We start from the raw sequence: 57,671 nt of genomic DNA on the forward strand, positions 1-57,671 counted from the left end.
AAGAAGGCAAAGCTCGGTCCTAAGGCTCTCGCCAAGATCGAAGCTGAAAAGGCTGCCAAGGCTGCTGCTGAAGCAGAAGCTGCAGCTGCTGCAGAAGCTCCGGCTGAAGCTGCTGAAGCACCGGCAGAAGCTTAATCCAAGCTTTTTGAATGAGTCTCGCGCAGTAACCCTGCACGAGGCTTTTTTCAAAGGAATCGCAAGGTTCCAAACCCCCTTTGCAACCACCTTCCATATACAGTATCCGCTTTTTAGTTTACTGTAGTCAGATTCCCACCCACGTCTTTAATGTCTGAATCCGAAGCACAAGAAGAGTATATCACCGTATGTCAGCTCATGCGCACTCATGGCGTAAAAGGCTACATCAAGGCGATGCCTCTGACTCACGACCTCACCCGTCACGAGAAGCTTACGGATGTGATGCTAAAAAAGACCAATAGCGAACTGGTTAAACTGACGGTGGAAGATTCCAGGCTGGCAAACAACTTGTGGCTGCTTAAATTCAAGGGGTACGACACACCAGAGTCCATCACCCACTTTGTCAATGGCGACATCATGATTCCTGAATCTGAACGCCTGCCTGCCCCCGAGGGCGAGTACTACATTGACGACCTGGCTGGATTCCGTGTCAAACTGGAAGACGGCCGTGATGTTGGAGAGGTCATTGAGGTTCAAGAACTCCCCTCCGTCTATGCCTTCCAGATCAAGTTTGATCTGGAGTACCAGAAAGAGTTTTCCGCTCAACCTATTCTAGCCCCCTGGGTCGACGACTGCATCTTGGAAATCGACGAAGAAGGCGAGAGCATTACCTGCGGCGCAGACTACCTCAAGAGTATGTGCCCGGGGGAAAAATGAAGATAGATTGTATCACCATTTTTCCTGAAATGTTCACTCCCATGAAGTCTTCTATCATGGGCAGGGCTCAGAATAAGGGGCTTATGGAATTCAACACTGTCTACCTGCGAGACTTCGCAATCAATGACTACGGTCAGGTAGACGACGTTCCCTACGGCGGCGAGCCGGGCATGGTCATCCGACCGGAACCTCTGGCTAAAGCTATTCGCAGTACGGGCGTCAAGGAAGACGGCGGCAAGGTCATCTATTTGACTGCAGACGGCGTGCCTTTCACCCACAAACTGGCAGAGGAGCTTTCCCACGAAAGTCACCTGGTGCTGGTATGCGGGCACTACAAGGGTATCGACGACCGCATCCGCCAGTCCGAAGTGGATTTGGAAATTTCCATAGGCGACTTCGTTGTCAGTGGTGGTGAATTGCCCGCCATGCTGGTAACAGACGCAGTGGTCCGCCTTATCGACGGCGCACTCGGCAACCGAGAATCCGGTGATACCGACTCCTTTGCCCAGGGCGTACTAGGATGGCCGGTCTACACCCGTCCGGAAGTTTTTGAAGGGAAAAAGGTTCCAGATGTGCTTTTATCGGGCCATCACAAGAACATTGCAGCCTGGAGGCGTCAAGAATCGTTAAAAAGAACGGCAGAAAGGCGCCCAGACATCTTTAAAAATCTCGAAAGAGATACTAAATTTGGCATCAAATAATTAACTGAGGTACATTATGTCCCTGAATATCGAAGCAATCCAGAATGAAAACGTGAAGACCGACCTTCCGGAATTCCGCGCTGGCGACACCGTCACCGTTAACGTCAAGGTTATTGAAGGCACCAAGGAACGTATCCAGCCGTTCAAGGGCGTTGTCATCCAGGTCAAGAACTCTGGCATTTCCAAGACCATCACCGTTCGTAAGATGTCCAACGGCGTTGCTGTTGAACGTATCTTCCCGGTCAACTCTCCGCGTATCGCTAACATCCTCCTGGATCGCCCGGGTAAGGTTCGTCAGTCTCGCATTTACTACATGCGCGACCTCCGCGGTAAGGCTGCTCGTATCGACGAACGTCAGTAATCTTTACTGCTATCGGTAGTCCGACCATGAAAACGGTGGATTCCCGGCAACATATAATCCCGCCCAATCGTATTCACGTGAAGGCGGGATTTGTTGTTTATACTCCGGATAGCGACGAACGGAGTATCGTCATCCTGAACGACGGGGAACTGGCAGCTCGCAACAAAGACAATCACAACGAAATTGTTTTCACCATGCATCCAGGTGACCTCGTAGGTGTGGCCGCCCTCTTGGAGCGTGAGCCTTTCCATCACGAACTTGTGGCTACCAAGGATTCCACCATCACCATCGTCAACGAAGAGTGCATGGAATCCGAACTGCATCGTCTGCCGGTATGGCTTCTTGCCGTTATCAAGACCCTTTCTGCAAAGACCCGTAAGCTGAAGTATGCAGCCCGCCAGTCCAACGTGCAGAACACCTTGAAGAGCCTGGCAGAGTACTGCAGCCACAAGCCAGCAAAGACTCCGCAGTCTCTCACCGAGATGATCCAGGAATACGCCTGGCTTACACGCATCCCCAGCGACTCCGTGCAAGAGGATTTCAAGTCCCTCATCCGCAGGCACCTGCTGCAGCTTACGAAAATCGACGGCCGTGCGATTTGCAAAATCCCCGACCCGTTCCTCCTGAAAATTTTCATCGACTACCTGACTTCTGTGGAGAAGTGCGAAACCTTCGCACCCTACAAGCTGACGCTTTACCAGAAAAAGGTTCTGGTGTTCCTGTCCACCATGGACGCTGGCGTCAAGAAGGATGGTCCGGGGTGGCTTGCCTTCATAAAGCAGAACGACCCCAAGGCCGATGTAACAGAATGGATTCACCTGGTCAAGTTGGGTTGGTTCAAGCCCGTAGATGAAGACAACTTCGCTGTCGATACAAACAAAGTAACATACTTCTTGAAAGCCCTGCGCTACGAGACCAACATTCGGGGGGTCGTATAATGAATCTTTCCGAAGGTCAATTCCTCTGCAAGGAAGGAGATTCCAAGGACGCCCTCTACATCGTAAAGGACGGTCTCCTCAAGGGATCTTCTACCCACACAAGCAAGGTTAACAACTACGGTCCCGGCTCCCTGATTGGGGAATTCAGCTTAATCGAGGGTACGCCTTGCGATGAAACTATCCAGGTCATGGAAGACGCTGCAATCCAGGAAATTCCTCACGTTGCCTTGAAGAATATCCTGGACGAAGAACCAAGCTGGCTCCGCTCCATTTTGACATTCCTCACCGGACGTTACCATATTGCCGAAGAAGCAAACCAGAAGAACAGCCGCGTCATGGCCTTGCCCACTCTTCTGTACTTGCTGAAATCCCATCTGGAAAACAATCCGAACCAAAAGATTTCTCTTCCGGAAGTCATCAAGGAAATCAACATCCTGGTGAACTTGGGTCGCGAAGATATCCAGGAACTTCTGTCCGCATTGGAAGGCCTAGATGTGCTCAAGGTTCACGGCGACGAAATCTTTGTAGATAGCCCCCGCGTCATCGGGCTTCTGTACGAGACAATCCAGTACCGTGCTACTAAGAAGAAGGTTTCTCCCAACATTCTTTCCATGACGGAACAGATGATCCTTACCGCCATCATGAAGGCCGTACAGGAAAGCCACGAGCCGCTGAACAACGGTGTTTGCGTCGTCACCACCGATACCATCAAGGCTACCGCCAAAAAGGCAATGCACGGCATGACCGTCACCATGCTCACCATCCAGCCCTTGGTTCAGCGCGGTCTCATAAAGCCCTCCATTCCCGTGGACTTCGGCGATCCCACCATCCCTCTGGAATCCATCGGTTTCTTCTACTGTGATTTCGAGAAGATCATGGATATGCTGGAATTGAACCGCATATTCCCGCAATTGGACAAGAAGCTGGTCTAATCGTTCCGCGGTTTTTACTATTTTATTTCCGTAATTATTAAACCCCTTACATAAAGGTTATTCAAATGAAACTTTCCGCACTTCTCATCTCCCTCGCTTCCGTTGCAGCTTTTGCTCAGGATGCAGCAGCAGAACAGCAGCCCAGCGCTTTGGGTGGTTTCCTTCCGCTGATCCTCATGTTCGTCGTGATGTGGTTCTTCTTCATCCGCCCACAGAGCAAGGAAAGAAAGCTTCAGGAAGAAATGCGCAAGGGCCTCAAGAAGGGTGACAAGGTGATGACCACCGCTGGTATCATCGGCATTGTGACCAACATCGACGAAACCTCTACCACCGTCACTGTTCGTACCGGTTCTACCACCCTCATCGACTTCGAAAAGGCAGCAATCCTCCGCGTTCTCAACGCAGAAGCAAAGCCGGCAGAAAAGACCGAAGAAAAGAAGTAATCCAAGGTACATAAGTTATGGCAATCCTCCCCATCCGAATTTACGGCGACCCGGTTCTGCGCAAGAAGTGCGAACCCATTACCGAAATTACCCCGGAACTCCGTCAACTGGCCCGCGACATGCTTGAAACCATGTACGACGCCCCGGGTTGCGGCCTTGCCGCTCCTCAGATTGGCAAGAACATCCGTCTTGTGGTGATCGACACCGCTATCCCCGGAGAAGAGGAACCCCGCCCCTACATCATGTTCAACCCGGAATGGGAAGCTGAACCTGATGCAGAAATCGTTGAATACGATGAAGGCTGCCTCTCTGTTCCCGACATTTTCTGCAACGTGCTGCGTCCGAGCAAGGTCTGCGTACGATTCTTCGACATCAACGGTGAAGCCCAGGAAATCCACGACTGCGACGGTCTCTTTGGCCGCTGCATCCAGCACGAAACCGATCACCTGAACGGTGACCTGTTCGTGGACAAGATCTCTACTTCTGACCGCATGATGAACCAGTCCAAGTTGAAGAAGATGGCCAAGGATTCCCAGGCCAAGCTCAAGGGCAAGCGCTAATTTAGGGCAGGGATATCCATTGAAGTTCCGGTGGACATTCCTCTCCATTCTCTTTTACAGCCTGACGCACTTTGCATTTGCAGAGTCGCAGGCTGTTTCTGCATCTGCAGATGATTTCGACCTGCCCGAAGACGTGGCCAAGGCGGAAGTGGTCAAGTTCGTTCCGGTAGCTCCGACAAACGCAGCGCCTGTTGCTCAACCTGTCGTAGACTCCGCAAGCGAAGATTCCTTGTTCATGGAAAACTTCGCTCCCATCGAGGCGGTTTCCACATCAGAAGAAGTGGAAGTCGCTTCACCCCAAGGTTTGCAAAACAGGGCCATTCCTCAGGAATTGAACCGCCCCATCCGCGTAGGGATTTTCGTTGGCGTCAAGGAACTTTACCTGATGTTCAACGGCGAAGAAATCAAGGTAACCGCAACAGGCTCCCGCGTTAAATTGCAGGCCGGCGGCAAGTCCATGGAAATGGAATCCCGCGAATTCCAGAACGAAGACGGCAGTTGCCTCGCCGTAGCCCAGGACCAGAAATCCTTAAAGCGCGCCTGCTATCCGGGCTCCGTACTGCTCCGCGCAACCAATGGCAAAGTCGACGCAATCAACGCCGTCGACGTGGAAGACTACTTACGCGGTTCCGTGCCCTACGAAATCGGCAAGCTGGACGCCTCCCGCATCGAAGCATTGAAGGCACAAGCTATCGCCGCACGCACCTACGCCTACAAGCATTTTAACAGCCGCGAAGCCATGGGTTTTGACGTCTATGCCGACGTGAAAGACCAGGTCTATAAGGGCCTGGAAGGCGCCACCCCGCTGACCGACGCAGCGGTCAAGGCTACCGCAGGCGTAGTCATGACCTACAACGGCGAATTCATCATCGCCTACTACCATTCCACATGTGGCGGCAAGACAGAAACGCTGGCCACCTGGAATCGTCCCAACCTTCCCTACCTGCAATGCAAGCCGGACCTGCGACCCAATGGCAGTCCCTGGTGCGATGAGTCTAGCTACATGAAGTGGGAGAAGCGTTTTACAGACAAAGAAATTGTTGACCTGTTCAAGAAGAATGCCAAGGAAGCCAAGGCAAAGTTCTCCGGCGGAACTGGAGCCGACTTCAAGAAGGTCAAAAACATTACCATCATCGACACTTTGATCAGCGGTCGCATTCTCACCCTTCGCATTGTAACAGACAAGGGTCACTTTGACGTTCTTACGGACAAGACCCGCTGGCTTTTCAAGAAGGCAAATTCAATCCTCCCCTCCTCCCTCTTCAGCGTTACCCACGAAAAGCAGGAATGGATCGTGAAGGGTTCCGGATTCGGCCACGGCGTTGGCATGTGCCAGATGGGCGTCCGCGCCAGAGCACAGGCCGGCCAGTCCTTCCAGGAAATCTTGACCCACTACTATCCGGGCATCACCTTGGAAAAGTACACCCGCTAATCTTCGTCAACTAGCAAAGCAAACTTATGTCCAAGCCCATTCTCAAAGTCATCAGCCAAGGCTGCGCAGCCAATTTCGGTGAAGGCGAAAAGATTGCCCGACTGCTGCAAAGCAAATATGACGTGGTGTTCGGTTTGGACGGAGAACGTCCCGACGCGTACATCTTAAACGTCTGTACGGTAAAGGGCAATGCCAGCGCCATCAAGCTCTTGAGACAAGCAAGAGACGCAGCACCCGAGGCCGCTATTTACGTCACCGGATGCGCCCCCAAGGACCTTCGAGAAGAAGTGGCCTGGATTGACGGGAAAGTCGTTTTCACAAGCCTGACGGAACTATCCAAGGGCTCCACCGAACTCGCCGCAGAACAAGCCCAAGAACCCGCAAAAACATCCGTACTTCGCGAGGCTCTACAAGTCGGCATCGTGAACATCGAAGAAGGCTGTCTCGATGCCTGCGCCTACTGCTCCACCCGACTGGTTAAAGGACGTCTCCGCAGTTTTGCTGCAGACTCCATCGTTGAGCAAATCCGCCAGCTCGTGCAGGACGGTTGCCGTGAAATCCAACTCACCGGACAAGATTGCGGATGTTATGGTTTCGATTTTGCGGAAGGCACCAATAACGGTGTCAGGAACCTGGCCGAGCTGGTTCAGAAGATTCTTGTGAACGTGCCTGGAGATTACCGCATGCGCCTCGGCATGGGCAACCCCCGCCATATGATGCAGTACAGCGAAGCCCTCATGGAATGCTTCCAGGACGATCGCGTGTACAAGTTCATCCACTTGCCGGTTCAAAGCGGTAGCGAGCGCGTATTGCAGGCTATGAACCGCAAGCACACCGCAGAAGACTACGTCAAGCTTGCCGCAGAATTCAACAAGCGATTCCCGCTGTTCACCCTCAGCACGGATCTCATCGTCGGCTTCCCCGGAGAAACAGACCAGGACTTTGAAGACACCCTCCAAGTTCTCCGCGAAACCCGCCCCACCGTCTGCAACATCACCCGCTTCGTTTCCCGCCCGGGTACACCAGCCAGCCGCATGGTAGACGTCGTTCCCGACGAAATCAAGCACAAGCGTTCCGCGGAACTGGCTGCCGCCTTTCAGCAAATCGCCGCAGAAAACAATTCCCGTTGGATCGGGCAGACAGAGCTGGTCACCATCGAGAAGCAAGGCTACCGTAAGGGCACCCTCATCGCCCGAAACGACGCCTACCGCCCCGTCGCACTCGCCATGCCCAGCACAAGCGCAAACACTGCATCTGGCGCAGCCTCCAGCACGATTCTAAAAGGCGATATCGAAGCTTCCACCGCCCTATACCGCCCGGGCGAACGACTCCTCGTAAAAATTACCGCAGCCGAGCCCTTCGCCCTCATCGGCCAGCCAATCGTCTAAACACAAGCTTACCGCACCACCTGCACGCCAACACTACGCGCCAACACCGCGCACTGCATCCCCGAAATACAATCGCTTTTACAAAAAGAAAAGCCCCAGGCTTTACGCCTAGGGACTTTTCTTAAACGCTATTCCAGCGATTACTTCTTTTCTCTGCGGTAACCGCGAGTGTAGACGTTTGTAGTTCTGGAGTAGATAACGTTGTTTTCCTGAACAGCGCCACTAATCTTCTGGCAGGGAGTGTATTCTTCCTGAACCACGGTCACCTGATAGATATAGACGCCAGTTGCCAAGGCACGGCCATCCTGGGAAACCGGGTACATCTTGACGGTTGCAAGGAGCACACCAGTTTCACCATACACCGGAGTCTTACATGTAGCCGGAATAGAAGAATCCTCTTTCTGCTTAGACAAGGCAGCCTTAATCATGTCTTCGGTAACAACCTGCTGGTACTGGCTCACGAAGTGGCCCAGGTGGTCGAATACGCGGACATTGATACGGAACGGACCCTGCATTGCGAAGGACCAGCTAGTGCAGCTTTCAGTTCCGTCAGAGAAGCACATAGAAGCATCCTTTGCCTTGCCGCCAACGATTGCAGTAGCACTGTTGCTAAGAGAACCATCGGCACTTGCAGAGCCAAAGAGCTTTGCGTCATCGTCGGTCAGGAGCAACGGGTTACCATTCTTACCGACCTGCTTGCCATCAGCTGTATATTCCGGAAGCGGAGCAAGGATAAGATCTGCAGTGGAGTTGATCGGCAGTTCGCCACCGTTTGCGTCTGCCATCTTAGTCAATTCTTCAGCCTTTTCTGCGAAGTCCGGACGAGTAATGTCCTTATCCTGTTCAATAGGCTTAACGACACCAGAACCGAAGAACTTGACGAGAGCCCAGCTATTCAGGTCATCCGGATAACCAACCACCGGCTTGCCAGAGGAAGAGGCGATATCGAACGTAAGCTTTTCGTTCCATTCAAGCAATCTGTTCCAAAGGGTCGGGTCAAGCTTGTCGTAAGCAGCCTTCAAATCTGTGTCTTGTGCAATATCCTTGTCATACTGGAAGTTGAAGGCCATCATGTCATTACCAAGAATGCCACCCTTTTCAACCTGACCATCTTCACCAATCAGCACACCGGACATCTGGTACAGGATACCGTTGGCACCCTTATCCACGTCACCGGAAATGGAAGTGACGTAGTAACCATAGGTCTTGTAGGTGGTCACACCATTAATAGTCACGGCACGAACCACAACCATGGCGGGCTGAGCAAGATCCGGGTTTGTACTACCGAGGTTGAGGTAAGCCATAGTTTCCGGAGAGAGGGAGGTATTCAGCAAAACGCTAGTGGTCTGGTTACCTTCATCGTCAGCCTTCACGGTCACGTTACCGATAGACGGCTGACCATAGCGGGACGGAGCAACTTCAGCAAGAGAAGAACGAATGTAAATGTTGGAACCATCGGTCTGACGGTCTGCATAGAAGAAGTGCAAGTGGTGCCAGGTATTGTCGGCCCAACCAGTAGCGTCGGAAGCACCATCGCAGTTAGAATAGTTAGCGAGAGGTTCACCAGCATGGCAACCATGGTTGAACTGAGCCAAGGTAAAGATGTTCACGCTACCCGGAGCAGAAAGATGTGTACCGCCAAGGTCCACAACGAGCACACCGTCCACGAAGATCCACATGTCATCGTCACCGGCGAATTCGAAGACTTCCGGCTTGTATTTACCGTTCTTGTCCACCTGGTTTGCAGCCTTGTACTTGAACTTAGCATAACCCATCATGGTGAATGCATAGTTGCGGAGGTGCTGCTGACCAAGATTACCAGCGACGCTGGATGCGGCCAAAACAGCTGCATTCGGGTTTCTCGGACCGCCATTCTTCAGCCAAGCTTCGCAAAGTTTGGAAGTATTAACCTTACGGTAGTCAATCTGAGAACCAGCGTACTGATAGTTGTAAGGCGGGCAGAAAATGGAGAGGGACTGGGGACCATACTGTTCACACACACCATGAGGCTGAATTTCAGGATTACACTGTTTCATGCCAGCCCAGGTTCCGTCTGCATTAATAGTATCCAGCGGAGAGTAACCACCGTTGTTGTAGTTATAGTCGTAGATGTAGTAACCACTCTTGGCATCTCTCGGGATATCCATAGTGGTATTGGTTCTCAAGTTAACACCGTCAACATCCTTATACCACTGGCCAAAGAAACGGCTGTCGCAGAAAGGGTTGTCCTGTTCGATGGTAACACCATCGTACATGTCGTAGTCTTCACCTTCTGCAGGAGGAGCAAACACCAAGTGCGGCTTAACCATGCCCGGGGTATAGTACACGGGGTTGGCCCAAACAACGGCGTTATTGGAGCACACAAAGCCCTGAACTTGAGGATCTCCAGTGGAGGCATCCACGCCGACCCTTTCGTAACCACGCTGGGTAATACCATTCACGGTACTGTTGCTGCATTCACCATACTTAAGGACTGTGGTAGTAGCGGAGGTCTCTTGCAAGTAACTCGGAAGAGAAGTGTTCTTCTGGTGCGGCTTACCGTCGATACCAATGGTAGAACCGAACTTCGTAGCGTCGTTACCGCAGGTTTCATGATAGACCGTTGCATTATACCAGTCCATATCAAAGCCGTTGACAGACATCAGCGGGTAGTTGAAAATCTCATTCTTGTGCGCGTGAGCTTCTTCGGAGAAATTTTCAAAGTCCGGGTGATTCGGCTGGAAGTCGCGAATCACAATATCAAGCTGGGTAATATCATTAGCTACAGCAAAAGCCAGGGACGAACATCCCATCAAGGTTCCCATGGCCAACAATTTCTTTGCGTTCATATAATCCAATCTCCACCTATGATATAGGTTACGAATATTCAAACCTAAATATACACCATTTTTGGCCATTTTAATAATGCAAAATTTTAAAAAAGGGGTATTTTACGATTTTTGCAATTTTTCGTGACCATTTTCAAGCCATATCGTCCCAAAACACCCCTAAAAAGCTAAATAATAGCCCATGAATTTCACAACAGTATTTACAATAGTCATTGCAGCAATCATTTTAAGGGCCCTTTGGCTCAGGCTCAAAGCCTCAGGAACCCGCAACGACAATTTCAAGCAACTGGCACCCAAGGACCAGCTTTCCGTACTCAAGGAATGCCTATTGAACAACCCCACGGAGCGAAATCTTCAAAATTTAGGGAAATTCGGCGCAGAGAACGGTTTTTCCTTTGATGTAGAAACTTACCGTCCCTTCATGGCCCGCCAACTGGAAATTTCCAAAAAAAAGGACGCCATTGCCGAAGACAACGAACTTTTTGCGGATGAAGCTCGCTGGCTCGACGCAATCCTCCCCCTTGAGTTCAAGGAAGCAGAGGATGCCCTGCGAAACAACGATAAGCGACAGTTCATTGAAAGAACCATCGAGGGCATCGCAAGGCTGTATTCCGACGAAGCCATCCAGTCCACCCTGAAAAATCTGGCATCCGAGTATAGCAAGGCAACCACTCTCCTGTCCCGCTACAAGGAACTTGTGGAAATTCGCGATCAAAGTGGAGCAGACGAAGCCTCCCTGGACAAGCTTCGCAAGGCACGAGACCAATGGGAAGCAGACCTTTTGGATATCGCCGAAGAATAAAATTAACCTGAGCACAAAAAAAGAGACCGACGTTAATCGGTCTCTTTTTAATATTTTTCTAGCAGAAAAGCTGGCGGTCTTCTGCGATTGCCAGCTTGGTCTAGATTAGAACAGGCGCCAAGTTACGCCGAACAAGACCATGGTCTTGTACTGAGCATTTTCGGACTGATCCCAGTCGTATGCCATGTCGAAGCCAGCCTGGAGTTCAACACCAGCAGCGAGAGAAACGGTCAGGAGGTTTTCCCACTTGCCGTCGATCTTTTCAACGCCCTGGAAGTTGGTGAATGCCCACAAACGGCTCTTGAAGTTCACGACGTCAGAGAAAGCATACTTGCCTTCAGCGATAACTTCGAGACCCGGCTCGTCACGGAAGGTTTCAACCTTGTCGGTAGTTTCCGGATCGTCAGCATAGCCGTAACCATCGGAAATGGTCATACGGTTTGCGAAACCGCCACGGATAGAGAAGTTGTCATTGGGGATGTAAGCAAGACCGGCAACCTGAGTTTCATAAGCCGGGTCCATGAAGCTGGAAACAGCCTTAGCATGGGTTTTGCCTTCATCATCGGTGGAGTAGGAGTAGCCGTTCATAACCTGAGTTTCGAAGCGGTTGCCGATGTAAGCCTTGACAGTAGCAGAGAACGGCAAGTTGAAGTCGAGCATGGATTCCCAGAAGAGCTTGTCGTTAGACTTGCGCCAACCGAGTTCTTCAGTCCAAGTCTGGCCAACTTCTACGTCGATGAGGTTACGCCAGTTAGCGACCTTCCAGTTACCCTGGACGTCTGCGTGCCACAGGAACAACCAGTTATAGTTGGAGGTACCACCTGCCTGCCAGTTGCTGAAATTGTACCAGTTAATCTTGACGCTAGTGAAAACGTCAGCCTTCCAGTTTTCCGGAAGAGTACCTTCAAAAGTACCACCTTCAGCCATTGCGGGAGCGGCGATTGCGCAAGCAGCGGCGCATGCCATCAAGAAAGATTTCAACTTCATTTCGATTCCTCAATTTTGTCAAAGATTTACTTTGATCGTGATTTGACTGGAAAAATAGGAATATTTATAAATCAGTCAAATGAAATAAAAAAGTTTACCCTCTTTTCGTGATATGCTTCACGAAACAACACCTCCAATGCTATATTTTGGACATGAAACTCCCCCTCAGCTTCAAAAAAATGGTCACAGTCCTCGTTCTGTTGTTCGTGGGCATGGCCTGTGCTGCAGAAAAAAGGCTGCATTTTGAATCTGGTGTCGGTTTCCGAAATCAAACCCCGCTGGTTATTATGGGTGGCGTATCCTACGGAGAACTGACATTCCGCCTCCAGGGACTGGGTAAGCACAATGGTCCCAGGGATTTTTGGTGCGGCATGCGCGGAAGCTTCCTTTGGACGTTTTTCAACGAATTGCCCTTCAACGTCAGTCTCGGACTAGGTGCTGGCTACGAATACGCCCAAGCCCCCAACGACTTGCATAAAGCCATTAACCAAGCCAACCAAGCCCTATATCTTTATCCCTACAATCAAAAGGAAATCCTTGATGTCTCTGGTGAAATCTGGGCCAACATCTATGGATTTTACACACAAATTAGCATTCCCGTCTACAAGATCATGGAGCATGACGCACCCCGCATTTTATGGGGCGCAGGCTACATTGTAAAGTTCTAGACTAAAAACTGATTTAAAACAAATTCAAAAAAAGAGCCGCGATTTCTCGCGACTCTTTTTAAATGCATCCTTACTCTATGAAGTTGCTTAAGGAATCCTTCCCTGACGAAAAGGCTAGATCTTTTGAATCAAGGAGGGAGTCCAGAGGGCGGACAGCTCAGACAATTTATTGTCTAGAGCGCATGGTCCTCTTTAGAGGAGAACCTAGGGTTCCCTTTGCATTACTAGCACGCTTCGCGTGCAGTAATCTACGGCTCGGAAATGCGAACACAAGTGTTCGCGCTTCACTCGCCTTACGATTACTTCTTCGGGAGCTTGACCGGGGAACCGAAGTCCACGTTGGTCTTGTTGCCGAGGAGGAGAGCACGGGTCTTCAGCGGGAGGCCGAAGCAACGGATGAAACCAGTTGCATCCTTCTGGTCGTACATTTCGACGTCAGAGAAGCCACCGAGGTTCATGTCGTAGAGGCTGAAGGGGCTCTTCATGCCAGCCGGGATGATGTTGCCCTTATAGAGCTTGAGGGTAACTTCACCGGTAACAACCTTGTTCACTTCGTCGAAGAAGGCGTCCATGCACTGACGGAGCGGGGTGAACCACTGGCCATTGTAGACGAGGTTTGCATAGGTCATAGACATCTTCTGAGCTTCGAACAAGGTTTCCTTGTCGAGGACCAGCTGCTGGAGGCATTCGTGAGCCTTGTAAAGGAGGGTGCCACCCGGAGTTTCGTAAACGCCGCGGCTCTTGAGGCCGACAAGACGGTTTTCAACGATGTCCAGGAGACCGCAAGCATTTTCGCCACCGATCTTGTTCAAGGTTTCGAGGAGTTCCACTGCGCCCATCTTCTTGCCGTTGACAGAGACCGGAGTACCCTTGTCGAAGCCGATGGTAACATGAGCCGGCTTGTTGGGAGCCTTTTCATAGGTCACGGTATGCTTGAGCATATCGTACTGGTGTTCCTTATCCGGTTCTTCCAGGATGCCACCTTCGTGAGAGAGGTGCCACAGGTTGCCATCTTCGGAGTAGATCTTCTTCTTGCTGATGCCGTTCAGAGGAATCTTGCGGGCGGCAGCATAGTCAATAGCATCTTCGCGGCTGTGGATGTTCCACTTCGGGTCCTTCCACGGAGCGATGATTTCGAGCTTCGGGTTGAGAGCGGCGTAGGTCAGTTCGAAACGGACCTGGTCGTTACCCTTACCAGTTGCGCCATGGGAAACAGCGTATGCGCCTTCCTTTTCAGCGATCTTAACCTGGTACTTTGCGATAAGCGGACGAGCGAAAGAGGTACCCAGGAGGTAGGTGCTTTCGTACTTGGCACCAGCGCGGACGGTGGGCCAAACGTAGTCTTCGAGGAATTCCTTCTTGAGGTCGAGAACGTAGCACTTGGATGCACCAGTTGCAAGAGCCTTCTGTTCCAGAGCCTTTGCATCCGGGAAGTCATTCTGACCGAGGTCAGCGGCGAAAGCGATCACTTCGCAGTCGTAGTTTTCCTTGAGCCAAGGAATGATGATGGAGGTATCGAGGCCACCGCTATAAGCGAGGACGACTTTCTTCTTGGATTCTTTCTTTGCCATTGTTATTGTCCTTTTTTAGACAGTTGAATTTTGACTTACAAAATATAGTATCTAGCGGGAGGTTTGTGCAGTGGAGCCGCCACTACCACCCGAGGAAAGAGGTTGTACAGGCGGGGCAACAAGTTGCCTCAAGGAATCTACAAGCAGGCTATCCCTCTTGGGGAACATGTTCTGGTAGATGACCGCACGGCGCTTGGCCATGAACTGGCTTTCACGCATTCCCGGATGATGCTTGCCCGGACTTGCAAGAATGGCCGCCATGTTGATGGCCTGGTCCAGGCTGATTTTCGAGCAGCTCTTCTTGTAATACAGTTTGCAGGCTTCCTGACAGCCGAACACATCCTTGCCCCACTGGGCGTAATTCAGGTACAATTCCAGAATGCGGTCCTTACCCAATTCGCGCTCCATGAGGACAGCGTAGGCCAGTTCCTTGAACTTGCGGTTAAAGGATCGTTCGCTGCTCAAGAAAACATTCTTCGCCAGCTGCTGAGTAATGGTGGAACCGCCAAACTTGGTTCTGCCAGCATTCTGGTTCGCATCAAGAGCCTCGGCAATGGCACGGACATCAAATCCCGGATGGAAGTAGAAACCAGCATCTTCACTTGCAATCACCGCCTTGCGCAAGTAAGGACTGATGGAATCTAGGGGGACATAGGTATGCTTGATCTGGATGGCCGGATTGGAGTCCTGCAAGGCCTCCATGTACTTGCTCATTTCCGGTTGCGTTTCCTTCAACTGTTGCACACCATCGTAGATTTCATAGCCATAGGTAAACGCCCTGTAAAGCAGGTAGGACGCACCAATGGAGAATGCCGCGGAATAGATAATGGCGATCAGCAACGCCTGGCGAATCACAAAATTTATGGTTCGGTACAGCCATTTAAAAATGAAGCCACAGACCTTCGTAAACTTGCACTGGAAAAACCAGCTGAAAAAAGCTTTCACCTTCCCCATTATTTTTTACCCCCAAACCAATCGTTAATGTCCTCCCCTTCCTTCATGGCCGTAGGCAAGCCTTCAAGGCCTTCTCCTAGCACAATGTTTCGAATTCCGGCCTGGTTAAAGAGGTTCCCGATATACTCCATTCCGCTGCGGCCAGCCTCGTCGTGATCCAGACAAAGAACCACACTTTTATTCTTGAAAAGATTCAGCCATTCCACCTTGAAGGACCGGACCCCAGGAATTCCTACGGCGTTGATTTTCTGGCCGATGAAAGTCAAGGTATCGATACAGCCTTCGCACAAGTACACCCAGCCAGGAGTTCCATCCAGGGCAGCCACATTGTACGGATACGGAACAGTTCCACGCAATAGCATTTCCTTGGGAGTAATTCCGCTTTCTATGGCGCGGGCCTGAAAATACCAGGCGCGGCGCTGGGAATCCAAGTAAGGGAAAATCAAAGGATACTTGTAATAACGAAGATTGCCCTTGTCGTTATACAGACCGACATACTTCAAGACTTCTTCGCCAAATTCTTCACGCAGCTTGCGGTTCAGTTCGCCGTAGTCCGTAATCGTGCGCAGAAGCATTTTATCCCAGACAGGCTTGTAAATTCGGCGACGGGCAAGCCAGGCGGCGGCCGGCGTGTTGTCCACGGGGCTGAGATGTTTCAGGAAGGAAAGAATCACGCGTTTGCGTTCATCTTCTGAAATAAGCTCCTTCTTTTCCTCTACGGGAGGCATATCCTGAAGAACCGGGGCCGGGCGGAAATTCATGGTCTTGGACGTATTGGACCTTGATGCAGAGCCTGATGCAGAATTCTGAACTACAGGACGTTTTGCACCATTGGGCACAAGGAAAGGATATTGTTCCATGAGCCAGTCAAGAGCTTCGGTGAAGGAGCAATCCTTTACAAGCTGAACAAGGGAAATGACATCTCCGCGAACATCGTCGCAAACCCAGCAACGGAAAGATCCACGCTCCTCGGAAACAGAAACGGAAGGGGTGCGATCGCCATGGGAATGACGTTGCGGAAAGAAGCATCTGCATTTTCCGCGCACGACGTCAACCCCCAGTGACTGGGCCACTGCGGTAATGGATATGGACGCCTTGAACTGTTTCAGTTCCTCGTTTGTCATCTTCCATAAATATATAACTAAATTTGAGGTATGGAAATCCTTGAAAATGAACTTATGAGCAAACACACCTCCTTTAAGGTAGGAGGTGCGTCCCGTTACTTTGTTAAGGCAGAATCCGTAGATGAAATCAAGGATGCTTGCAAGTTCGCAAAGAACAATGGACTTGCCCACTTCATTTTAGGTAACGGAACAAACCTTCTGGTTTCCGACAAGGGATTCAATGGACTAATCACAACCTTGGGAAGAACTTTTTCCGAAGTGACGGATTTAGGAGGCGGGAAGTTCAAGGTTGGAGCAGCCACGCCCCTGGGGGGATTCGCCCGCAAAACCATCAAGTTAGGTTTCGCAGGAATTCACAAATTGGCGGGCATTCCAGGCACCTTGGGCGGAGCCATCTACATGAACGCCGGGGCCTACGGCCAGGAAGTCAGCCAGACCTGCGTAGAAGTGGAAAGCCTTTGCGCCGACGGAGCCATACGAATCAGAACTGCAGACGAATGTGGTTTTGGTTATCGTCACAGTCTGTTTCAAGAACTGGCTGCAAATCCGGAAACTGCTGAAATTATTTTATCCGCAACATTTCAATTGCAGCCTGCAAAAGTTTCCGGCAAGGATAGCTACACGCTGGAAACGGAAATGCAGGAATGCATGGCCAAGCGAAAGGCGAGCCAGCCACTGAACATGCCTAACGCAGGTTCCACCTTCAAACGCCTGGATGTGGGCTCCACAGATATGCCTCAGCAAATCGCACCCGGTTACTACATCGAACAATCCGGACTCAAGGGCTATCGCATTGGCGGCGCCGAGGTCAGCACCGTCCACGCCAACTTCATCGTGAATGCCGGCGGAGCCACCGCAAGCGACATCAAAGCCTTAAGCGAACATGTACAGAAAACCGTAGCAGAAAAATTCGGAATCCAGCTCCGTCGAGAAATAATCCTTCTCGGAGATTTCTAAGCACGCCTTTCCTATGAAGCCTTTCGCATTTATTTGCTTTCTGGTTCTAGGCGTCATCACCGCCTGTTCTATGGACGAAGGCAACGGCATTGATGCAGAAACCAACGTCCCCATTGCAGAAATTGATTCCCTGCATGAAGATTTCATTCTGGTCCACTCCAGCGGTAAAACCAGTTTTGTCGGCAGCGATGATTCTTCCGCCAAAGTAAACGAACGTCCGCAAATGGGCGTCACCTTCTCCTATGATTTTTCTCTTGAAAGGCACGAAACAACTTGCAAAGAATTCAAAAAGTTGATGCAAGAGGAATACAAGGACTTCGACTCGACAATCAGCTGCAAGAGCAGTTCCGCACCCATCACCAGAGTAACCTACTACGACGCCATACTGTTCGCCAATGCACGAAGTAAAACAGAAGGTTTCGATACCGTCTACACCTACACTAGGCTAAACCTGAACAAGGACAAGCATTGCATCAATCTTGAAGGACTCAATTTTCATCCCGAGAAAAAAGGCTATAGACTCCCCACTGAAGCGGAATGGATTTTTGCTGCCTCCCAAGGTTGGAACACAAACAATTCTTGGCACCAAGACAACGCCTCTGGACTTTCTCACGACATATGTCAAAAGGGTCAAAACGACGCAGGCTTTTGCGACTTGGAAGGCAATGTCATGGAATGGGTAAACGATTGGTTGGGTAACTTTAAGGACACAACCATCACAAACTTTGTCGGAGCCCCAGGCGGAAACGAAGTTGGCGAAAGAGTCGTAAAAGGCGGATACTTCAATAGTGACCCCATATCAATAAATCCGCATCGACGCGGCGACACGTACGTCGTCACAGGCCCCGACTACACAAACTACATTGGTTTCCGCCTAGCCTTCGGCCCCATAGAAAACGGAACCTGGTTAAGCAGTAACGGCCACATCACAAGCGACAAACTCACTTCTACGGCAAGTTCCGCACAAATAAAGAAACTAACCGGAACCTTTGACGCAAAGCTAGCCTTTAGAAATAATATTTCCGGAAATCTCGTCTATCTGGATTACACTTCCGGAAGCGCTTCGTTCACTGAATTCATGGACACTATTCCCGTCTACCATCCTGAAATTTCACCCGACGGAAGATACGTCGCATTTTGCACAAGGCCCGAAGGCACCCCAGGAAATTCAGAGATTTACGTCAAAAAGTTGCAGAAATACGACACGCCCCTCATGAAACTAGACGTTGATTCCGCGGCAATTCCACGCTGGAGAATTCTTGACGACGGGAGCACTGTCATTACCTACGTAAATAGTGCAAACACAAATAATGGCGAAGACTTTTTAACAACTTCTTCCACCTGGCAAGTATCTTTCAGCAAGAACAAGTTCGGTGAACCACAAAAAATATTAGATGGCGCATACCACGGAGGTATTAGCGACGACAATAAAATTGCAGTCACGGGAGCTCGACTTCTAAGAGCAAAGATTGCCACTGAAAACGACATTTTCCAATCCTCAGCATCAGATACTGTTTGGTACAACAACGAACAAGCCTGCAATGTGAGTTTGGCAAAAGATGGAAGCAAGCGTGTTCTGTTCCTAGATTTCGCTGGAAAGACAGGGAAAAAGTATGTCGGCAACGCATACCATGTTCACGAAAGGCTATTCGTCACAGACAGCACAGGAGCACTTATCCAAAGCGTAAAAGCTCCCCAAGGATTCACTTTTGACCATACCGAATGGGTTCAAGACAATTTGGTAATAGCCACACTAAGTAGTATCAGTGACAATCATGAAAAGATTGTTTTGGTAAACCTTTCGGACAGCAGCACGACAGAGCTGGTCGAAGGTACGGATTTATGGCATCCCTCTTTATGGATCAATCCTCATTCCTTTACTGAAGACAGCACCTTGAATCTGGATAGTGCAGGAGTCTACATGTTCGCAAACGACAGTTGGGCCTCCACCATCATGCGATACAAAATGGAACTGCTATGGGATTATTATGACACGCTTAACGTGGCTATTTTGGGGTCGTCACGTCCGTTCTACGCGCTGAGTCCTAACCGACTCAGCAAAAAATTCTTCGCCGTCAATTTCGCCCACACCCCAAACTCCATCTACGCCATACAGGATTTTGCCGAAAAATACATTCTCACCCACGGCCACAATTTAAAATACCTGGTTGTATCCCTCGATATAGATTTTTGGTATCACACCAACGACGACAACAGCAACAACTTCTTTGTTTCCGCAGCTCCAAATTATCCAGGTTACGTGTACGACGCCAACCACGATTATTGGAAAGATGGCGTTCCCGAAGGACTTGCCAGAGCAACAAAAAAGAACTTAAGTATCGACAACGACTTTATCTACTTGAATGACCGCGGAAGACTTTTGGAAACCATTTGCGAAGGATGGGGCGGTGATGCAGACGTTAAGGTCGACAGCACCATCTTTGATAATGATCCCAGCCTTTTGGATAATTCAAAAGCAGCACTGAAGGATATTATCCAAAAGGCCAAGAACAGAAACATTTATGTCATTGGAATGGTCTTCCCGCAAAACCCCGCCTACAAGGAAACAGGCGCTTTTGGACGCTACGGTCTTCGCCGCTCTACGGCAAAGAAACTCATCGAAGAATTGAAGAGTTGGAGTTCAGACTATCCCAATTTCATCCTAATGGACGAAAACAAAATGGGAAATCACGACTATTCAGACGATATGGCTTCCGACCAGGACCATCTCTGCACAGACGGCAGTCAAAAGATTACAGCACGCCTTGATTCCCTGCTTAAAACTCTGGATTAAACTAATTCGAGGAAAGGGGATCGTACTTGTTTAAAAGCTTGCAAATCAGTGCATAGACGGATCCACCAATAAGACCGCCCAAGGTATCGGCAACAAGGTCAATGGCGTCACAAGAACGTCCTTCAACAAAACGCTGATGGAATTCATCTGTACAGCCATAAACCAAAGTCAAGATTACGACAACCAAAATTCGAAGCCAAATTTTCTTTGACCATTCCACACGAGTCCACCACAAGGAAAAGCAACCAGCCAAAGTGGCGTATTCACAAGTGTGAGCCAGCTTGTCCCAAACATGCGGGAGCCCCTGCAACTCATCTGCCGTCATTGAAGAAATTTTAAAAATAACGGCCATGCAAAGAACTGCGGGAATCGTGCGAAAGAACGGATACTTGGCAAATATGGATTCGAACATTTTAGCGAATAGTGAAGAGTGAACAGTGAATTTCGTCTTTTTGGTAGAAATTAGAAATTTTAGACGTTCTGGGGGAAGCACCCAATGGACTTTACGCGCCCCTTCAATGTTATTTTATTTTTAATGGCGAGCATGGTAAGCTAAGGTAAAACCGACGAGAACAAAACGTATTCTTGGCTAGGATGAAAACTAAGACAACCAATCCGCAGCGAAGCGAGGACCGTTTGGCGTGTTTTCTCCTAGACATTATAACCCGCATTTTTTGATTTTCGACTTAGTTTCTATATTTCCTCACATGAAAGCAATTACATTGAAAGCCGGACGCGAAAAGTCCGCACTCCGTTATCATCCGTGGATTTTTAGTGGCGCTATCGATGAAGTCGTAGGTGACCCTGCTTTGGGCGACGTTGTTGAAGTTTATTCCTACCATAGCGATTTTCTCGGCCTTGCCGCCTATTCCCCCAAGTCCCAGATCCGAGGACGTTTCTGGACCTTCGGCGAAAAGCAGAACATTGACCGTGAATTCTTCAGCGACATCTTGGACCGTGCCATCGCCTCCCGCAAGAGCCGCGGTTTTGACATCGCCGACAAAGAAGTTGCTTTCCGTCTGATTAACGCAGAAAACGACGGCATTCCGGGCTGCATCATTGACAAGTATGCAGACATCTACTCCGTAGAAATTCTCGCCGCCGGGGCTGAAGTCAACCGCAAGATTATCTACGAACTGCTGGCCGAAAAGACCGGCTGTCGCGGCATCTACGAACGCTGCGATTCCGACGTCCGCAAAAAGGAAGGCCTTCCCATCCGTACTGGCGTGGTCTACGGTGAAGTTCCCGACGAACCCGTCATCATTAACGAAAACGGCATCCTCTTCCCCATCGACGTGAAGAACGGCCACAAGACCGGCTACTACCTGGACCAGCGCGACGCACGCCGCCGCGTGGGCGAACTGACCAAGGGCAAGAAGGTTCTCAACTGCTTCTGCTATACTGGTGGTTTCGGCCTCTACGCTCTCCGTGGTGGTTGCGAAAAGGTTTACCAGGTAGACGTTTCCAAGGACGCCCTGATGCTGGCTAAGGAAGGCATCATGCGCAACAAGCTTTCTACCGCCCACGCCACCCATGTGGAAGCCGACGTATTCCAGTACCTGCGCAAATGCCGCGACAAGGCCGAAACATTTGACTTCATCGTTCTGGACCCGCCCAAGTTTGTTGACTCCAAGGACAACCTCCAGAAGGGTTGCCGCGGTTATAAGGACATCAACCTCCTCGCCATGAAACTTCTGGCCGAAGGCGGCATGCTGGCAACCTTTAGCTGCTCCGGCCTTATGGAAATGGATCTGTTCCAGAAGATCATCGCAGATGCCGCAGCAGACGCCCACCGTCGTTTCCAGATCATCGAACGCTTCGGCCAGCCCGCCGACCATCCGGTGAATACCGCATTCCCCGAAGGCCAGTACCTGAAGGGTTTGCTGGTTCAAGTCATCTAACCCGCATTTCTGGACACGCAACATGAAGAAAACCATTATAAAAAGAAGCCTACCTCTTCTTACAGGACTTTTTCTTGCTGCGTGCTCCAGCGATCCATCCTCCTCCGAAATCGTTTTTAATGAAAATGACCCCTTAAAATCTATCGTGACGATAGAGGCTACCGGGGCTTCCCTCTTGATGGGAACAAGCGATTCAAACTCCAGGGCTGATGAACGCCCACAAATGGAGGTTTCCTTTACATACGACTACGGAATGTCTCAGCACGAAGTTACGTGCAACGAATTCCTCAGCCTTATGAAAAAGGAATTCGGCACACAGGTTTCCGCAATCAAATGCGAGAAAGACGACCTTCCCATTACAAACGTCACATTCTACGACGCTGTTTTGTTTGCAAACGCCCGAAGCAAGGCCGAGAAATTCGACACCGCCTATACCTATACAAAGACTACGTTTAACGAACACGGAAATTGCATCGGTATGGAAGGATTCAACTTCCATCCTGAAAGGGAATCCTACAGACTTCCCACTGAAGCGGAATGGATGTTCGCCGCAGGCAAAAAATGGACCGACGAAAATTCCTGGAACGGCAGCAACTCAGAATTAAGTCCACATAAAGTATGCTCCAAGAAAAAGAACGAATTCGGGCTTTGCGACATGTCCGGAAACGTGAGAGAATGGGTCAATGACTGGAAAGTTTCTTTCAAGGACACCCTACTCACCAACTTTGCCGGCGCACCCGACGGAGGCGTCATCGGCGAAAGAGTCATAAAGGGAGGCTACTTCTATCAAGATCTGGACGTCATCAGTGTTAATCACAGAAGCGATGTCTATACCGTCACATCAACAACACAGAAGGACTATCTCGGTTTCAGACTAGCCCACGGTTCCATCCCCACCCCTTCGTGGCTTGATAAGAACGGCAACGGCAGCAGCATTAGAATCGTCTCCTTGGTCAATTCAGCAGGTATTCAAAACATTGCTGGAACATCACGAGTCAAGCTCGCCTTCAGAAACGATATTTCAAACAACCTTGCTTTCATCGACTACAGAAATGGAGCATCCTACATTCAAGAGATTCAGGACACCATGCCCGTCTACCATCCGGAAATATCTCCCGATGGTAAACATGTAGCCTTCTGCACAGTTTTCGAAACTATAGATGCTACTTCCAAAATCTACGTCAGAGATCTGGACGGTTACGGCAGTAACCTGGTGATGCTGGATGTTGAATCCGCTACAATCCCCCGTTGGCGAATTCTTGACAACGGCGATACCGCCATCGTATACGTTTCCTCCGCAGCATCTCTTAGCGAAAGCAACTTCAAAAAAGCCTCCACATGGCAAGTCGTTTTCAAGGATGGCAAATTCGGAACTCCTCAAAAACTGTTTGACGGAAATTACCACGGCGGCATCAGCGATGACAGCAAACTTGCTGTTTCCGGTGCTCCCAGGCTTCGTGCAAGAATTGCAACAGACAAGGACATCACACAAGATTCCGCCATCGATACAACATGGTACAACGATGAGCAAGCCTGTAACGCGAGCCTTTCAAAAGACAAGAGCAAACGTACTCTTTTCCTAGACTTTGCCGGAAAAACAGGAAAGGAATTCGTCGGGAAAGCCTATAGGGTTCACGAAAGAATTTTCATCGCAGACAGCACCGGAAAACTCATCAAGAGCATTCCATCTCCACAGAAATACGCCTTTGACCATACAGAATGGGCTTCCGAAAATCTCATCGTCGCAACTCTTACAAATTCAAGCAACGCCCACAGTAAAATCGCTGTAGTAAACGTTCAGGATTCCACCATAACAGAACTTGTGGAAGGCGACGAACTCTGGCATCCTTCCCTTTGGATCGACAACCACGCCACCTTGGAAACGGAACTGGATTTGGACAGTGCCGGCCAATATTTCTATTCCGGCGGAAGCGAACTCGCCATGATTCTCCGTTACAAGATGGAAATTCTTTGGGGAAACCTTGATTCCAAACTTGCCATTGTTGGATCTTCACGATCCCAGAACGGCATCATTCCACTTCAAATGGATTCTTCACTAAAGGCAATCAACCTTTCCCACATTCCCAATTCCCTTTTCAATTCCAGATACATTATCGAGAATTACCTGTTAAATCATTTGAAGGAATTGAAATACCTGGTCCTTTCTCTAGACATTGATATGTGGTGGAAAACCAAAACCAATAACTACGATAATTTCTTTGAAGCCGATTACAAAAAGTACGCAGGATTTATCTACGATGAAAACCACGACTTCTGGAAAGACGGTTATCCGGAAGGCTTACTGGAATTGACCCACGATGCCCCCGGCTTTGATTACTACGAAACAAGATTTATGCCCACACTGGGTTATTATGGAGAACCTTCCGGAGGCTGGGAAGAAGAACCATCCGTCGATTACGACAGCACTTGGACAGACAAGGGATCCCAATACCAGGAAAACTTTGACGAACTGGAAACCATTCTCAGTTTGGCAAAGAAGAAAGGAATCTCCGTTATCGGAATTATCTTCCCCCAAAGTCCTGGCTACAAGCAAACAGGAGCCTACGCAAGATACGGTTTCCGCAGAAGCGAAGCCAAGGAACGAATTCAGGAAATTGCAGATTTATCCAAGGACTACCCCAACTTCATCTTGATGGATGAATACAAAATGGGAGACCACGACTACACTGACGAAATGGCAGCAAACAAGGACCATCTAAGCGAAAAGGGAGCCGAACAAATGACTCATCGTCTCGACTCCCTCGTGCAAGCCCTTGAATAAATAAACTAGAGTTTATGGATTCTGCGACCTTTCAAATTGTAGGTTCGCAATTCGCTAGCGCCGTCACCAAATTCCACATAGAGCATTCCATTCTTGCGGAACACATTGCTGCGGTAAGGAGCGACGCTATTTACGTTTTCGCGAAGGTCGCGTCCAATGCTCTGCAAAGAATCAGTCTCTGTCGTATCGGTTTTCGGCTCTTCAGGTTTGTACTCAGAAGGTTTCATAATGCGCCACTTCTGGTTCCATTCCCAACTGGTATTCCAGTCTTGGACAACACGGGTTCCATCAGAAGTAGAACGCAGGTAATGATTGCTATGAAGCATCTTTAGACGATACTGATTGCTGTACTGATTTTCAAGCACAACCTTCTGGTGATTCTTGCCGTTCCATGTATAAACACCTGCGGTAACGCCAGGATCCGTAGTTTCGTTAGGCATTTCCACCACCATGTCACCGAAGTTGATTCGGAACGTTGTGGAAGAAAGAGGGGTGATCACGGCAACAGCAGATTCGTCTGCGCAATCACCGAGAACCAGTTTCTTTTCGCTGTTAGGCATCATACAAGTCTTGAAAGCTTCATTATAAATCAAGACCGTATCAGGTTTTGCCGGCTTTGCCTGCCAAACACGAACCCAATCCGCTTCAAAGTAAGCCGGGTTATTTTCCGTAACTTCAATATCGTCTCCAGCCCAGCCGCCAATGGCCAAGTTCACAATGATATACTGGGCAGACAGCTGTTTGATTTCCGTGGGGCGATTGTAGCTTGCAAACTTCTTGTCATCAAAGTAGAAACTCAAGGTAGATTCATCCCATTCCACGGCGTAGGTGTGGAAATCCGCAGAACGATCTACGTCATCATCCTTGTGGCCACCGAAGGAGGCTTCGTGATCCCAGGCGGAGCCATGGCTATTGTACCAATCAGGATTGGTGTAATGCAAGTAGTAGTGGTGCTGCTTACGGGATGCAGGAATTTCAAGAATGTCAATTTCCGGAGGCCAGCCATCCTGGAGGGTCCAGAAGGCAGGCCAGGTTCCCTTATGCTTCGGAGCCTTGAAACGACCTTCAATGTAGCCGTACTTCACTTCGAAATGGCCTTTGGTATCAATAGCTGCGGAAGTGTAATCCACCGGAATTTCCTTGCCATTGAACTTAGCCGTGCCCGTTGCCTTGGGGTGCTTCTTGGCTTCACCCTTCAGCATCAGCTTGCCATCTTTCACAATGACATTTTCTTCTGCACAATAGGCGCGGTGGTTGTGGGTGTGGCCCCAGTTGTAAGTGGGATTCCACTTTTTCAAATCGAGAGCATCGCCATCGAAGTTATCTTCGAAGACCAGATCCCAACCGCTAAAATTTGCCGGAGGATTAGCAACAGCAACCGTTGCCAATGCACAGATTGTTCCTACGAAAGCCTTTGCACAAAGGCTCTTCACTCCAAAGTTTTTCATACCCATCCTCGCCCACGGCACCCATAAACACCACTATCCGCAGGCAGTATCTTAAATATAACGTCTCGCACGGACTTTTCAAAATGTGGACTTTTTCGTACAAATAAAAAAAGCCCCCTTTTCAGGGGACTTTCTTAAACTTTGTCCGTAAAAAACTAGCGCTTTCTCTTCGGCAGTTCCTTAGCGTGCTTTTCAAGCCATACAGCGTCTTCCAAGGCACGTTCTGCTTCAGTTGCCCAGTCGGAATCCGGGAACTGCTGCACCACTTCGCGGTAACGAGTAACAGCGCTGTGGAAGTCTCGCATTTCACGATAGATGTTACCCATCTGGAGCATGGTGAAATAACGTTCTTCAGGATTCTGTTCTGTTTCCAACAAAGTCTTGTACATCTGGAGAGCGGCTTCCAGGCTGCCAGAGGTTACCAACAAATTAGCGTTCTGCACAGACGGTTCTACAGGAGCTTCGGCGGGAGCTGCTTCTGCAGTCTGTGTTTCAGGTGCGGCGGCCTGAGGTGCAGGTTTTGCTGCAGTCTGAGTAGCCTTGTCCTTGGCAGGAACTTCAGCGGTCTTGGTTTCCGTAGTCTTTTCTGCAGCAGCGGCCTTTTCTTCAGCGGCAGCCTTGTCTGCTTCAGCCTTTGCAGCCTTGATAGCAGCCAAACGTTCTTCAGCATTTCTGCGGTTCTTTGCGGCAGGACCAGCCTTCTTCAGATAAGCAGCCAAGAACTTCTGTTCCAGGTCCACCTTGGAATTCTTCTGATAAATGAGGGACAAGTAGTAGTTGGCTTCGTTGCCTTCTTCCTTGTATTCCAAGCCCTTCTTCAAGTTGTATTCAGCCTTATCCATTTCACCCATTTCAAAACGGGTAAGACCAGCATAGAAGTAAGCACCAGCATGCCCCGGAGTCTTCTTCAGGACTTCGCGCCAAGCCTTGGCTGCTTCGGCATAATTCTGTTCAGCGAAGAGAGCCTTGCCTCTTTCAAAGGGATCTATGGGAAGAGCCTTTTCTTCAGCAACAGGTGCTGCGGCCTTCGGTTCTTCCTTCTTGGCAGAAGCAGCTTCGGCGACCTTGGCCGGTGCAGGTTCTGCAACCTTCACAGGTTCAGCAGCCTTTGCGGGAGCGGGATCTGCAACCTTGGCAGGTTCAGCCTTAGGTTCGGCCACGGGAGCCGGTTCAACCTTAGGTTCGGCCTTCGGAGCTTCAGCAACCTTCACAGGTTCTGCTGCAGGAGTTTCCACAGAGGATGCTTCAATGGGAGCAACGACAGGAACTTCAGCCACTTCTTCCACCGGACGGTTCTTCGGATCCTTGGCGCGTTCATCGGCAGCCTTGGACTTCTGGCCCAGTGCTTCATAGACCTTGGCAGCACCTTCATAGGCAGCGCTCATGGTCGGATCAAACTTGTATGCCAAACGGTAGTTGGCCAATGCACCGCTATAGTCCTTCATCTTCACGCGGACTTCAGCTGCAGCAAAGTATGCTTCAGAGTTCTTGGGATTTTCAGCCAGCATGGCACGGTATTCACCCAAAGCCATTTCATAATTTCCCTTAGCCTCAAAAATTGCGCCCTGTTCCATACGAGGGTCTGCGGCAAAGGAATAGCCAATCAAAAGAGACAAAGCAATTGCAGAAATTCGAATATTCATACTACAAATCTAACTAATTTTCAAACATATAACTCATTGACACTCAACAAGTTACGTGTTTTAAGCACGTTTTCCAGGTAATTACCGGCCACACCTCGATCCAAACGTTAAAAAAAACTTTTTACCCTTAAAATTGATGTTTTCGAGCCATGAAAAGCTAAATTACAGGTACAACTTTTGAGATTAAAGGTTTCTAATGGGTAGACTGATTCAATACATTCTGGCAGGCGTCCTGGTGGACATCATCCTTTTCGCACTACATTATGCCATTTCCGATGACTTTTTTGCCAATACCATCGGAAACAACATCATGTTGGTGGTCTACCTTCTGGGCATTATTGTTCCCTGCGCCATCTATTACATCAAGATGCCTCCTGGACAAGACACCAGACCTTAAAGCCTTAAACCTCCCACGCCTCGGGAGGTTTTTCTTTTTCCGCTCACAAAAAAAACGCAGCCCTAAGGACTGCGTTTTCAACTTAGCTCTGCGAAAAGCCGCAGAACGTCATGGGAGTCATGCCTTACGGCTACGGACTGCAGCGAACACGCCGAGACCAGCCAACAAAATCAAGGCAACAATGCTGACCTTGACGCTAGCATGGAAAGGCTTACTGCGGTATTCCATACGAACTTCAGACTTGCCTGCCGGAATTTCAACAGCACGAAGAGTTCCGAAAGCCTTGTAGACCTTAACTTCAGCGCCATTCACGTAGGCCTTCCAGTAAGGATGATAGTTACCGGCAACCACCATGAAGCCCGGGCGGTTTGCTTCTACGCTAAACACCTGGGTATCCATCTTGGGGCTTGCAATAAGTTTTGCAGAACCCTGAATCGGACCGTCTGCTGCAACACTACCCTTGAAATCGGAAGACGGCATTTCAGACAAAATAACCTTTTCCTTGTAGAAGAACTTTCCTTCTTCATCAGCATACTTCGGTGCGGCGGGCCTTGCGGCAACAGGAGCGGCTACGACAGAGGAATCTGCAGCCACAGCACTATCAGCGGCATTTTCAGCAACCGGCTCTGCAACAGATTCTGCAGCCGGTTCTTCAGTCTTTTCCACGCGATGAGCAGCCTGCATGCGCAAGGTCTGAATTGCAGAAGAATCATCCATCACGACGGCTTCGCCAAAGAGGTAGGCTTCACCCATGGCAGTAAAGTTCACTGTCACGGGCATGTTCTTGGAGAAGTCCTGAATAATAAATCTGATATTCATCAAATCCAGGAACGGACGAGGAATATTAGGATCCAAGGCGCCCTGGTTGATATCATTCATGGTGAAGTTCATCAAGTAGTTTGCATTTCTCTGACCACCACGGAATTCACGATAGCTAGCAAGTTCGTTATCATGAATACCATCGGCATTGCGCAAGCGATACTGAGGGAAGTTGTTTCCGCTCAAAGCCTTGTTGCGGGAAATGGACAGCACGCGAGGAGTATTCAAGGAATCCGCCTTATAGGGAGCCTTGATAGCAGCGGCAATGGGATTTGTGGGCTGCAGGTATTCAGAAGCAGGAACATTCTGAATGAAGGCGCCATTGATGACAAACAATTCTACACCGGCAAAGATGGCGAGCACTGCAGCCTTCGCAGCAACACCAGCCTTCCATTTGAACACGCCCCAAGTAGCGGCAATGATGACGAGAATCAGAACGAAGCCCGGAATCACCTTACCTGCGGTTGCATTCATCACCACTTCATTCAAGGACTTGAAATAAGGAGCGGTAATAGGATCGTTCATCAAGTTCTGGCCACTCATAAGCAATATGCCAATGAAAGCAAAGCCGAACAAGATGCAAGCCTGGACGCCGCGATGAGTTCCCGGCAAACCAGCCTTATAGGCATCCATAAGATTTGCAACAGAGAATTTCTTGCCCTGGTCATCCATACTCATGACACCCAGGCAGAGAACCGCGTAAGCAATCATCACCACAAGACCAACAGGGCCGATAAAGGCGGTCCACGCAAAACGGGCAATCACAGCAAGCACCAGCAAAATCACATACATGGCGGTACCATGCATGAGGCCACGGCGATCCTTTTCCAAGGCTGCAGCTTCTTCAGGATCTTCAGACTTTGCGGTCAAAGCCTTCAACACAGGACCAGCCATCATCACCAACAAGAGCGGCAGCCAGAACAAGGCCATACCCGGGGCACGGAAATTCTTGACGCCCGGCAAAATATTGTACCACAACTTGAACAAGGGAGAATGGTCACCCATACCATAGCTAAGAGCAACTACCGCACCCATACCCCAGAAAGCAGCATAACGGCGCTTACCCGGCAGGAACAGGCAGAGGAAACCAAGGAAAGTCAAAAGAGCGCCCGCATTATTGTGATCCAGCTTAAATGCATTGTGACCCCAGTAGAACGGAGAGCCACCACCAGCAGCCATGCTACGGTATTCATCCATGGTCACGTTCACAAAGGAACTACCTTCCAGGTCGCCGGTCTTTTCGTTCTGCTCATAAACGTCAACGCCAACGAAACCCGGCAGAAGCATCTGGGCCATTTCTTCCTGATGCAAGGACCAGCTCACGGCATGACCGTAGTTGGTATGGCTATCGTCGCCACGGACAGACTGAGTGGTGGTATAAAGGTAGGGCGGAATAATCTGGAAGCAAGAAATTGCCAAGCCGAAAGCGAGACCGATAGCTGCAAGGCCAATACGCTTGCCGCGGGTCTGAAGACCATTGCAATGGAAAGCAATTTCATAAAGAGTGTAAAGGCCGGCGCCCCACAGGAACAAGTAGGTCAGCTGCAGGTGGGATCCGAGAATCATCCAGGCAACGCTCAAGGCAAGCACAATCATGTAAGGAATGCTACCGGTGCGAACCACCTTACGAATAGCAAGCAAAGCCAGAGGAGCGATGGCGAACACCATCATCTTACCATCGTGGCCACCGTAGATGTAAGTGAAGAATTCCGGAGAAAGAGCATAGAGCAAGCCAAGAAGGCCAGCCCACCACTTGTTGCCGGTCAGGTTCCAGGCCAAGGCCATGGCACTCATAAAAGCAACCCACACCGTCAAGATGAACTTGAAGCCAACAGCGCGAGCCGGATCCATAAGGAACTGCACCCAGACCAAGGGATGGTAGGCATCAGCAAACAATGCGTCGATAGTCGGCACACCGCCAAGACGGCTATCGTCCCATTCCGTCAGGATAGCGTTGAAGGTACGGACGATTCGGCTACCGATACCATTCAGCTGGTCACTGTTCAGCATCAGCTGGTTTGAATCGAAAGCGAATCCACGGAACACCACCAGAAGGATGGCAAGGAACAAAACGGACATAGCCGCAAAAAACGCAGGTTTCTTTTCAAAAATCTTCATGGCAGACAATTTAGTAAAGGTGCGGGGGAATAAAAAAAACGCCCCGTTTTTAACGAGGCGTACAAAGAACTATTTGCGGGACCGATTAGTCAACGGTGTTTTCGTCGGTCACGGTAGTCTTCATGAGGCAATAGACACCAAAAGCGGAAATAACGCAAGCGGCGATAATTGCAACATACTTAATGATTCTGGCCATACTTAAACTCCTTAATGTTTATTTCTGTTTCACAAAATATTTGTTTTTTTTCAAAAAATCAAGTCGGGTCTGTTAAAAATCACACTTTTTAGGCGTTTTTCGTCAAAATCATGCAAATAACAGGCAACTTCTTGTCCACCTCGTTTTCGCTGGGGATGATTTCGCTTTCAAGAACGGTGCAGTTCAGTTCCTTCACGAAAAATTCCAGCTGGGAACGGTCGAAACCGAGCCAAATATGGCCGTGGGTGGTGCGGAAGGATTCTTCCTTATGCTGAGCCAAGTCCAGCAGGGCAAGCATTCCACCGGGTTTCAAGATGCGGACGGCTTCCTTGAGGGCCAGTCGCGGATCCATGGCATGATGAAGCACCTGGCTCATGAGGACCAAGTCCGCAAAGTCTGCAGGAAGACCAGTCTTTACCATGTCCGCCACCTTGGGAGACACATTGGTAATACCCTTCTGCTTCAAAATCTTCTGGAAGCCGCTAATGACCTTGGGATCGCAGTCCAGGGAGGTCACGTGCCTGCAACGTCCACAAAGCATCAAGGACAGGTCGCCGCCTTCGCCGCAGCCCACGTCCACAGCGTTTTCAAAAGGCTGCATCAGCTTGCTGAAGAGGCTGATCTGGGCCTTGAGGCTACCGCCTGCCTGGTCCAGCTTATGAATCTGGTTCTTGGTGTTGTCGGAACGTTCTTCCAAAGCCTGGGCAGCACGGCACTTGAGGATTTCCTTGTCCGGAAGTTCCTCGTAGGCCTCGCGGATCATGGAAAGCATGCGGTTGCTCAGGTAAAGTTCTTCACTCAGGCGATAGTAGGCCTTGATACCGTCGCGGCGGTCCTTCAGCAAGTTGCAAGAGGAAAGCTTGGCCAGGTGGCGGCTGGCGTTACTCTGGTGAATATCCAGAATATCCTTGATTTCGTTGACAGTGAATTCAGCCTGGTCCAGCAGCAACAGAATCTTTAGACGCATTTCATCGGAAATGGTGCCGAAGAGGTCCATGCTAGGAACGATAGGTTCGCGAGTGTAATTTGAATTTGCCACAAAAACTCCGTAGGAAGTTATACTGCCAATATAATTTTTTTAGTTTAGGCCTGTGGAAAAACGAAGTTCAATCATACGCTCTCTGGCCCTATCCGCCATTTTATGCCTGTGGTGTACCCCATCCAAGGCTTCCGCAGAGATTGAATACGAACTCTCCCCCACCTTGGATATTACACTTTCTGTATTAGGAGCCGCAGCCCAGGGAATCGGTTCCTACCTTCACAGCCAGATGGAAATCAAGGACCACGACGCTTTGCGCCCTGCCAAAGACTTCCTCCCCTGGGATAGAAAGTTCATGGGCCGTTACAGCGAAACTGCAGATTTAATGAGCGATATTGGATCCGTTATCGCAGTTGCACCCTTGGCCATCGGTGGTTATGCATGGTATAGCGGAGCCTCCAACGGAAAAGAATTCGCCACATTTTCCCTTATGTTCATCCAATCCATATTATTCCAAAGTGGAATAAACCTGGCGACCCGCTCTTTGGAAATTTGGCCGCGCCCTTACATCTATTCTGAAAGCGAAAAGGGAAAAGAGGCAGTCCAAAATGCGAAAGGGGAAGCCTACGGATCCTTCTTTTCAGGCCACGCTTCCGCCGCATTTACGGTGGCTGTTTTCACCTCGGAATGGTATGACCAAGTCTTCCCCAACTCAGCAAATACAGGGCTTGTACGCGCATTGGCCTTTTCCTTGGCTGGTTTTGAAAGTGTACTTCGCGTCGCTGCCGGCAAGCACTACCCCACCGACATTCTCGTAGGAGCGTTGGTTGGTACCGGTGTAAGTTACGGAGTTCTTACATTGCATAAAAAACGGAACAAAAAGTTCTCTTTGTGGGTATTTCCCGGTGTAACGGGCGCCACACTTTACTTTTGAAAACTTTTTATAACAACTAGTTTCAAATTCCTCGGTATATATTCAAAGAGTAATGGCGCGGGACAGTGAGTTTCTGTCCACAATGTGCGCCTTAAAGGATTAGGCTAGTATGTTTGTTTTTTCTCCAAAGCACATCGTCACCGCTTTAGTCGTGTCTGCGTTTTTCGCAAGCACAGGCTTTGCTGCACCCCACAAGATGGGCGTAAAGAAATCCGTGAAGATGAGCAAGGCTAAGACCCAGATGGTTCACCAGAAGAGCGAAGCCTTGGAACAGCCGGCCGCAAATATGTCCGAAGAAGAACTTTTCAAGATGGCCCTGGAAAGCAAGAACATTTCCATGGACGGCAAGACCCTCACCGACAAGCGTGACGGCAAGAAGTATTCCATCGAAATTCGCGGGGACAAGGCTTGGATGAAGAAGAACCTTGCATTCAGTATTTCCACTCCCCGCCAGTGCCTCATGGAAAACGAAGATTTCTGCAAGAAGTACGGCCGCTTCTACAGTCATCAGGAAGCTAACAAGGCTTGCCCCGCAGGTTGGCACCTTCCCGACGATGGCGAATGGCGCGATTACCAGAAAGATCGTTCCAAGCTTGATTGGAAGGATCTTGGCCAAGGCGGTTGCAAGGATTGGGACGGCTACTGCGAAAGCTCTACCACAGGTCACTACTGGTCCGCTTCCACCGTCAAGAAGAACACCGGCCGTTCCTGGGAATTCAAGAGCGAAGCCAAGAGCATCAACCGCACCGACGAAAGCGCAAGCAAGGGCCTCTACGTTCGCTGCGTCGCCGACCTCCGCTAAAGAACCGCGTACCAATTAACGCGCTATCATAAAGATTTTTTCTCTCCTCCTATAGAATAAAAAAGGCTCCGCGAAAGCGGGGCCTTTTTTATCAATGATTTTGTTATCTATTAATGTTCGTGACCATGCTCGTGATGATGTTCGTGATGTTCACAGCAACCCCCGTGTGTGTGATCATGACTTCCAAGAACGCGATGAGGAATACCATGGGCAATCAAGTCCACTTCACAGCCATAGGCATCCGTAATCATTTCGCGAGTAAGGTTGGAACCTTCGTGGTAATGGACATCCTTGTTGACGCAGACGATGCTCTTCACGCGATTGGAAAGAGCCATCAGGTCGTGTGTCACCACCACAATGGTCATGCTGGAACTGAATTCAGCCAGCATATTATAAAGGTTTTCCTGGCCGGCGGCGTCAATGTTGTTGCTGGGTTCGTCCAGGAAGAGAATGCGGGGATTGCACACCAAGGAGCGGGCAATCAAAACACGCTGGCGTTCACCACCGCTCAGTTCCCCAAGACGACGATCCAGGTAGCCCTCCATATGCACCTTGGAAAGAGCGGCGGAAACCTCCGGGGACTTGGGCTTAAGGCCGATTTTGCCCAGGGCAACGCACTCACCCACCGTAATGGGAAATTCAATATTCTTGTTGGTATTCTGGGGAACGTACCCCACCGCCACCTTGTTAGATGGAACCTTGTCACCAAAGAGGCGAACTTCGCCAGACTGGGGTTTGAGAAGACCCACTATCAGGCGCATCAAGGTAGACTTGCCACCGCCATTGGGGCCGATAATGGCAACGAAATCATTTTCCTCGATTTCCAAGTTCACATTGGAAAGCACCGGAGTCTTGCCGTAGGCGAAAGAAAGATTCTTGATTTCAATGGCGTTCATCGTTTACCAATATAGTTAGTCCTTGCGGTTTCCGTCTATGGCAGAAAGCAAAGCCCTGATGTTCTTTTCGTATTCAAAGGACAGCGGGTCCGTATCCAAAATGACAGCATCCAGTTCACGGGCGATGGTTGTGGCGGCACGCTTGCTGAACTGAGGCTGCACAAACACGATATGGACGTTATTCGCCTTGCCCGTCTTTGCCAGGTTGAGCAAGTCACGAGGCTTCGGTTCCTTGCCGTTCACTTCCACAGTCAGCTGCGTCATTCCGTAGTCCCGGGCGAAATAGCCGTAAGACGGATGGAACACGATAAAGGTTCTTGCCTGCTGGGGCAGCTTTGCAATGGAGGTGCGCAACTCGGCATCAAGCTTTTTCAAACGTGCAGTCAGTTTCACCCAGCGTTCAATATACAATCCCGCATTTGCAGAATCCAATTTTACCAGAGCTTCGTAAACATTGCGTGCAACTTGCATCATCTGCAGGGGCGAAGTCCACAGGTGGGGATCCAGTTCCTCCCCATCGTCGTGATCATCATGTTCTGCGACGGATTTTTCACCTGCGTGAATTGCGGCAGATTCTACTTCGTGGTGATGATGTTCGTCTTCCTCCATCCAGTTGATATCCTTGGACAGGGAGACGATTTGAACGTTCTTGTTCACTCCCTTGAAACGAGGAAGCCAGGCTTCGTCCATGCCGGAACCATCGCTGAAATAAACAGAGGCCTTGGCGAAATCCTTCAAGGTGGATGGCTTAGGCTCAAAGGTATGGGGATCGGCCCCAGGAGGCAACAAGGTTACCACCTCCAGCTGGTCACCGCCGATTTCAGAAACCACGTTAGCGTAAGGCTGCAAAGTCACAGCCACAGTCAACTTGGCTGCGGAAACGGAAACGCAAAAAATTGCGAGGATGACGGCAACAAAAAAGCGCACTAAAGGCGTCCTTCGAAAAAGCCTTCAAAGTCGATATCGCTGACCATTTCCACCACGTATTCAGGTTTTTCAGTCAGCTTTTCCAAGTCTTCGCGCTTGGTCTCGCCACAGAGGGGCAGCACAAAACGACAGCCTGAACGGCGAGCCAGTTCATAGTCCGTATAAAGACGGTCCCCCACAAAAAGGATTTCTTCCGGCTCATATGTTTTCAGCAAATCGGAAAGCATGGCGGGATTGGGCTTACCAAAGCTCTTTTCCGGTTCCACACCGTAGGCGGTCTTCAGGAGAGCCATGAAGCTACCGATATCGGGCACAGGGCCGTTGGCGTCTGGGCAAACAAAATCCGTATGGGTCACCCAGAAGGGGATCTTGCGCTGCACGCGGAAGGAGAGTTCGCAAAGTTCACGGTAGTCAAAGGAATTGTGGTAGGCAATGAGGACCAGTTCCGTTTCTGCCACACTGGGGCGCAGGTTCAAGGTGGGATCCTGAGCGGCAAACCATTCCGTGACTTCGGGATTAGCAAAGAAGAACACATTCTTGATACCTTCTTCATGGATGGCATCCAAAGAAAGGTACAAGGCTGAAATAATAGCATCGTCAGTCAGAGGCAAGCCCATAACTTTCAGACGGTTTTCGTAGAACACCGGGGACTTGCTGGTGTTATTGCTCAGGTAGTAGACCGGAACCTGGCTAGCCACACGGTTCACCGTCTTTACTGCCTTCGGGTACGGGCGACCACTGAGGTAGAGGGTACCGTCCAGATCAAACACCACTGCTTTTACAGGCTTATGACTTTGCATACCGTCAAAAATAGCAAAATAAGCTATCTTTCATTCCATGAAAACACCTGACAGTCGTTTCTATTGTCCCTTAATTACAGTTGGAACCCTGGTGCTGGACGAAAATGAAAGCACCCACGCCATTCGCGTCTGCCGCGCAGCCGTTGGCGATGTTTTACAGCTTTCCGACGGTTTGGGCCATTACGCCGACGCCACCATCGTCAAGGCCGACGCCAAGGCCTGCGAAGTAAAGGTGGACGTAGTAGAAAACGCTTCCGCAGAACGACCCAAGGTATCTCTCGCCATTGCCTGCCTCAAGGACGACGCCTTGGAAGAGGTGGTCTTCCATGCTGCACAGACAGAAATTGACAGCATTATTTTCCTGCGCACCGACTATTCCCAGGAACCCAAGAATTCCGACCTGAAGAAGACCGTCCGCCGCGCCGAATTGAAGGCCCTGGTCAGCTTGAAGCAATCCAAGAAGCCCTGGCTTACCAAAGTGGAAGGCCCAATCGAATTTTCCGAATGGCTGAAAAACTACAAGGGCGACCTGGTCCTTTGTGACATGGACGGCAATGCCGCTCCCAGCGCCCAGGACCTGACGACTACGACCACATTGCTGGTTGGTCCAGAAGGTGGTTTCTCCCCCAAGGAAATTGACGCCGTTAAAAACTTCGGCGCAGGTCGAGTCCATCTGATGAAATTGGGCAATACCCGCCTACGCGCACGGACCGCAGCGATAATTGCGTTAGGCAAAATCGTTTGCTAGTTTTTTTGTAAATAATTATGTATAATTTCTTACAGACGTGATTCATTTCACGTTTTAGAGGAGTTTTGTTTTGATTTACTATTTGCTGGCTGCGCTTATTATATCGTTCATCAACATCGGCCTGTTGATGTTGATCAACTCCAAGAGAACGACTTCTTTTTATACAGCAATGTTCTACGTAATGACCATCCAGTTGGCAGGTCACTACTTCCTGGCTCGATCCACCACCGTTGAAGAAGCCTTGTTGGCAAACAAGATTGCCTATGTCGGTGCCGTCTACGTCCCGCTGCTGTTCTTCCTTGGCGAATTGACCATTTGCAATATCAAGGTATCCAAGACCCTTCGAATCGTACTGTTCCTCATCAGTTCCGTGATTTACGGATTTGCCGCAACCGCCGGTTATAGCGATATTTTCTACAAGAGCATCACCTTGGTGCAGCGCAACGGCATGACAGACTTCATTCCCGTTTTCGGCCCCACCCATGTGCTGTTCAACATCATGTTGTTCATATACCTGATTTCCGGCATCGTTGTTCTCGTATACTCCCTCCTCAAGAAAAAGAATTTCTCCTACCGCAACCTTTGGGGCTTGGCCGCCATCGGTTTCATCAGCATCGGATCCTTCTTCATCTTTAGAGAGTTGGGCTGCGACATGCTGGCCATGCCTGCGATTTATCTTGCTGTCGAAGCAATCATGCTTTGCATCATCCACCGCATCGGTCGTTACGATATCGAAGGCACCATTCGCGACACACTGGAATACCAGAACGAAAACGCCTACCTGTCCTTGGCCACCGACAAGACCTACCTTGGCTGCAACGACATCGCCTATCATTTCTTCCCCATTTTGAAGACTTTCCGAGTAGATTCAAAGATTCGTGAAGCCGACGAATTTGGAAGCATCCTTTCCAGGTTCATTGAAAAGTTCAATCCCCAGGATCTTTGCCAGGTGGACTACTTCCAGTATGGCAACAAGCATTACAAGAGCGTCCTGAGAAACCTGCACCATGGTTCCAAGACCTGCGGCTACCTGTTCCGCATCGAAGACGACACCAAGATGCAACGCTACATCAAGCTTTTGGACAAGTACAACACCGACTTGGCTACCGACGTTCAGAACAAGGATGAACACATCCAGGTTATCCAGGAACAGATGATTATCGGCATGGCCAACATGGTGGAAAACCGCGACAGCAACACCGGCGGACATATCAAGCGTACAAGCCAGGTCGTCAAGATTCTCGTCAACGAAATGAAGAAGGACGAAGCCTACCGCAACATGAACAAGTTCTTCAACGCAGTCATCAAGGTCGCCCCCATGCACGACCTTGGAAAGATTGCCGTGGACGATGTCATCTTGCGTAAGCCAGGCAAATACTCTGCAGAAGAATACAACAATATGAAGACCCACTCCGAAAAGGGCGCCTACATCGTTGAAAATCTTTTGAAGGATGTCGAATCCCAGGAACTGGTGAACATCGCCAGAAACGTGACCCACTACCATCACGAACGTTACGATGGTTCCGGTTATCCCAATGGTTTGAAGGGCACGAGTATTCCTCTGGAAGCTCGCATCATGGCTATTGCCGACGTGTACGACGCATTGGTCAGCCGCCGCTGCTATAAGGAAAAGATGTCCTTCGCAGAAGCCTACGACATCATCGTAAGTTCCATGGGTACACATTTCGATCCGGCATTGAAGAAGTATTTCATCAACTGCCACAAGGAACTGGAAGCCTTCTACGAAAGTTGCGGTGACTAAAAACTCGGCTATGCCGAGTTTTAGTTATGAAATACAAATCACAAAGTATGAGATAATATAAGAGAAAAGCTCGGCGAGGCCGAGCTTTTTCTAATTACGAGGTACGAATTACGAATTATGAGAATTCGCGGGTCCGGACCATTTTTACAGCGTGATTTTCACCTTTTCGCGCATAGCCATGACGGTGTCCTTTGCTTCTTCCACAGTGTTGCGGCGAGCGAGGAGAACGCCCATACGGCGGTGACCCTTCAGTTCCGGCTTACCGAAGAGGCGAAGGCCAGTATCCGGTTCTGCGAGAACTTCTTCGAGGCCGCTGAACTTCACCTGAGTGGAGTTGCCGTCGCAAACGATTGCCTTGGAAGCACTGGGGCCGTGGAAAGCAATGTTGGGAATGGGCAGGCCGAGAATGGCTCGTGCGTGGAGAGCAAATTCGGAAAGGTCCTGGGAGATCAAGGTTACCATACCGGTGTCATGGGGTCTCGGGCTCACTTCGCTGAACAGGACTTCATCCTTGCAGACGAAGAGTTCTACACCAAAGATACCGCGGCCACCGAGAGCGTCGGTCACCTTCTTGGCAATGACCTTAGCCTGTTCCAGAAGTTCCGGCTTCATGGGCTGGGGTTGCCAGGATTCCTGATAGTCACCACCAACCTGATGGTGGCCGATGGGTTCCAGGAATGCAGTGCCTGCCACGTGGCGGACGGTGAGCAAAGTAATTTCGTAATCGAAGGGAACGAAGCCTTCAATAATCACACGGCTTGCCTTACCGGTACGGCCTTCATTCTGGGAAATGTTCCAGGAATTCTCGATATCAGCTTCAGTCTTGATGACGCTCTGGCCATGACCAGAAGAGCTCATCACCGGCTTGATGACGCAAGGAATACCGATTTCCTTGACGGCAGCCTTGAAGTCTTCGAAGTTGTCAGCAAACTTGTAGGGGCTGGTCTTGATGCCAAGTTCTTCGGCAGCGAGACGGCGGATACCTTCGCGGTTCATAGTCAGCTTGGTTGCCTTGGCGGTAGGAATGACGGTGTAGCCTTCGGATTCCATCTGAACCAAAGTATCGGTAGCGATAGCTTCCACTTCCGGAACGATGTAGTCAGGCTTTTCCAGTTCAATGACGCGACGCAGTTCTGCACCATCCAGCATGTTGATTACATGAGAGCGGTGAGCCACCTGCATGCCCGGGGCATTTGCATAACGGTCAACGGCAATCACTTCAACGCCGAGACGCATCATTTCGATGATGACTTCCTTACCCAGTTCACCTGCACCGCAGAAGAGAACCTTAGTTGCACTAGAGCTAAGCGGGGTACCGATTTCAGCCATAAAAAACTCCTGTTAAAGGCCCTATAAAGATAGATAATAATGATGGATGAGCCAAGTACGAATTACGAATTATATTCTCATAATTCATACTTCATAATTCATAATTAGAATCTGTAGTCCACGGGGTTTAATGTGAATTTCACACCGGCACGGATCCAACCGTCGGTGCCATTTTCGCCTTTGACATGGTCCAAATTATCGTAAATGCGGAATCCACCACCCAGATAGTATTCAAACCAGCTCTTTAATTTGTCCTTATAAAGGACGTCAAAGACATACTGGCTTTCTTCCACACCGGAAGTGGAGCCCTTAGTATTCAGAGCTTGGTTATACTCGGTATAAAGTTCCTTGTCACCCTGCTGTAGCCAGGCAAAGGAAAAATCGACGGAACGTTTTCCGTATTTCCAATTGACATCGAGCCACAAATCCAGTGCATCAGGGCCTCGACGGTAGCCTACAGGATAGTCCACAAAATAGGCATCAGCGTAGTCGGGATCATTTTGTTCACGATAATTGCTGCGGTACATCCTGCGTCCAGTGTACTTGAGCAGGGGCAGCTTGCTATTGTTGGATGCGGGATCTGTAAGAACCACATCAAGACGGGTAGTAAACGTGCCGTATTTTTCTGTCGGAATTTCCTGGGTATAGCCAACCATATAGTTGATAATGGAGCGGCTCGTTCCCTTATCATCGTCCTCGCCTACCGGACTGTTCAAGTCTTCCATGTTCATCTGACCGTAGAATTTTGCACCCTTGATGGGCTTAAAACCTATGTCGAAGGAAGTTGCGGCCGAAGTATAGCCCGAGCCGTAATTATCGTGCCAGTAAATGAACGGATTAAAGGATCGGAATTCCAGTGGCTTGCCACCGACCATGCTGGTTTCAACCACATAAGCCCAGAATTTGGATGTTTCAAGACCAAAACGATGGTACACCAAATTCTTTACATTTTCACCATAAGTTCTGTTACGCTGATTATCAACCTGTTGACTCGGTTCCGTACACTTCTGGGCGTAAGCTTCTGTTCCCTTGACCGGACAACCTGTTGCATGATCAATAACATCACCATAGAGCCAGGCGTTAAGAGAACTCAGCAAGAAATCGTAACGGAAGATACCCGGATTGAATTTCCAATGGATACCGTCATGGTACGGGATTCCACCAATAAGGATGTCGTTGGGGGAAGTTTTCACATCAGCCTCAAATCGGCCCACCTGCACATAACCTACCGGATTGTTCCAACGGGCATAGGCATTGATCGGGACATTGATATCCAATTCGCTAGGTTTGTAAGTCAAGTTCGTTTTGGTAGAACTATGATACCAAGCTTCAATATCTTTTCGAAGAGGAGCTTCCAGCAAGAAATGGAAATTCTTGTAACCGGCACGGAAACTCAACGTGAAGAAAGGATTGATGCGGTCTTCGTAATTGCGGCCTGTTTCCAAGGGAATCTGGAGGCCGCGCCAATTGGCAGTGGGACCTCCGTAATGTTCTGCAGTATCTGCAGCAAAGTAGGAGGCCGTAGGGCCGCCATTAAAGCCAAATTCAAAATCCGTTCCAACCTGAACGTAGCCCTTGAGCTTGGAAGAATCACTCCAAAGAGAGCTGCGCCACTGTTCCACGGAAACAGAGCTATCCACAGAAACTGCAGACGGAACAACCGTAGAAGCCTGAGCTGCGGCAACAAGCCCCATAAAGGCAAATGAGATTTTGAAAAAGGATCGCATCATTACTTTGAATGTAGAAAAAGTATAAAACAAAAAGGATTGCCCAGGCAGGGAGACCCAGGCAATCCCTTTGTGTTGTGTTGAATGCGCACTCGCGCATTCGTGTGTGTGTGTGTTTCGTTGAAGACGCACTTGGCATAGCCTGCTGACAAATCAGCAGAGCTTATCTACACCTAATGGCCTTGAAACTGTTTGATTAGAAATCCCTTCCGGAATTCATACGCATGTATGCGGGCAAGCTGTAGTCAACATCAGCCTGCTTCAGGGAATCTTCTGCTTCCTGACGGCCAGCAGCAACGGGCTGACGTACAGTAACATTTTCCTTCTGACGCTGCCATGCCGGAACTTCCAAACCTGCAGTACCACCGTTCATGATGTCGTCATCAGCAACAGCGGAGAATTCAGAGGTTTCGGAGCTACGGAAGGTAGTTTCTTCTGCGGTAGCGTTAGCATTGAAGCCCGGATCGGCAAACATTGCTGCGCCAACTGCACGCATCACCTGAGAATCGGTGAGGGACGGAAGTTCCTGAGCAGGAGCCGGTGCCGGAGCAACGGGAGCAGCCTGCTGAGCGGGCATCTGACGGGTAAACATTTCAGGAGCAGGTGCTGCCGGAGCAACAGCAGGAGCGGCCTGAGTCTGAGCCAGAGCAACAAAGTTCATGGAAGTCGGACGCGGAGTAGCCTGCTGGACACCATGAACCGGAGCGGGAGCTGCCGGAGCAACAGGAGCAACATGCTGTGCAGACGGAACAACGGGAGCTGCAAAGCCAGTCTGCATCATGGTCTGCTGCATTGCGTTCATGACCGGAGCCTGAACCGGAGCTGCAGAGGTACCACCGCAACCGGTAGCGATGATGGTAATGCAAACCTTGTCGCCCATTTCCGGAATGGTGATGTCGCCGATGATGATGTTCGGATCGCCTTCTTCGCCGACCTTTTCATAAATGTGTTCCATAGCTTCGCTATGTTCGATCAAAGAGTAGTTTTCACCGTGAGCCACGTTGATGAGCACGCCGGATGCACCCTTGACGTCGATATCTTCCAGAAGCGGAGATGCGAGGGCCATGTCTGCAGCCATAATGCCGCGGTTTTCACCCTGAGCGAAACCGGTACCCATGAGAGCGCTGCCGCCCTTGAGCATGACCTTACGAATATCAGCAAAGTCAACATGGACGAGGCCGTGGTGGAACATAATATTGCAAATGCTCTGCACTGCGTTGCCGAGGATTTCGTCAGCCATCTTGAAGGCTTCTTCCATGGTAGCCTTCTGGTTGGAAGCCTGGAGGAGGGTCAAGAGCTTCTTGTTTTCAACAACGATGATGGTGTCCACTGCTGCGCGGAGGTTGGTGATACCCTGCTGAGCAATCTTGGAACGTGCGTTACCTTCAAAGCGGAACGGCTTGGTCACAACGCCGACAGTGAGGATGCCGAGTTCGCGAGCAACGCTAGCAACGATCGGAGCAGCACCAGTACCGGTACCACCGCCCATACCAGCGGTAACGAACACCATGTCAGCACCCTTCATGGCTTCCTTGAGTTCTTCAATGTTTTCTTCAACAGCCTTGCTTGCCTTTTCCGGTTCCATGCCAGCGCCGAGACCCTTAGTGGTCTTTTCGCCGATGGAGATCTTGTGATCAGCCAAGCTCATGTCCAAAGCCATGATATCGGTATTGACAGCGTAGTATTCAACGCCTTCGATATTCATCTGCTTCATGCGGTTAACAGTGTTGCCACCTGCGCCACCGACGCCGAACACCTTAACCTTAGCGTTTCTGAAAGAGTTGTCGTCTCCGACGATGCGGGACTTTGCCTCGAAATTGATATTGTCGAATTCACTCATGATTTAATCTCCCTGATTTTGAGTGTTGATGTTGTTATAGATAAGCTTTGATGATGTCAACAAAACGTTGGAATCCTTTCTTGACGGAAACTGCAATCTGGGTGCCAGTTTCGTTTCTCTTCTTTTCGCGATACTGCTTGTTGGCGTAGTAAAGAAGGCCAATACCTGTTGCATAGGACGGATTCTGGTATGCTTCCTGAATACCGCTCATGCCCTTGGGGCGACCAATACGAACCGGCTTGCCAAATGCCTTGGAAGCCACGTTGTCAATACCATCCAAAGAGCAGCAGCCACCAGTCAAGACGATGCCACCGTTGATGATAGAATCCAATTGATGTTTCTTAAGATCCTTTGCCAGCAACTGGAAGATTTCGTTAACGCGAGCCGTAATCACCTGTGCCAAAAGCTTGCGGGAGCACGGGACGTCGCCACGGTCACCAACTGCGGGAACCGGGAAAGTTTCATCTTCAATCAAGTTGCTGATAACGCAAGTACCGTACTTCTTCTTGACTTCTTCAGCCTTGGAGAGTGCGATAGGAACTTGCAAGCACTTGCAAATGTCACTGGTAATCACGTTACCAGCTAAGTCCAGAGATGCTGTATAGCGAACAGAGTCGTTGACAAAGACGGCAATGTCAGCAGAGCCAGCACCAATATCCACCAAGGCAACGCCTAATTCGCGTTCGTCATCGGTGAGAACTGCGCTAGCTGCTGCCAACGGTTCAAGCACGAAGCCAGCCACATTGAGGCCTGCCTTCTGGATGCACTTTGCCAAATTCTGCATAGCGTTCTGGCGGGAGGTGACCACCTGAACGTTAGCCTTCAAACGACGACCGGAGCGACCCTTCGGATTGCGGATCGGACCATCGTCATCAATGGTGTATTCACCGGGAAACACATGGATGATTTCACCGGCGGAAGCAGGAAGAGTGCTAGCCTGCTTCTGGACATTTTCAATATCTTCTTCGCGAACTTCGCCTGTAGACAAGGTAATGATACCGTCGCAGCAGTAAGACTGGACATGCTTACCGGCAATGCCCACATACACGTCACGGACGTCCACACCAGCGGAAAGTTCAAGCTGGGATGCAGCTTTCTGCAAGGTTTCGACGATCAAGTCGAATTCCTCGGCATTTGCCAACGGGAAATCACCGCATTCGACAACGCGAACGGAACTTCCTTCGGAAATACCAACAAACAGATTCACCTTGGATGCCCCGATATCAAGGCCAAAGATGTAATCTTCCTTCTTTATGGTTTGCTTGTTATCATCCATTGACGCACCTCTTATCAAAATTCCTTACATAGGCAAAGCCATGAAATCTCATGTCCACCTCCCCTGCGCAACGCAGGTCCTTGGCAAAGCCTTCACCCAAAGATTCATACAGGGCGAAGTCGTCTTTCTGCCAACCCGATGCCGGATAAAGAACACGATATCCAACATCTCTAAAAAACACTTCTACAGCCTTGTTCTCTTCATCCCAACCCACCTGGGACACATCTTCGTACAAAGCGTTGTTCATCTTCCTCATGGTATTCAGGAAGGTCGCAATGACTTCAACCTTATCCAAGGATTCATTGTCCAAAACCGGCAAGCGCATGGCCGTTGCCATGGAAAGCGGCATGGAAATTCCCTTTTCGGAATAAACCTTGGCCTTACCCTGATCAAGAACAGAAAGCACCGGAGAAGATTCCTGCAACTTGATAAACAAGGAGGACGGGAATCTCTTTTCCACTTCCACAGAACTGATCAACGGAATCAGCATCAAGTTGGAAGCGACGGAGTCTGCATTCAGTTCAGACATGAGCATGCCAGTTTCCACCTGGGCATTCTGCATCACATCTTCCCAAGAAAGCATACGGTTGCCTTCAATTTCCACATACTGCAAGTGGCGAAGTTCCAGAGGATTGAAGCGCTGGAGATAGAAACGTTCATGCCACAAGGCCACAGCGATAGCTACCACGGCGACGAGCAAAGCCCAGCCACCACGCTTAAACCAGCGAGCCACGCGAGCAGTGCCAGACTTTACTTTCTGGACACGAGCTTCCTTGCGTTTGCGCTCGTTGTAGCCGATTCTGCGGCCAAGCAATGTAGTATCACGTTGACTCAAGTTCTTTGTTCCTATGTACTAGACGCATTCCTCGAGAATTATTTCACCAAGCTTGTAGATGCTACCTGCGCCCATGAGAACAACCACATCACCTTCGCGAAGTTCCTTCTTCAAAATGGGGAGCAAGTTCATCTGGTCGCCAATGAAACGGGCATCGCGATGGCCGCGGGCGGTGGCGCTGTCAGCAACCAGGGCTCCGGTAACACCTTCGATGGGCTTTTCACGGGCGGGATAAATATCGGTTGCAAGCAGAACGTCGCAGTTGGCAAATGCACTACCAAAAGCTTCGTGCTGGTCGCGGGTACGAGTGAAAAGATGAGGCTGGAAAGCAACGATGATTCGCTTGTCCGGGAATGCATCGCGGAAGCCAAGCAAAGTTGCAGTTGCTTCAGTCGGATGATGAGCATAGTCATCAAAGACCATCACACCATTCTTTTCACCGATAAATTCAAAGCGGCGCTTCACACCTTCGAAGGCTGCCACTGCCTTGCGGGCAATATCGGCAGAAATACCTTCTTCCACAGCCAAGGCCACAGCAGCTGTTGCATTCAGCACATTGTGACGGCCAGGAATCTGGAGGCGGAATTCACCGAGGCTAACTCCATCGTTCAAAATTTCAAATACCGGGAAACCCTTTTCGAAACGGAGGTTGTCCACGCGGTACTTTGCCTGACGGGAGAAACCGTAAGTAATCACAGGCTTCTTCAAACGGGCCAAAATCTGCTGCACATTGGAATCATCCAGGCAGAGAATAATCTGACCGTAGAACGGAATCTTATTTGCAAACTGTACGAAAGCATCCTTGATGTCTTCGATATTTTCGTAGGTATCCAGATGGTCTGCGTCAATGTTGGTAATGATTGCAGAAGACGGCATCATGGAAAGGAAGCTACGGTCAAATTCGTCGGATTCAGCAATGAGGTAATTGCCCTTACCCACCTTGGCGCCACTGCCATGACCCTTCACCACACCGCCAACGATAATGGTGGGATCCAAGCCAGCTTCTTCCCAAATCTGGCCAACGATAGAAGTGGTGGTGGTCTTGCCGTGAGTACCAGCGATAGAGAGCGTATACTTCATACGCATCAATTCACCCAGCATTTCTGCGCGCTTGATGACAGGAATGCGGCGGTTGCGAGCTTCCATCAATTCCGGATTATCATGAGGAACTGCAGAAGAGTAAACAACCAGATCAGCATCTTCAACATTCTTTGCATCGTGCTTAGGGTCAACACGAATGCCCAAACCTCTGAGGTAGTCCACGACAGCGCTTTCGCTCATGTCGGAACCGCTAACAATAAAGCCATTAGCGTGAAGCACTTCAGCGATACCGGACATGCCGGCACCACCGATACCTACGAAATGCAGGCGGCGAACACGTTTGCAATCATTAATCTGCATTATGCATTCTCCTTATCCAGGATAATTTTTGCAATCTGGTCGGCAGCATCAGGCATACCCAAAGTCTTTGCTGCAGTAGCCATGTCGGCCAAACGCTTTTCGTCGGCCAGAAGTGTTTCCACCTTTTCCCACAAATGATTTTCTTCAGCATCCAGTTCAACGAGAGCTGCACCAGCCTTTTCCACAACACGTGCGTTATGTTCCTGATGGTTTGCAGTTGCATGAGGGAACGGGAGCAAGATAGACGGCTTACCGAAAGCCAAAATTTCAGCAAGAGCAGATGCACCAGCGCGGCTGATGATCAAGTCTGCATGCTTCATATAAGAGTAGATGCCATCAAGAAAGCCGCGAACAGCAACATTGGGCATTTCACCGAGGCGAGCGTTGATAGCGTCAACGTTCTTTACACCCACCTGCCAGACCACAGATACGTCTTCACGGGCGGTAATAGCCTTGATGCTTTCTTCAATCTTGTTGTTGATGCCTGCAGCACCCTGAGAGCCACCAACGATAAACACAGCCTTCTTGCCTGCGGCAAATTCAGCCGGACGAGCCAAGGAGTCTTCGGTCGGCAATTCGCGAACCGGGTTGCCCAGGATGCGAATCTTTTCGATGGGGAAAGACTTGCCTGCTTCTTCAGAAGTCACGAAGATGGTCTTTGCATAACGGGAGCCGACCTTGTTAGCAATACCTGCAACAGCATTCTGTTCCTGCAGATAAACAGGAATACCCATGGAACCTGCGGCAAGAACGATCGGCAAAGAAACGTAACCACCGGTAGCTACGACAACATCCGGGCTCACCTTCTTGATAACGCTCTTGGCGCGAACGAGAGACTTGGTCAGTTTGAAGGGCAAAGCCAAATTCTTAAGGAACGGACCACGGTGAAGCGGTTCGGCAGAGATGTATTCATAGGGCCAGTTCTTTGCAACCAGGCGTTCTTCCATAGAACCCTTACGGCCAGCAAAAGTAATGTCGGTCACGCCCATCTTCTTCAGGCTATCGGCAATAGCTACTGCCGGGAAAATGTGACCACCGGTACCACCGCATACGAAAAGAAACTTCTTCATACGCCACTCCTTGTAAATTCAAAATTCCTAAGTACGCTGCTTTCAAGTGAAGCTCTGCTGGAGAAAGGTTCCTTAATCAATCTTCCAGAGTTCGGACGAGAAATGTTCAGCAAGATTCCAATGACGACAGAGGAATAAATCAGGTTTGTTCCTCCAAAGCTCAGGAAGGGCAGAGGCTGGCCTGTCGTCGGTCCAAGATCGATACAAACGCAAATGTGGATTGCGAAATTCATAAAGATGGAAAGAGTCAAGGCCAAGGCCAAGTATTTTCCAAAGCGGGTGGAGGAGTTCTGAGCAATCTTGAAACCCTGTGCAAACAGGAGGGTAAACAACACCAGAACAGCCATCGTTCCCACAAATCCAAATTCTTCACCAACCACAGCATAAACCACGTCTTTGTGAGCTTCCGGCAGGTAACCAAGTTTCTGAACGCCCTGACCGAAACCAGTGCCAAACCAGCCACCGTTTCCGAGAGCCTGCAAAGCATGATCCACTTGCCAGTTAGAAGCAGTCATTTCGCCATCACCAGCAAAGAATGCAAGAATTCGTGCACGAGAATGAGTTGAGGACAACAGCTTAAACAGCAGCACCGGAACCATGGCGGCAAGAGCATAGCCCATATACTTCAAATTCACGCCAGCAGTCAGCATAACGCAACCCACAATGATCAAGATGATGAGCATCATGGAATAGTTCGGCTGAAGCATCAAAAGCACAACTGTAATACCCACGGGAATTGCCGGCTGGATAACAGAGCACTTCAAGCTCTTGATATTGTCACCAGCCAAGGAAAGCTTTTCGCACAGCAGCACCAGCATTCCGAGTTTCATAATTTCAGAAGGCTGGATGCCCAAAATCCAACGATTAGCGCCCTTCACGCCATGACCGGACACAAGTGCGGCAATTGTCAAGACAACACCAACACCAAATGCAATGCGTCCCAGCCAGCGCCAATGCCTATAATCAACGACGCGACCAAAGAACAAAATAAGTCCGATACCGACGATAGCTTTCTTAAGGTGAGCCATCATGTAAAATTCTGCAGGACGGCCATTGGCGACAGCAAAGGGAGCGGAGGCGGTATACACCTCTGCTACACCAAAGCAGATCAGCAACAAGGTCACTACCAGGAGGATCTTGTTCATGCCGTTATTTTGAACAGAATTTTCCACTAAACTTTTTTCCCTTAAGCCTTTACAGAAGTGAGACGAAGCATTGCATCAACAACCTGCTCCATGTGCATGCCGCGGCTGCCCTTCACCAGGAGGACATCACCTTCAGCAACAACTTCGGTCAAACTGTCGATAAGTTCTTGTACAGTATTAAAATGGAAAGCCTTCTTCATGCCCTTGGACTTTGCACCCTTCACGTAGAGTTTCGCCTTTTCGCCAACAGTGAAAAGCATGTCGAAATCCATTTCAGGAACAAGTTCACCCATCTGAACATGGAGTTCATCGGTCAACTTACCCAATTCAAGCATATCGCCGAGAATAGCGATACGGCGATTGACCTTCATGTTACCAATGGTCTGCAGAGCCATCTTGGTAGAAGACGGATTTGCATTGTAGCAGTCAGAAACAATCTGGAAACCGTTGGCCTTCTTCAATTCCATACGCATATTAGTAGAACGGAAGGTTGCCAAAGCCTTGGCAATTTCGGTCTTGGAGATCTTGAAAGCTTCGCCCACAGCGATTGCTGCCAAAGCATTGTAGACGTTATGGATACCAGGAACGTTCAGACTGAACTTGGTACGGCCAATGTAGAAGGTAGCGCAGTTGTCTTCGTTATAGGACAACTTTTCCGGTTTGTAGATACCGCGCTTGATACCGAAAGTCACCACCTTGTAGCTGGAATTGGTGCGGCACTTGCAAAGACGAGGATCATCAGCATTCACAATGAGAACGCCACCCTTCTTGAGGCCTGCAGTAATGGTCTTCTTTTCAGCAAAAACACCATCCAAGTCGCCAAGGCGTTCCAAGTGGCTTGCGCCAATGTTGGTAATCACAGCAACATCGGGTTCGGTAGCCAAGGACAGCGGACGAATTTCATCAGGACCGCTGGTACCCATTTCAATAACAGCAGCTTCGTGAGAATGCTTCAGCTGGAACAAGGTCATGGGAACGCCAATGTGGTTATTGAAGTTACCTGCAGTAGCGTGGGTATTGTACTTGGCAGAAAGAACAGCCTGGGTCATGCCCTTGGTTGTCGTCTTGCCGTTGGATCCGGTAATGGCAACCTTCTTCACGTTGAACTTACGCTGATAACCCTTAGCGAGTTTCAACAGAGCCTTGGTAGTATCGTCTACCGGTGCATACATCTTGAAGGTTTCAATGCCTGCGGCATCCTGATTTACAACGCTCATCAGCGCTCCATCCTTTTCCATCTGAGGTACAAACTGGTGGGCATCAAAACGTGCGCCCTTAATCGGCCAAAAGACTACGCCCTTGGCGGCTTCTCGAGAATCCATGCAAAGATTCACCTTGCGGTTCTGGGTACGTCCATTGACGCCCACCGCGGTGGTCTCCAGGATTTCAAGCATTTCCTTAATTGTCAAGTCAAGCTTAAACATTTGCCATTGCCTTCACCACTTCCTCGTGGTCGTCAAAATGATGCTTTGTCTTGCCGATGATCTGGTAGTCTTCATGACCCTTACCGGCAACAACCAGCCAGTCGCCATCCTTGAGCTCAGCGCAGGCGCGAGCGATAGCTTCGGCACGGTTTTCAACAACTTCAAACTTATCGGTCTTCATACCGGCACGGACATCGTTAATGATGTCGGTGGGATTTTCGGTACGAGGATTATCAGAGGTGAGCCAAGCCTTGTCAGCCAGCTTTTCTGCGATAGCACCCATAATGGGTCGCTTGGTCTTGTCACGGTCGCCACCACAGCCGAACACGGTGGAGAGCTTGCCGCGGCAGAGAGAACGAGCAGTCATCAAGACTCGTTCCAATGCATCCGGAGTATGAGCATAGTCCACAACCACATGGACACCGTTCTTGTTCCAGACCTTTTCAAAACGACCCGGAACACGAACTTCTGCCAGAGCCTTATCCATGGCTGACTTGGAAATACCCACAGCCTTTGCCCAGGAAAGGACCAGCATCACGTTATCTACATTGAAGTCGCCACAGAGAGCGGTTTCAAAATGAGCGTCAGCGCCAAAGCCAGCCAAGTCAAACTTCAAGCCATCTTCGGTATTTTCAACAACACCAGCGGGCTTCACATCAGCCTTTTCAGAAGAAAGGCGAGAAACACCCACAACCTTACGGCCAGCAGCTTTCAATTCTTCGCAAAGCTTTGCACCATGTTCGTCATCCACGTTGATAACGGAAACGCCATCAGCAGCCTGGTACTTTGTGAAAAGCAGCTTCTTTGCTTCAAAGTAGGCTTCCATGGTCTTGTGGTAATCCAGATGATCCTGGGTCAGATTGCTGAACAAACCGCTACGATAGCTGATGCCAGCTACACGGCCCTGGTGCAGTGCATGAGAAGAAGCTTCCATCACCAAGTCGGTGCAACCTACTTCCACAGCCTTTGCAGCAAAAGCGAACAAATCCAAAAGACCCGGGGTGGTCAAGTTGGCAGGAACGGAAACATCGCCCACCTTGTTCTTGATGGTACCGAGAAGAGCGACCTTATGACCTGCAGCAGTAAGCATTGCATCCATGAGGAAGGCGCTGGTGGTCTTGCCGTTTGTGCCAGTAATTGCATGGCAAGCAAGCTTTGCAAAAGGATCCTTATAGAAAATCTTTGCTGCTTCAAGACGGGCTACGCGAACATCGGAAACCTGAATCCACTTGGAAGTCAATCCTTCGGGAGCGATAGTTTCGGCAACGACGGCCACAGCACCCGCAGCAATTGCATTACGGGCGAAAACATCGGCTCCTTCAGCAGGAATCGAGAAGAACAAATCGTTTGCCTTCACGCGGCGGGAATCGTCGCACAAACCTTGAACATTCAAGTTCTTCATCAAAGTATCAGACAGCATTAGCTCCTCTCCTTCAACGTCAGTTTGCAAATCTGCCCTTTACGTAATTCTTCATCGGCTTTCGGGGATTGGGCAACAACGCGACCCTTGCCTGTATATTCCACATTCATACGGATGTTTCCGGCAATTTCCAGAGCATCCTTCAAGGAAAGACCCTTAAGATCCGGCATCTTGCCCGCAGTCATTTCGCCAAGCATCAAGGTGATTCCGAGGGAATCACTTCTGTCCCTGCGTTCGGAAATAACGCGGTTGCCTTCACCTTCAAACTGAACCGGGCAATTTCTGGAAGCGGCCAAGGCCTTGGCAGCGTCGGACTTCATACCCACATAATCACCCTTGCAACGGCTCTTGGCATCCACAACTTCCAAGCCGTAGGATGCAGGAGAAAGCTGCGGATGATAATAAACGGCTTCCATGATGCGACGGAAAATCGGGCCAGCGGTATTACCACCGTGTTTCTGCGCGGTTTGTGGATCATCCACCAGAACCATGCAGACATAGCGAACATTTTCAACAGGAGCGAGACCAATGAAGGAAGCCACCTGATGATCGCGGTCATACTTGTGGGTTTCCTGGTTGTACTTTTCAGCAGTACCAGTCTTTCCACCAAAGACCACATCCGGAATCTTCTTGCTCATCACCTTCTTTGCAGTACCGTTGTTCACAACACGGTGAAGCATCTGGCGAATACTTGCGGCAGTCTTTTCAGAAATCACTCGACGAACTTCCACAGGTTCCTTCTTTTCAACCAGGTTGCCCTTGGAATCACGCCATTCCTTCACAATCATGGGTTCCATCAGCTTACCGCCATTGGCAACAGCGGAATAGGCCATCACCAACTGGATCGGAGTAGCCATCAATGCGTGGCCAAAGCCCATGGTTTTCAAGGTACGATCATCACGGCTCAATTCGTAGGGCTGGAGAATCTTGCCTGATTCTTCACCATAGAAAGCGTCGGAAGTTCTCATACCAAAGCCAAAGTTACGAGCCATGAGATAAAGCTTTTCTGCACCAACCTTGTCTGCAATCTTGCCGTAGACAATATTGGAAGACTGAACCATGGCTTCAGCCATATCCATGTCACCGTAAACGTGGGTATCGCAAATCTTTTCAGACTTTTCGCTCCACTTCCAGCACTTGCCTTCGTTTTCAAAAACAGAATCTGGAGAAACAACACCATTTTCCAAGGCAGCGGCAGCGGTAATCACCTTGAAAGTGGAGCCTGGTTCGTAGGACATTGCCACAATATCGTTCTTGGCCATGCTACCAACGCCCTGCTTTTTGGAGTTGGGATCGAAAGTGGGATAGCTTGCCATGGCAAGAACTTCACCAGTATAAGGATCCACAACCACGGCGCTTGCGCTTGTTGCCTTGAATTCGTTAACGCCAGCCTTCAGTTCCTTTTCAACAATTTCCTGCATATTGCGGTCGATTGTCAAGACAAGGTTCTTGCCCGGCTCAGCTTCAGCAACGTTTTCAGAACGGCCGTAGATTTCGCGACTCTTGGCATCTTGAATGCTGACGCGGAAACCTTCACTACCTCGGAGACGCAAGTCGAAAATACGTTCCATGCCCATGCTACCCACGCCATTATAGCCAACCTTGCCCACAATCTGGGAAGCAAGTTTGCCCTGCAGGAATACGCGGGTAAAATCTTCGGTCTTTACGGAATCACGGAGATTGTCAGCAAAGACAACTCCATTGCGATCCATGATCTGGCCGCGTTCTGCATAGATGTTCTTGGTGCGGGTCACCATGGTCTTGGTTTCAGCCTGGTAAACCTCGCGGTTCGGAACCTGGATAAGGAATGTCTGCAAGGCAATCACGCAGATAATGCAGTACACCAGAATCTTGATGATGAACAGGGGATTAATGTAATTGATCAATTTCATTTTGATCCCCCGGACAAACGTACCTTGGTAGGTACAGCATTCAAGTCATAGCCAGCTTCTTCTGCAAAACCGGACAGGTTTTCCAGGGAGCTCAGCTTATTGATTTCAAATTCCTGCAGAAGGATCTGACGATCCAAAAGGCCCACCTGCTTGGAAAGCTCATGGGACTTTTCATAAAGACGAGTCAGACGATTCTGCATATACAAAGGCAAAATCAAGTTGAGGCCAGCCATCAGGACAACAACAATGAAACCCCGCACAATGGTGCGGTTGGAGTAGAAGACGGGAATGTTCTTCACTTGTTCACTCATACCCGTTCGTATACCCTAAGTTTCGCAGAGCGAGCCCTGCTGTTGACGGCAACTTCATTATCAGAAGGAAGAATCGGCTTACGGTTCACCTTCTTGAGGCGCTGATGATTGCCACCGCACATGCATACAGGCAAGTGTTCCGGGCAAATACAAGCCTTTTCAAATTCTGCACAAACATCCTTGACGCAACGGTCTTCCACAGAGTGGTAGCTCATGACCACCAGACGACCGCCCACCTTAAGGCAATCCACTGCAGAACGGATGCTAGTTTCAATCTGGCGGAGTTCGCCATTCACTTCCATACGGACAGCCTGGAACACACGGGCCATAAGGCTGTTGGCATCACGGCGCTTATCCGGGAAGACTGCTTCTACGGCAACCTTGATATCGCTAGGCAGAATGTCGCGACCTTCGCGAGATGTTTCTGCAGCAATTTCAATAATGCGGGTAGCAAGCTTAAATGCACGGTCCATGTCGGCGTTCTTGCGGAGAGCTTCGGCAAGGTCGTCGGCGCTTACGGCACGGAGCCATTCCTGGGCAGAAACTTCTTCACGGCGATCCATGCGGAGATCCAGCGGATTGTTACCTACGAAGGTAAAACCGCGAGAGGAATCATCAACCTGATGGCTGCTGATTCCAAGATCGTAAAGGACACCGTCTACAGCGTCGGCAGAAATTTCGTTACCCAGTTCACTGAACGGAACCGGATGGACAATAAACTGAGGAGCAACACCAGCAAGACGCTTGGTGGCAAACTTCACTGCGTCATCGTCGCGGTCGAAGGCATGCAACGTGCCTGCTGCGGAAAGACGGGTTGCAATAGCATAGGAATGGCCGCCACCACCGAGGGTGCAGTCAACGAAGGTTCCGTCAGCGAGAATTTCACCAGACTTGTTCAGTTCAGAACCGCTTTCAAGACGGAGGCCTTCCAGGCACTGCTTGAGCATCACAGGATCGTGATAGAAGACACCATTTTCGACACCAGCTGTTGCGGCATCGGTACAGGAGCGAACAACGCCGCCGGCGCTATTCAAAATTTCACTAGTCTGCAGGGATTTTACTTGGGGATCACTTTTGGACATTCAATCCCCTCGAAAAGCCAGTCATGCACATCTTATTGAACTCATCCATAGCATCTCCTCTGAGAGAAGAAACCTTGGCTTCGTATCTTTCTGTGCTCCACAATTCCAGGGACTTGCCGCGGTACTCAACGAAAGTTACACCACTAGTAAGTCCAGCATACTGGATTTTATCCTTAGGGAGTAAAATGCGGTTCTGTCCATCCAGTTCCACTGTGGAAGACTGGAGAGACAGACGGAATTGTTCTGCTTTTTCGAGGTCGGGGTATTGATCCAACTCGTCCATGAACTTGTCATATTCTGACATAACAAACAGGCGGAGTTTGCCGTCGGCCCAATATGTCAGCATGAATTCCGTCCCGTCTTCTTCGGTCAATTGACGACGGAATTCCCGAGGGAAGGCGCACCTTCCCTTTCCGTCGATAGCCGATTTGGCCTGACCTCTAAAACGTTTCGGTTTATCGTTCATTACACACTATTCCATCACAATTTTACACAACACATGGAATTATATACACACAGGACAAATATACCCACTTCCAACCACTTTGGCAAGATTTCCTACCATTTTATTACATTCTCGCCCCACTTTCGCCCACCATTTTTGATTTTACCCACATTTCACCACCGATTTTTGTCTTTTCAGGACGTACCTCGACCCTAGGTCCGGCTAATTTTATACTGCACAAAAAAGCACACCAATGTCATTTTTTTGCACCCGTTTATTTCTATATTGCCACCGACAATGGATTTTGGATATTCCGGAAATACTTGGTGGAGCAAGAAATGGCTGGAAACTCTGCTGCAAAATGCGCAGAGCGAAACCATCACTACGGCCCTTCGATACTTCAGTCGAGGCCAGCTCTCCTCCCTGGAAATCGCCGACAACCGAATCGTCTCCCATGTCAGAGGGCCAAACGGCGGATCTCACGACAACTATATCGTCTTCCCAAAAATTCCCAAGGAAAAGACCGACGTTCTAGTCAGCCTCCTGAAACAGCAACCCACCGAACTAAGGGCATTATCCAACGACACCTTAAACCAGTCCCTGGAATTGCTGTTGTCCAAATGCGGAATTACGCTGTTCGATTCCGCCGATGCTGTAAAAATGGGCTGCGGCTGTAAGGATTCTCAGCCTTGCAAGTACGTCATCACCACATTCCTGGGTATCGCCAAGGAAATGGTGGACAACCCCTTCGTCCTATTCAAGATCCACGGAATGGATATTGAATTCTTGAAGGATCTGAAAATTGAACAGACGGAAGTCATGGAAGCGCCTTACGAAAGCGCCCTGGTTCAAGGCGTAAGGGGCGTGCCCACGGAAAAGGACGACCTCATCGCGGACCAGGAAAATTCCAACGGTCGCGTTCCCGAAATCAATTTTGACGAATGGCACGACTACTCCAGAATTCTCCCGGCCATGTTGCAGAACTTCCCGGACTTCTGCCCCGCAGGCAATTTCCGCAAAAGTTTCGCCG

48 protein-coding genes (1 of these 48 running past the window's edge) are annotated in these 57,671 nt (G+C 49.8%); 21 read left to right on the plus strand and 27 right to left on the minus strand.

Annotation, left to right across the window (positions count from 1 at the left end):
* Positions 1 to 285: 285 nt before the first annotated feature.
* From rimM to MJZ25_05505, 9 genes are all read left to right on the plus strand, one after another.
* Positions 286 to 852: a ribosome maturation factor RimM gene (rimM, locus tag MJZ25_05465; protein ID MCQ2123618.1), complete on the plus strand. Its 567-nt coding sequence runs from the start codon at positions 286 to 288 to the stop codon at positions 850 to 852.
* On the plus strand, positions 849 to 1,553 hold the full coding sequence (gene trmD, locus MJZ25_05470; protein MCQ2123619.1) for a tRNA (guanosine(37)-N1)-methyltransferase TrmD: 705 nt from the start codon (positions 849 to 851) through the stop codon (positions 1,551 to 1,553). Before rimM ends, trmD begins: the two co-directional genes overlap by 4 nt.
* A 16-nt stretch (positions 1,554 to 1,569) precedes the next feature.
* Complete coding sequence (gene rplS / locus MJZ25_05475; protein MCQ2123620.1) at positions 1,570 to 1,914, plus strand: 50S ribosomal protein L19; 345 nt, start codon at positions 1,570 to 1,572, stop codon at positions 1,912 to 1,914.
* Positions 1,915 to 1,940: 26 nt separating this feature from the next.
* Positions 1,941 to 2,852, plus strand: a complete 912-nt coding sequence (locus MJZ25_05480; GenBank protein MCQ2123621.1) for a cyclic nucleotide-binding domain-containing protein — start codon at positions 1,941 to 1,943, stop codon at positions 2,850 to 2,852.
* On the plus strand, positions 2,852 to 3,784 hold the full coding sequence (locus tag MJZ25_05485) for a Crp/Fnr family transcriptional regulator (GenBank protein ID MCQ2123622.1): 933 nt from the start codon (positions 2,852 to 2,854) through the stop codon (positions 3,782 to 3,784). Before MJZ25_05480 ends, MJZ25_05485 begins: the two co-directional genes overlap by 1 nt.
* A 65-nt stretch (positions 3,785 to 3,849) precedes the next feature.
* Positions 3,850 to 4,227, plus strand: a complete 378-nt coding sequence (gene yajC, locus MJZ25_05490; protein MCQ2123623.1) for a preprotein translocase subunit YajC — start codon at positions 3,850 to 3,852, stop codon at positions 4,225 to 4,227.
* A gap of 17 nt (positions 4,228 to 4,244) precedes the next feature.
* Complete coding sequence (def, locus tag MJZ25_05495; protein ID MCQ2123624.1) at positions 4,245 to 4,787, plus strand: peptide deformylase; 543 nt, start codon at positions 4,245 to 4,247, stop codon at positions 4,785 to 4,787.
* Between the two features lie 19 nt (positions 4,788 to 4,806).
* Positions 4,807 to 6,219, plus strand: coding sequence for a SpoIID/LytB domain-containing protein (locus tag MJZ25_05500; protein ID MCQ2123625.1), 1,413 nt, complete (start codon positions 4,807 to 4,809; stop codon positions 6,217 to 6,219).
* Positions 6,220 to 6,245: 26 nt separating this feature from the next.
* Positions 6,246 to 7,607, plus strand: a complete 1,362-nt coding sequence (locus MJZ25_05505) for a tRNA (N(6)-L-threonylcarbamoyladenosine(37)-C(2))-methylthiotransferase (GenBank protein MCQ2123626.1) — start codon at positions 6,246 to 6,248, stop codon at positions 7,605 to 7,607.
* A 140-nt stretch (positions 7,608 to 7,747) separates the two neighbouring features.
* Here MJZ25_05505 and MJZ25_05510 read toward each other — a convergent pair whose 3' ends face one another.
* Positions 7,748 to 10,435, minus strand: a complete 2,688-nt coding sequence (locus MJZ25_05510) for a fibro-slime domain-containing protein (protein ID MCQ2123627.1) — start codon at positions 10,433 to 10,435, stop codon at positions 7,748 to 7,750.
* A gap of 181 nt (positions 10,436 to 10,616) precedes the next feature.
* Between MJZ25_05510 and MJZ25_05515 the strand changes: the two genes are divergently transcribed.
* Positions 10,617 to 11,237 carry a hypothetical protein gene (locus tag MJZ25_05515; GenBank protein ID MCQ2123628.1) on the plus strand — a complete coding sequence of 207 codons (621 nt, stop codon included), beginning with the start codon at positions 10,617 to 10,619 and terminating at the stop codon, positions 11,235 to 11,237.
* Positions 11,238 to 11,342: 105 nt separating this feature from the next.
* Here the strand turns inward: MJZ25_05515 and MJZ25_05520 are convergent, their stop codons facing one another.
* Positions 11,343 to 12,224 (minus strand): DUF3078 domain-containing protein, encoded by an 882-nt coding sequence (locus MJZ25_05520; protein MCQ2123629.1) that lies wholly within the window; start codon positions 12,222 to 12,224, stop codon positions 11,343 to 11,345.
* A 152-nt stretch (positions 12,225 to 12,376) separates the two neighbouring features.
* Between MJZ25_05520 and MJZ25_05525 the strand changes: the two genes are divergently transcribed.
* Positions 12,377 to 12,892 carry a hypothetical protein gene (locus tag MJZ25_05525; GenBank protein ID MCQ2123630.1) on the plus strand — a complete coding sequence of 172 codons (516 nt, stop codon included), beginning with the start codon at positions 12,377 to 12,379 and terminating at the stop codon, positions 12,890 to 12,892.
* A gap of 299 nt (positions 12,893 to 13,191) precedes the next feature.
* Here the strand turns inward: MJZ25_05525 and MJZ25_05530 are convergent, their stop codons facing one another.
* Genes MJZ25_05530 through MJZ25_05540 form a run of 3 tightly spaced genes read right to left on the minus strand, consistent with a single transcriptional unit; the run spans position 13,192 to position 16,541 of the window.
* Positions 13,192 to 14,463 (minus strand): argininosuccinate synthase, encoded by a 1,272-nt coding sequence (locus tag MJZ25_05530; protein ID MCQ2123631.1) that lies wholly within the window; start codon positions 14,461 to 14,463, stop codon positions 13,192 to 13,194.
* Positions 14,464 to 14,514: 51 nt separating this feature from the next.
* Positions 14,515 to 15,417, minus strand: a complete 903-nt coding sequence (gene mtgA / locus MJZ25_05535) for a monofunctional biosynthetic peptidoglycan transglycosylase (GenBank protein ID MCQ2123632.1) — start codon at positions 15,415 to 15,417, stop codon at positions 14,515 to 14,517.
* Positions 15,417 to 16,541 carry a CHC2 zinc finger domain-containing protein gene (locus MJZ25_05540; protein ID MCQ2123633.1) on the minus strand — a complete coding sequence of 375 codons (1,125 nt, stop codon included), beginning with the start codon at positions 16,539 to 16,541 and terminating at the stop codon, positions 15,417 to 15,419. The genes mtgA and MJZ25_05540 overlap by 1 nt, the downstream gene beginning before the upstream one ends.
* Positions 16,542 to 16,571: 30 nt before the next feature.
* Between MJZ25_05540 and murB the strand changes: the two genes are divergently transcribed.
* Together murB and MJZ25_05550 are read left to right on the plus strand one after the other, a co-directional pair.
* On the plus strand, positions 16,572 to 17,498 hold the full coding sequence (gene murB / locus MJZ25_05545; GenBank protein ID MCQ2123634.1) for a UDP-N-acetylmuramate dehydrogenase: 927 nt from the start codon (positions 16,572 to 16,574) through the stop codon (positions 17,496 to 17,498).
* 13 nt (positions 17,499 to 17,511) lie between these two features.
* Entirely contained in the window at positions 17,512 to 20,292 is a 2,781-nt protein-coding gene (locus MJZ25_05550; protein MCQ2123635.1) for a TIGR02171 family protein, read from the plus strand.
* 1 nt (position 20,293) lies between these two features.
* On the opposite strand, the gene MJZ25_05555 is transcribed toward MJZ25_05550, so the two are convergent.
* Positions 20,294 to 20,704, minus strand: coding sequence for a VanZ family protein (locus MJZ25_05555; protein MCQ2123636.1), 411 nt, complete (start codon positions 20,702 to 20,704; stop codon positions 20,294 to 20,296).
* 295 nt (positions 20,705 to 20,999) lie between these two features.
* On the opposite strand from MJZ25_05555, the gene MJZ25_05560 reads away from it, so the two are divergent.
* Both MJZ25_05560 and MJZ25_05565 read left to right on the plus strand, forming a co-directional pair.
* Entirely contained in the window at positions 21,000 to 22,193 is a 1,194-nt protein-coding gene (locus MJZ25_05560; GenBank protein MCQ2123637.1) for a class I SAM-dependent methyltransferase, read from the plus strand.
* Between the two features lie 22 nt (positions 22,194 to 22,215).
* The gene (locus MJZ25_05565) at positions 22,216 to 24,975 is read left to right on the plus strand and encodes a TIGR02171 family protein (protein ID MCQ2123638.1); all 2,760 of its coding nucleotides are present in this window, start codon (positions 22,216 to 22,218) and stop codon (positions 24,973 to 24,975) included.
* Positions 24,976 to 24,980: 5 nt separating this feature from the next.
* Here MJZ25_05565 and MJZ25_05570 read toward each other — a convergent pair whose 3' ends face one another.
* Together MJZ25_05570 and MJZ25_05575 are read right to left on the minus strand one after the other, a co-directional pair.
* A complete protein-coding gene (locus MJZ25_05570; GenBank protein ID MCQ2123639.1) occupies positions 24,981 to 26,423 on the minus strand; it encodes a family 16 glycosylhydrolase in 1,443 nt (480 codons plus the stop codon).
* 155 nt (positions 26,424 to 26,578) lie between these two features.
* Positions 26,579 to 28,066 carry a tetratricopeptide repeat protein gene (locus MJZ25_05575; protein ID MCQ2123640.1) on the minus strand — a complete coding sequence of 496 codons (1,488 nt, stop codon included), beginning with the start codon at positions 28,064 to 28,066 and terminating at the stop codon, positions 26,579 to 26,581.
* Positions 28,067 to 28,262: 196 nt separating this feature from the next.
* Between MJZ25_05575 and MJZ25_05580 the strand changes: the two genes are divergently transcribed.
* A complete protein-coding gene (locus MJZ25_05580; protein ID MCQ2123641.1) occupies positions 28,263 to 28,463 on the plus strand; it encodes a hypothetical protein in 201 nt (66 codons plus the stop codon).
* 117 nt (positions 28,464 to 28,580) lie between these two features.
* On the opposite strand, the gene MJZ25_05585 is transcribed toward MJZ25_05580, so the two are convergent.
* Complete coding sequence (locus tag MJZ25_05585; protein ID MCQ2123642.1) at positions 28,581 to 31,400, minus strand: YfhO family protein; 2,820 nt, start codon at positions 31,398 to 31,400, stop codon at positions 28,581 to 28,583.
* A 284-nt stretch (positions 31,401 to 31,684) separates the two neighbouring features.
* Positions 31,685 to 32,635: a metalloregulator ArsR/SmtB family transcription factor gene (locus MJZ25_05590; GenBank protein MCQ2123643.1), complete on the minus strand. Its 951-nt coding sequence runs from the start codon at positions 32,633 to 32,635 to the stop codon at positions 31,685 to 31,687.
* A gap of 52 nt (positions 32,636 to 32,687) precedes the next feature.
* Here MJZ25_05590 and MJZ25_05595 point away from each other — a divergent pair, with 52 nt between their 5' ends.
* Positions 32,688 to 33,509: a phosphatase PAP2 family protein gene (locus MJZ25_05595; GenBank protein ID MCQ2123644.1), complete on the plus strand. Its 822-nt coding sequence runs from the start codon at positions 32,688 to 32,690 to the stop codon at positions 33,507 to 33,509.
* A gap of 109 nt (positions 33,510 to 33,618) precedes the next feature.
* Entirely contained in the window at positions 33,619 to 34,311 is a 693-nt protein-coding gene (locus MJZ25_05600) for a hypothetical protein (GenBank protein MCQ2123645.1), read from the plus strand.
* A gap of 110 nt (positions 34,312 to 34,421) precedes the next feature.
* Here MJZ25_05600 and MJZ25_05605 read toward each other — a convergent pair whose 3' ends face one another.
* The 3 genes from MJZ25_05605 to MJZ25_05615 are packed head-to-tail and all read right to left on the minus strand — an operon-like array spanning position 34,422 to position 36,934.
* Complete coding sequence (locus MJZ25_05605) at positions 34,422 to 35,207, minus strand: ABC transporter ATP-binding protein (protein ID MCQ2123646.1); 786 nt, start codon at positions 35,205 to 35,207, stop codon at positions 34,422 to 34,424.
* A 15-nt stretch (positions 35,208 to 35,222) separates the two neighbouring features.
* Positions 35,223 to 36,134: a zinc ABC transporter substrate-binding protein gene (locus MJZ25_05610; protein ID MCQ2123647.1), complete on the minus strand. Its 912-nt coding sequence runs from the start codon at positions 36,132 to 36,134 to the stop codon at positions 35,223 to 35,225.
* Positions 36,134 to 36,934, minus strand: a complete 801-nt coding sequence (locus MJZ25_05615) for an HAD hydrolase-like protein (GenBank protein MCQ2123648.1) — start codon at positions 36,932 to 36,934, stop codon at positions 36,134 to 36,136. The genes MJZ25_05610 and MJZ25_05615 overlap by 1 nt, the downstream gene beginning before the upstream one ends.
* Positions 36,935 to 36,971: 37 nt before the next feature.
* Between MJZ25_05615 and MJZ25_05620 the strand changes: the two genes are divergently transcribed.
* Both MJZ25_05620 and MJZ25_05625 read left to right on the plus strand, forming a co-directional pair.
* Complete coding sequence (locus MJZ25_05620) at positions 36,972 to 37,682, plus strand: 16S rRNA (uracil(1498)-N(3))-methyltransferase (GenBank protein ID MCQ2123649.1); 711 nt, start codon at positions 36,972 to 36,974, stop codon at positions 37,680 to 37,682.
* 70 nt (positions 37,683 to 37,752) lie between these two features.
* Positions 37,753 to 39,444, plus strand: coding sequence for an HD domain-containing protein (locus tag MJZ25_05625; protein ID MCQ2123650.1), 1,692 nt, complete (start codon positions 37,753 to 37,755; stop codon positions 39,442 to 39,444).
* Positions 39,445 to 39,588: 144 nt separating this feature from the next.
* Here the strand turns inward: MJZ25_05625 and purT are convergent, their stop codons facing one another.
* The 14 genes from purT to MJZ25_05695 all read right to left on the minus strand — a co-directional run bounded on the left by purT (position 39,589) and on the right by MJZ25_05695 (position 56,662).
* Positions 39,589 to 40,773 carry a formate-dependent phosphoribosylglycinamide formyltransferase gene (gene purT / locus MJZ25_05630; GenBank protein MCQ2123651.1) on the minus strand — a complete coding sequence of 395 codons (1,185 nt, stop codon included), beginning with the start codon at positions 40,771 to 40,773 and terminating at the stop codon, positions 39,589 to 39,591.
* Between the two features lie 104 nt (positions 40,774 to 40,877).
* Entirely contained in the window at positions 40,878 to 42,503 is a 1,626-nt protein-coding gene (locus tag MJZ25_05635; protein MCQ2123652.1) for a hypothetical protein, read from the minus strand.
* A gap of 193 nt (positions 42,504 to 42,696) precedes the next feature.
* A complete protein-coding gene (gene ftsZ / locus MJZ25_05640; protein ID MCQ2123653.1) occupies positions 42,697 to 44,340 on the minus strand; it encodes a cell division protein FtsZ in 1,644 nt (547 codons plus the stop codon).
* Between the two features lie 34 nt (positions 44,341 to 44,374).
* Positions 44,375 to 45,616: a cell division protein FtsA gene (gene ftsA, locus MJZ25_05645; protein ID MCQ2123654.1), complete on the minus strand. Its 1,242-nt coding sequence runs from the start codon at positions 45,614 to 45,616 to the stop codon at positions 44,375 to 44,377.
* The gene (locus MJZ25_05650) at positions 45,609 to 46,451 is read right to left on the minus strand and encodes an FtsQ-type POTRA domain-containing protein (GenBank protein ID MCQ2123655.1); all 843 of its coding nucleotides are present in this window, start codon (positions 46,449 to 46,451) and stop codon (positions 45,609 to 45,611) included. The genes ftsA and MJZ25_05650 overlap by 8 nt, the downstream gene beginning before the upstream one ends.
* Positions 46,452 to 46,469: 18 nt before the next feature.
* Positions 46,470 to 47,852, minus strand: coding sequence for a UDP-N-acetylmuramate--L-alanine ligase (gene murC, locus MJZ25_05655; GenBank protein ID MCQ2123656.1), 1,383 nt, complete (start codon positions 47,850 to 47,852; stop codon positions 46,470 to 46,472).
* Positions 47,852 to 48,922: an undecaprenyldiphospho-muramoylpentapeptide beta-N-acetylglucosaminyltransferase gene (murG, locus tag MJZ25_05660; GenBank protein MCQ2123657.1), complete on the minus strand. Its 1,071-nt coding sequence runs from the start codon at positions 48,920 to 48,922 to the stop codon at positions 47,852 to 47,854. The genes murC and murG overlap by 1 nt, the downstream gene beginning before the upstream one ends.
* Positions 48,919 to 50,067, minus strand: a complete 1,149-nt coding sequence (locus MJZ25_05665; protein ID MCQ2123658.1) for a putative lipid II flippase FtsW — start codon at positions 50,065 to 50,067, stop codon at positions 48,919 to 48,921. The genes murG and MJZ25_05665 overlap by 4 nt, the downstream gene beginning before the upstream one ends.
* A gap of 41 nt (positions 50,068 to 50,108) precedes the next feature.
* Positions 50,109 to 51,491 carry a UDP-N-acetylmuramoyl-tripeptide--D-alanyl-D-alanine ligase gene (locus MJZ25_05670; GenBank protein MCQ2123659.1) on the minus strand — a complete coding sequence of 461 codons (1,383 nt, stop codon included), beginning with the start codon at positions 51,489 to 51,491 and terminating at the stop codon, positions 50,109 to 50,111.
* A complete protein-coding gene (locus MJZ25_05675; GenBank protein MCQ2123660.1) occupies positions 51,484 to 52,911 on the minus strand; it encodes a UDP-N-acetylmuramoyl-L-alanyl-D-glutamate--2,6-diaminopimelate ligase in 1,428 nt (475 codons plus the stop codon). The genes MJZ25_05670 and MJZ25_05675 overlap by 8 nt, the downstream gene beginning before the upstream one ends.
* Positions 52,911 to 54,803 carry a PASTA domain-containing protein gene (locus MJZ25_05680; protein ID MCQ2123661.1) on the minus strand — a complete coding sequence of 631 codons (1,893 nt, stop codon included), beginning with the start codon at positions 54,801 to 54,803 and terminating at the stop codon, positions 52,911 to 52,913. The genes MJZ25_05675 and MJZ25_05680 overlap by 1 nt, the downstream gene beginning before the upstream one ends.
* A complete protein-coding gene (locus tag MJZ25_05685; protein MCQ2123662.1) occupies positions 54,800 to 55,114 on the minus strand; it encodes a hypothetical protein in 315 nt (104 codons plus the stop codon). The genes MJZ25_05680 and MJZ25_05685 overlap by 4 nt, the downstream gene beginning before the upstream one ends.
* Entirely contained in the window at positions 55,111 to 56,196 is a 1,086-nt protein-coding gene (gene rsmH, locus MJZ25_05690) for a 16S rRNA (cytosine(1402)-N(4))-methyltransferase RsmH (GenBank protein MCQ2123663.1), read from the minus strand. Before rsmH ends, MJZ25_05685 begins: the two co-directional genes overlap by 4 nt.
* Entirely contained in the window at positions 56,183 to 56,662 is a 480-nt protein-coding gene (locus MJZ25_05695) for an MraZ family transcriptional regulator (protein MCQ2123664.1), read from the minus strand. Before MJZ25_05695 ends, rsmH begins: the two co-directional genes overlap by 14 nt.
* A 276-nt stretch (positions 56,663 to 56,938) precedes the next feature.
* On the opposite strand from MJZ25_05695, the gene MJZ25_05700 reads away from it, so the two are divergent.
* On the plus strand, positions 56,939 to 57,671 hold the 5' end (the start) of the coding sequence (locus MJZ25_05700; GenBank protein MCQ2123665.1) for a DEAD/DEAH box helicase. 2,948 nt of this gene lie beyond the right edge of the window; the window shows 733 of its 3,681 coding nt (coding positions 1–733); it begins with the start codon at positions 56,939 to 56,941; its stop codon lies off the right edge, out of view.

This window comes from Fibrobacter sp. (genome assembly GCA_024399065.1).
Lineage (GTDB): Bacteria > Fibrobacterota > Fibrobacteria > Fibrobacterales > Fibrobacteraceae > Fibrobacter.

Excerpts from the sequence above, each read along its gene's own strand:
- purT (MCQ2123651.1), bottom strand. The coding sequence starts at position 40,773 with ATGGCTGAAATCGGTACCCCGCTTAGCTCTAGTGCAACTAAGGTTCTC.
- MJZ25_05695 (MCQ2123664.1), bottom strand. The coding sequence starts at position 56,662 with ATGAACGATAAACCGAAACGTTTTAGAGGTCAGGCCAAATCGGCTATC.
- MJZ25_05675 (MCQ2123660.1), bottom strand. The coding sequence starts at position 52,911 with ATGCTGTCTGATACTTTGATGAAGAACTTGAATGTTCAAGGTTTGTGC.
- MJZ25_05665 (MCQ2123658.1), bottom strand. The coding sequence starts at position 50,067 with ATGAACAAGATCCTCCTGGTAGTGACCTTGTTGCTGATCTGCTTTGGT.
- murG (MCQ2123657.1), bottom strand. The coding sequence starts at position 48,922 with ATGAAGAAGTTTCTTTTCGTATGCGGTGGTACCGGTGGTCACATTTTC.
- murB (MCQ2123634.1), top strand. The coding sequence starts at position 16,572 with ATGGAAATCCTTGAAAATGAACTTATGAGCAAACACACCTCCTTTAAG.
- MJZ25_05570 (MCQ2123639.1), bottom strand. The coding sequence starts at position 26,423 with ATGAAAAACTTTGGAGTGAAGAGCCTTTGTGCAAAGGCTTTCGTAGGA.
- MJZ25_05505 (MCQ2123626.1), top strand. The coding sequence starts at position 6,246 with ATGTCCAAGCCCATTCTCAAAGTCATCAGCCAAGGCTGCGCAGCCAAT.
- MJZ25_05485 (MCQ2123622.1), top strand. The coding sequence starts at position 2,852 with ATGAATCTTTCCGAAGGTCAATTCCTCTGCAAGGAAGGAGATTCCAAG.
- yajC (MCQ2123623.1), top strand. The coding sequence starts at position 3,850 with ATGAAACTTTCCGCACTTCTCATCTCCCTCGCTTCCGTTGCAGCTTTT.
- MJZ25_05635 (MCQ2123652.1), bottom strand. The coding sequence starts at position 42,503 with ATGATGCGATCCTTTTTCAAAATCTCATTTGCCTTTATGGGGCTTGTT.
- MJZ25_05575 (MCQ2123640.1), bottom strand. The coding sequence starts at position 28,066 with ATGAATATTCGAATTTCTGCAATTGCTTTGTCTCTTTTGATTGGCTAT.
- MJZ25_05480 (MCQ2123621.1), top strand. The coding sequence starts at position 1,941 with ATGAAAACGGTGGATTCCCGGCAACATATAATCCCGCCCAATCGTATT.
- ftsA (MCQ2123654.1), bottom strand. The coding sequence starts at position 45,616 with ATGGATGATAACAAGCAAACCATAAAGAAGGAAGATTACATCTTTGGC.
- MJZ25_05585 (MCQ2123642.1), bottom strand. The coding sequence starts at position 31,400 with ATGAAGATTTTTGAAAAGAAACCTGCGTTTTTTGCGGCTATGTCCGTT.
- MJZ25_05555 (MCQ2123636.1), bottom strand. The coding sequence starts at position 20,704 with ATGTTCGAATCCATATTTGCCAAGTATCCGTTCTTTCGCACGATTCCC.
- MJZ25_05670 (MCQ2123659.1), bottom strand. The coding sequence starts at position 51,491 with ATGTTTAAGCTTGACTTGACAATTAAGGAAATGCTTGAAATCCTGGAG.
- trmD (MCQ2123619.1), top strand. The coding sequence starts at position 849 with ATGAAGATAGATTGTATCACCATTTTTCCTGAAATGTTCACTCCCATG.
- rimM (MCQ2123618.1), top strand. The coding sequence starts at position 286 with ATGTCTGAATCCGAAGCACAAGAAGAGTATATCACCGTATGTCAGCTC.
- MJZ25_05615 (MCQ2123648.1), bottom strand. The coding sequence starts at position 36,934 with ATGCAAAGTCATAAGCCTGTAAAAGCAGTGGTGTTTGATCTGGACGGT.
- rsmH (MCQ2123663.1), bottom strand. The coding sequence starts at position 56,196 with ATGTCCAAAAGTGATCCCCAAGTAAAATCCCTGCAGACTAGTGAAATT.
- MJZ25_05515 (MCQ2123628.1), top strand. The coding sequence starts at position 10,617 with ATGAATTTCACAACAGTATTTACAATAGTCATTGCAGCAATCATTTTA.
- MJZ25_05520 (MCQ2123629.1), bottom strand. The coding sequence starts at position 12,224 with ATGAAGTTGAAATCTTTCTTGATGGCATGCGCCGCTGCTTGCGCAATC.
- MJZ25_05685 (MCQ2123662.1), bottom strand. The coding sequence starts at position 55,114 with ATGAGTGAACAAGTGAAGAACATTCCCGTCTTCTACTCCAACCGCACC.
- MJZ25_05580 (MCQ2123641.1), top strand. The coding sequence starts at position 28,263 with ATGGGTAGACTGATTCAATACATTCTGGCAGGCGTCCTGGTGGACATC.
- mtgA (MCQ2123632.1), bottom strand. The coding sequence starts at position 15,417 with ATGGGGAAGGTGAAAGCTTTTTTCAGCTGGTTTTTCCAGTGCAAGTTT.
- MJZ25_05525 (MCQ2123630.1), top strand. The coding sequence starts at position 12,377 with ATGAAACTCCCCCTCAGCTTCAAAAAAATGGTCACAGTCCTCGTTCTG.
- MJZ25_05565 (MCQ2123638.1), top strand. The coding sequence starts at position 22,216 with ATGAAGAAAACCATTATAAAAAGAAGCCTACCTCTTCTTACAGGACTT.
- rplS (MCQ2123620.1), top strand. The coding sequence starts at position 1,570 with ATGTCCCTGAATATCGAAGCAATCCAGAATGAAAACGTGAAGACCGAC.
- MJZ25_05600 (MCQ2123645.1), top strand. The coding sequence starts at position 33,619 with ATGTTTGTTTTTTCTCCAAAGCACATCGTCACCGCTTTAGTCGTGTCT.
- MJZ25_05530 (MCQ2123631.1), bottom strand. The coding sequence starts at position 14,463 with ATGGCAAAGAAAGAATCCAAGAAGAAAGTCGTCCTCGCTTATAGCGGT.
- MJZ25_05605 (MCQ2123646.1), bottom strand. The coding sequence starts at position 35,207 with ATGAACGCCATTGAAATCAAGAATCTTTCTTTCGCCTACGGCAAGACT.
- def (MCQ2123624.1), top strand. The coding sequence starts at position 4,245 with ATGGCAATCCTCCCCATCCGAATTTACGGCGACCCGGTTCTGCGCAAG.
- MJZ25_05540 (MCQ2123633.1), bottom strand. The coding sequence starts at position 16,541 with ATGACAAACGAGGAACTGAAACAGTTCAAGGCGTCCATATCCATTACC.
- MJZ25_05510 (MCQ2123627.1), bottom strand. The coding sequence starts at position 10,435 with ATGAACGCAAAGAAATTGTTGGCCATGGGAACCTTGATGGGATGTTCG.
- murC (MCQ2123656.1), bottom strand. The coding sequence starts at position 47,852 with ATGCAGATTAATGATTGCAAACGTGTTCGCCGCCTGCATTTCGTAGGT.
- MJZ25_05620 (MCQ2123649.1), top strand. The coding sequence starts at position 36,972 with ATGAAAACACCTGACAGTCGTTTCTATTGTCCCTTAATTACAGTTGGA.
- MJZ25_05560 (MCQ2123637.1), top strand. The coding sequence starts at position 21,000 with ATGAAAGCAATTACATTGAAAGCCGGACGCGAAAAGTCCGCACTCCGT.
- ftsZ (MCQ2123653.1), bottom strand. The coding sequence starts at position 44,340 with ATGAGTGAATTCGACAATATCAATTTCGAGGCAAAGTCCCGCATCGTC.
- MJZ25_05550 (MCQ2123635.1), top strand. The coding sequence starts at position 17,512 with ATGAAGCCTTTCGCATTTATTTGCTTTCTGGTTCTAGGCGTCATCACC.
- MJZ25_05680 (MCQ2123661.1), bottom strand. The coding sequence starts at position 54,803 with ATGAAATTGATCAATTACATTAATCCCCTGTTCATCATCAAGATTCTG.